Raw genomic sequence first — 57671 nt, 5'->3', positions numbered from 1 at the left:
GAGTTAAAAACCCCGGTAATGCTGATTTCAAAAATCGAAATACAGGGTGTGCATTTTTACCATTCACATCAACTTTGTCTGCTATTAAAAAGCTGACCCCGTAATTTACTAAGCACCCTTGCTCTATTTGCGAGGCATCACCTGGCTCTTGTTGGCCAAATTGATTGCACGGAAAACCTATAATCACTAACCCTTGACTGGCGTATTTCTCATGAAGCGCTTGTAAAGATGCGTATTGGTAGGTAAACCCGCATTTACTTGCTGTATTAACAATGAGGACAACTTTTCCCTCAAAGTCATCAAAGTTTATAGGTTGTCCTTGTAGGCTTGTTGCGCTTAATTGATGAAACTTTTGCATAGTGGCTTCTTGTTTTTTTTGTTGGAGCATATTTTAACGCGGTAAGAGGGTTACATAAAGTATAAAATTTAATCGTGCCGTGAGGTATAAAAACCCGTGTTCTAAGTAAAAAGTGAATAAGGTTTCCGCGCCCTTCTCACACCCTTGGATTACATCTATGTAGGCAAAAAAAAGTTAACAGCCTAGGCTACTAAACATTCAATGTTAAGAGGTCAATAAACCTTAATTTAATATTAGAAACAAGCCCATACCAGCAAGTGTTGTGTAGTAAATATTATGCGTTTTATAAGCAACAAGAATGGCTACAATAGCGGCACTTAAATAAGGGTTTTGCCAATGCAAATTTATGCCTTCGTCGTTCAAAAATACGATAGGTACCCAAATAGCAGTAAGAACGGCCGGTGCGCTAAAGCTCAAAAACTGCTGCATTTTGGGCCCTACTTTAAAAGGTAGTGAGCGGTGTAAAAACAAGTAACGGGTAAAGAATGTAATACAGGCCATAAGTAAAATAGTGGTCATCATGGTTTAGTTTCCCTTTTAGCTGAAAGTCTTGCCGTTGTATAACCAGCACTCATTGCTAATAATGCGGAGCACACTAGCCATAACTCAAACCCTGTGCTTTTTAACCATGTAGCAGTAACACCTGCAACAATAACAGTGACTAAAGATGCGGCATTTTTAATACCTGGGATAACTAAGGCAATAAAAGTAGCTGCAATTGCAAAGTCGAGCCCTAAGTTAGTTAAATCGGGAAGCATAGAGCCTGCAACAATGCCTATTAATGTCCAAATATTCCATGCAATATAAAAACTAAAGCCTGCACTTAGCGCATAAACTAAACGCACTTGTGTGCGATAAGCTTTGCGGTGGTGAGAAAAGGCAAATAATTCATCGGTTAATACAAAGCTAACAGGTAAGCGCCAGCGCATTGGCTGATCAATCACTTTATGCCTGACAGCAAGCCCATATAAAAAATGACGAGAGCTAATGATAAACGTAGTGAATAATATGGTCAGCAAGGGCGTGTTGCCCGCCATAAGTTCAATCGCGACAAGTTGAGCCGATCCTGCAAAAACCAGTAACGACATAGCTTGCGTTTCAAGTGCAGTAAACCCATTTTGAATAGCTAAAGAACCACATAATATTCCCCATGGAATGACGGCTAAGCAAAGCGGAAGCATATCTAAAAAGCCTTTTATAATCGCTTTTTTAACTGGTTGCATAGCATTTACCTTGCTGGCTTGTAGAATGGAAGATAATGATACCTTATTATAAGGTGAAAGTGATTAACATGAGCTCTGGATAATAAATCTTTCTCAAGCAGTTAGTTGCAGTGCTAACTTGGTTGAATTTACTTGCATTAGGCCAGTTAGTAACGCATAAACTTTTATGTTTTCACTGAAAATCTCTAGCTAGGGTTCAGATTAATTATTATTGAATGATAATGTTTTTTATAGGGTAAATATAATGACAACAATAAAAGTATGGGATGGGTTTATTCGGTGTTTTCATTGGCTGTTAGTCATAAGTATTGCCGTTTTATATTTTAGTGTAGAAGAGGGGATGATTGAGCTACATTTTGTTGCTGGATTCTTTACTTTAGCGCTCATTGTAACGCGGATAGTATGGGGGATCGTTGGCAGTAGAACAGCGAAATTAAGTGGCTTGATTCACTCACCTAAGGCTCTGTTTCAGGGTCTCAGAAAGCCGGTAGACACCATAGGGCACTCTGCCCCTGGAAGCTATATGGTCCTTGCTTTTTTTGCGCTCATTTCAACGCAATTAATTACCGGGCTGATGAGCAGTGATGGCATTTTAACTGACGGCCCGCTTGTTGAATATGTATCGAGTGATGCAGTAGATTTTGCTAATTGGTTGCATCACCTCAATTTTGACATATTACTGTATGCAATAGGTTTGCACATAGCGGCAATTGTTGTATACCGAATCAAAGGTAAGCCTTTAGTCAAAGCAATGATCACCGGAGAAAAGGCATTAAAATCAACCGATGTAGAAAGACCCGTAACTAAGTCGCCTTGGCTCGCGTGGGTTATATTTGTAGGCATACTGTTATTGCTTGCATTTACTTGGGGGCAAGAGCCTTTACAGTACTTATTTGGATGAATTGGTTTTTAAAACAATACTTAATGACTGGTTGTAAATCTCGGTTACATTCTTTTGTTTGATTGTTAAGTAGTGGATGCATATAATTAGGACTTTGCTGACAAGTGAACTGTTCGTAGTATGGCTGTATTACTTGTTGTTATTGGTGCTTTTTGTTTATTCATAATGAATAAACTATGTCACTCTTAAGGTGTTGCCGTGTTTATGCATACGTCGTTGGCCTGCGGGGAATGGTCAACAATTGGTTGCTTAAATCATCACACTCAATTATTTATTGGTGATGTGGTGAAAGTAACCTTTTACGACATGCAAGGAGAGCTAATTAGCTTATCGTTTGACTTTAAAATTACTTCGTTTGAACAAGGGGAGCCTCACGCTTGGCCGCGTTTGATAGCAGAACACATTAATGTTCATATTCCTTTGGTTAATGCAGGAAAAATGACGGAACAAGGTTTAATCGTCGCTTATCGGAATAACAAAATATTTGCATTGCAAAGTAGCGGTATATACAAAGCTCATATTGACTTTCATTGTATTGCGAAATGCGACGAGCGTGAAGTAAGTACGCAACCTTATGAGTATGTTTACCCTGAACATAGCGAACGCTATAACGCGGGTACTAAAGTATTACAGCCAAAAGATGGTTGCATATATCAATGTAGGCCTTGGCCTTTTAATGAGTTTTGTCGAAAGGCAAAGGATACACAGTCAATATTTGAACCAGGTATAGGTAAAAGCTGGGCTATGGCTTGGCTGCAATTATCAACTAGGTAAAAACATGTTTCTTCCCATAGGTATTACAGGTTTAGGAATAAATCGGTTACCTTTAAGCCCACTCAACTATTGAGTGGGCTTTTTATTTTTATGATAAACTGCGAACATTATTATTTTTTAAATTTGGTTTTTTGTGCCTAGTTCAGACTATTCTTTAAGCGTATTGCCTCATTCCCCTGTTGCTAAAAAGCAGCCTAAAACACTCATTACTCATGATAAAAAGCGGATCGACGATTACTATTGGATGCGTGATGATGAGCGCAAAAATGAAAAAGTACTTGCGCACTTACAAGCCGAAAATAACTATTGCGATGAGCAATTAGCAAGCATTAAACCCTTGCAAAATACCTTGTTCGAAGAGTTAAAGGCGCGCATTGTAAAAGACGACAATTCTGTGCCAGTTAAAGATGGCAAATACTGGTATCACTCTGAAGTACGAGGTGACGATGAATATGCGCGTCATTATCGTAGCACAAGTATTAAAGCTGAAAATAAAGCCCTTTTGCTAGATGTAAACGAGCTTGCACAAGATTTTGAATTTTTTGACCTTGGGGAAGTTGCATTAAGCCCTAATGAGCAGCTTATGGCATATTCACAAGATACTGAGGGTCGCCGTATTTATAACGTTCGCTTTAAAAATTTATCAACAGGCGAAATGCTTGCAGATGAGCTTGAAAATACAGAAGGCCAAGTTGTTTGGGCAAACGACAATAAAACCGTTTTTTATGTCAAAAAAGATCTGCAAACTTTATTAGGCTACCAAGTGTTTAGACATGAGCTGGGAAGTGAGCAAGATCAAGATGTTTTGGTATATGAAGAACACGACAGCAGCTTTTTTATGGGACTGGGTAAAAGTCGCGATGAAAGTCTTATTATCATAGACTTGGCGTCTACTGAGTCGAACGACACCTGGGTGCTTGATGCAAATAATCCGCAAGGTGATTTTAGTGCACTTATGCCGCGAGAAGAGTGCTATGAGTTCGATGTGGATAAGCTAGGCAATACGTTTTACATCGTCACTAACTGGCAAGCTAAAAACTTTAGGTTAATGACAGCAACCGAGCAGACCATTGCCGATAAAACTCAGTGGCAAGAGCATACAGCCCACAGAGAGCATGTATTACTTGAAGGCGTTGAGTTATTTAATGACTTTTTAGTACTCAGTGAGCGTGAACAAGGTCAAGCACGGTTTGTTGTAGTAAACAAAGAAGGCGAGCGTATGGCGCTTGAGTTTGACGACCCTTGTTACTACGCTGCTGTTGCAATGAACCCAGAGCCAAATGTTATAACGGCGCGCATCTATTACTCAAGCTTAACCACTCCGGGTTCTTTATACGATGTTGACCTAAAAACGGGTAAAAAAACCTTATTGAAACAACAAAAGGTACTAGGTGACTTTAACGCGACTGATTATCAATCTGAGCGGTTGATGGTTACCGCGCGTGATGGCGTTAAAGTTCCTGTTTCTGTTGTATACCGAAAAGACAGTTTTAATAAAGATGGCACCAATCCACTGTTTCAATATGGTTATGGAGCTTATGGTTACACCATTGATCCGAGCTTCTCTAGCACGTCGCTCAGTTTACTAGACCGTGGTTTTGTTTATGTAATAGCACATGTGCGTGGTTCCGAAATGTTAGGCCGCAATTGGTATGAGCAAGGTAAAAAAACACATAAACAAAATAGTTTTAGTGATTTTATTGATGTAACGAAGGCGCTGATTGCACAAAACTACTGTGACAGTAGCAAAGTTTTTGCATCAGGCGGCAGTGCGGGGGGCTTACTTATGGGCGCCGTGCTTAATCAAGCCCCACAGTTATATTGTGGTGTAGGGTGTCATGTGCCATTTTTAGATGTGCTGACTACGATGCTTGATGAAAGCATTCCGCTTACCACTAACGAGTATGATGAGTGGGGGAATCCTAACGATCCGCAATTTTATGATGTAATAGAGGCGTATTCGCCTTATGACAATATAAGCGCACAAAATTACCCTAATATATTAGTCACTACAGGCCTGCATGACTCGCAAGTACAATATTGGGAGCCCATGAAGTGGGTTGCTAAAATGCGAGAATACAAAACAGATAATAATATTTTAGTATTTAAAACTGATATGGATGCAGGTCACGGCGGCGCATCTGGACGCTTTAAAAGCTTGGAAGAAAAAGCACTTGAAATGGCATTTTTTATTGCGTTGGTTGAATGATACATTTTGTTAAATAAACAAAAAAGCCTCAGTGTTAGCTGAGGCTTTCAAAATAAGAATAACGTTTAGCCTAATCCAAATAAGCTTTTAGCATCCAAACTAACTTCTCTTGTTCAGAGATGTAGTCGCCCATTAATGATGCTGTACCTTCATCGCCTGCATCACCCGCTTGGTTTAAAATCTCACGTTGCTTTTTAATTAATGTACTGTAGCCCGCTAATATGTTTTCTACGGCAGTAACTCCATCACTTATGCCTTTTGCTTCTTTAATTTCACTGACTTCAAGGTAATCTGAAAATGCATGTAATGGCGCGCCATCGAGCGTTAAAATACGCTCTGCAATTTCGTCTACTTTTAAAAGTAACAGATTATAAATTTCTTCAAACTTAACGTGTAATTCAAAAAAGTTACGGCCTTTAATGTTCCAATGAAAACCACGAGCATTCATATACTGTATTTGGTAGCTGCTCAGCAGAGTATTAAGTGATTTTACAATATCGTCGCTTTTTTTGCTGTTTAAACCAATTGCATTTACTTGTGACATAACTTGCTCCTTAAAAAACCGATTGTTTGTTAACCTGAGTAAAGTATTACTTTTTAAGTTAGATTAGTAAAACTGTTTATATCTATATAGTTGATAGTTAAAACCTATTGAGCGACGGATGAAAACGTTTCTGTTCAATATATATAGATATGGGGTGTAATTATTAAAATTCACCTCATTTTTATATAGGGTAGTTTGTTGCGTAAAATATGATCTAAAACAAGCTTAGAAGGTGTTATTAAAATTGTTATTTTATTTTTTGATTTAGGTCAAAAATCACTCTTTTTTAAAGCGCATAATAATGATGTTGGATTTATTAGGAGAGTGAACATGCACGAAAAAACAGGCAAACAAAATAAAGCAGAGTTAATAGTAGTATGCATTGCGCTGGTGGCATTTGTGCTCGGTTTGGTAGCTCATTTAGCGGGTGCAAGTATTGCTAACTCAAACGTATTTGGTTATATAGCTGCGCCAATTCCGTTGGTACTTGGAGTTATAGTTTTACTAAGTTATAAAATAGCTGAGGCAGCAGAAGATTAACTGCCTTCGCCTAAGCATTTTAAAATATAATCGACCACTTCACGCGAGTAAATCATACTGGTATGGCTTAAGTGAAAGACTTTGTGTTCAGCCATACCTTTGAGTTTAGTTTCGTCAAGAAGAACGGTACCGTCTGACTTGCTGCCTTTTACAATGAGAGGCATTAAGCCGATTGGGAGGTCGCCGGCAATACTATAAAGCTTAGCTTTAAATGGCCAGTTTCCATTTTGCGTGAGTAAAAACTCAACGCTATTTTTTAAAAAAGCCTCAAATCCTTTTTGCTTCATTTTTTGTGCGATGTGACTGCCTTGATGGGGGGTACCAAGCGTTACTACTTTTGTAACGAATTGGCTGGCGCCTGAGTTAGCTTCTAAGTAAGCTCTAGCTACTAATCCGCCCATAGAGTGGCATACTAAAGCTGTTGGTTCATTGCCAATAAACTCATCTATTTGTGTAAAAATAGCATCACGATTTGGGTCAAGCGTATTGTATGTAAGGTTTAACACGTTAACGCCTGAGCTCTCTAATCTAGAGCAAAGGGGGCGCATAACAAAGCCAGACATATACAAGCCATGTAAAACAATAACGTGTTTAACTTTCATATAACCCCTAAAGCAAATGCAATTACATTAATTGCTGTGGTTTTATCTCAATATTCGTATTATCAGTGTTCACCCATACCTCACCATCTTGAATGGTGACTGTAAGCTGTATGTTGCGATCAACTAGGGCTGCAAGTGCTTGTGTTGCTACATAGTCTAAACTAAAAATACTTAAATTTTTAAATTCGTACAATTTTGGTTGGTGTTTTTGCCACCATATTGCTTGGTTGTTCTCACCATAGGTATAAAGCACAACCTTTTTAGATTTATTACAGGCTTTTTTTAAGCGCTTTTCGTCTGGTAAACCCAGTTCAATCCACAGCTCTATTTCTTCGCTGTAATTAACGTGCCAAAGCTCTGGTTCGTCATCAGCGCTCAACCCTTTTGTGAACTCTAAACCATCACAATAGTTAAGTGCAAACGCGAGAAGGCGGATCATCAACCGCTGGTCAGTTTCCGATGGGTGCTGAGCCAAAGTTAAATTTGTATCTTGATAAACATGGCGATCCATATCGCTAAGCGATAATTGTGCCTTCATAATGGTTGATTTAAGAGCCATAACAACTAATCTAAAAATATTTTCGCCAGTATAGCGCAATTAAATGAATTGCCAGTTAAAATAGCGCTTAAATATACGTTAGGAGTTAAAAATGGCTATCCAGTGGTTCCCTGGGCACATGAATAAAGCCCGAAATGAAATTAAAGAAATAATGCCACAAATGGATGTGATCATTGAAGTGCTTGATGCACGCATTCCTTATAGTAGCGAAAACCCAATGGTGACAACCTTACGCGAAGGCAAACCGGTCATCAAAATTTTAAATAAGGCTGATTTAGCCGATCCTAAAATGACTCAAGTGTGGAAAGATTATTTTGAGCAAGAAAGTGGTGTTAAAGCGATTGCTTTTGGACATGATAAGGCCGCTGAAGTACACCGTATTAATGAGCTTTGTAAAAAGTTAGTGCCGCATAAGGTGGGCGCCGACAAACAAATTAAAGCCATGATAATGGGTATTCCAAACGTGGGTAAATCTACGTTAATTAATGTATTAGCTGGCCGTATAGTGGCAAAAACGGGTAATGAACCTGCGGTTACCAAGGCTCAGCAACGCATTAAGCTTGAAGACGGCATTATGCTGTACGATACGCCAGGCATGCTTTGGCCAAAAGTAGAGAATGAAAACTCAGGCTATCGTTTAGGTGCAACGGGTGCAATACGCGACACTGCACTTGAATACGAAGAGGTGGCAAGTTACACCGCTGAGTATTTATTGCATGCTTATCCTGATCTTTTAAAAACGCGTTATAAATTAGATGAATTGCCAGAAAACGATTGGGAATTTGTGGAAATGGCGGGTAAAAAGCGCGGCTGTATTCGTGGTGGTAACCAAATAGACACGTATAAAATGTCTGAAATACTTATTAACGAACTTCGTGATGGCATTATTGGTCGTATTACCATGGAAACACCAGCGATGCGTGAAGAAGAAGAAATAATGGTTGCTGGGTTACGCGCCGCCGCTGAAGCGAAAAAAGCAGCTAAAGAAGAAGAGAAAAAACAACGCCGAGCACGTGCACGTAAAAATCGTCGTTAATTTTAAGGCTGAGAGCACTAAATTACAGACATAAAAAAAGCCCGTAAGGGCTTTTTTAGTTTCATATCTACCGTCACCGATATGAGCAATGTAGCAAGTAAAATAGTAGGGCGGTTACTTATCATCAACATCAAGGGGCGTTGCGGTTAATAACAAGTAACCATAGCAGTTAACGTGAGCCACACGTTGTTTCAGGGTCGAGAAACAAATTATTCATTCCGTTACAAGGCAGTGTTTCGCCTTGTTGATAGTGATTATCAATTAGATTTGCGTGGCTGTCAACACTCAAATGCAAATAATTATCATTATCTTGCTGTGCGTTTTTTATTCTCTTAAAAATCGGTATGTTAGCGTTAAATAACTATTCTTTTTTATTTTCACTTAAGCGTAAATTTATTTTATCTACGAGCACTTCATCGAGCTTATTAAACCTGCTAACAATAAGTAAAAAGTCACTTCCATCTGTTTTTATTACTTTAATAGTGGTGTTATCAAGCTCAGTTTTTCCGTATGAGATTTCTATTTTATCAATGTCATTAAAATGACTCAGGTCTGATTCAAGCTGTCCAGCATCGTTTTTGTAGTAACTAAAAATATAATTTTTAGTGATGCCATTACCATCATTGCGGTAATCAAATATTGCATCACTATAAAAATAGAGAACGTCTTCATTCTCGGGTGTTAAGCGATGTCGTTTTAGATAATGAGTTTGATAGGCCCATAAATTATTTCCTTTTATTATAGCGCTATTAGGTAAAATATTAGCTTCTTGAAGCACACCAAATAGTAATATTGGCGCAAGCGCTAGTGATATAAGGTATTGTCTGACTCGCCAGTAAGAGTGGTAGTGCAACGCTTTTTGGTTGGTGTTTGCATGCTCTATGTAACTCACTAATGGAAGCCATAGAAAAGGCATAACCAGCAATGCGATAGTGGCGTACTCTTCCATGCGGTAAACCAATGTGGTTGCAAGTATTAATAAAAATGAAATAGCAGCCCCCCAGCTAGGGATTAGTTTACTTTTATTTGACTGCAATTCACTGTGTTGTTTCAGTGCTTGATAAAGCGGGTAATACCATAAAATGGCGAAAATACCGCGGGCAATAGGCATTATGTTGGCATTGTTTTGTTGCTTTATAGCTTTGAAGTTACGGTAGCACCAATAATTAATATAAATACCTAAGCTTAAAATGCTGTAAATAATAAATTTACTGACCGATACCGCGTAAAATGGGCTATTTTCAAAAGTAGGGCGCTTGGCGGATTCGAGTCGCCAATCTGCAAAGAAGAAAATAAGCAATAAAAGGTAACCGGCGAGTGCATATTTAAGCCAGTTACCTCCTAAGTTATCGAGTATGTCGGCTGTTGTTTGAGCTACTTCAGTTTTGTCGGCGTACTTTAAAATTGAGTAGTGTGTGGCTGAAATAAGCTTGTTTCGCTGCGCTAGGTAATCGTTTATGTTGTCAGCAGGAATATGGTCTTGTTTTGAATAAAAGTGGTAGCTTAGCGTTAAAATATTATCACTAAAATTAACAGATGTTTTTAAGTAAAAGTAGTCGTTATCAATTTCGTCTTGGCTATTATCAAACGCCCAGTTCTTTTCTGTAAAATGAAGCTTTATGCGGGTATCAATTATGTTGGGGTATTCAAAATAAAATGGGTTTGTGCGATCAGTTTGTTTTGGCTCGTAAACACTGTTTTGTATTTCAGAAGCGTAAAAGTCAGCTTCATATCCGTCTCTGGTTTCTTCCCAAAATTGGCCAATAAGGTACGACTCCCTAGTAATAAGCTGGCCTGTTTGTTTGTCTTCACTTACCTCCATAGGCTTGTCGATTTTGAGCTCGTCAAAAAAACCTTGGTAGTATTCAAGGTATGATTTTTCAACGCTGTCTAGCCCGTTGCGCGCTAAATTACTTCTGCGATTAATAGCTTGAAACTCGGCATAAGAATATTCGGTGGTAAAATGGACAGGCTCTTTTACAGTGTTCGGGATATAAAATTGATCGTTTACTATTACCTTTTTATGCACAGGCGTTTGTGCCATAGAGGTTAAGGTACTTTCGCCATTTTTTATAATAAGGGCATAACCGTAATCAGGTTGTGCTAAATAGGCAAGTGTACCTCGTTGATAACTAATGGTTGGATCCAACCAATAGCGTTTACCCTCGTGAGTAAGCGTAACAATAACGTGGTTAAAAACACTTGCGGTGGCCGGTAGATCTATTAAGCGCTTTGTTTCTTCTGTGTCTACAAGGGCAGGGTGCGCCTCTATTTTCATCGCTTTTAATAACGAAATCAGTAGGGCTGTTTTGTCTTTACAGTCACCATACCGTAAAGATAGCGTTTCTGAAGCAGGTGTTGGCTGATGAGAATTCGTGCCCATTTCTAAACCTAAATAGCGTATTTCGTCTTGGCTAAAGCGTAATGCTGCGGTAATTCTATCGGCTGTATTAGTATGCTGTGCCTGTATAGATTGTGCTACGGCGTTAATGCTATTAGGTGTTTCGATTGCTGACTCATAAAGTGGTAATGCCCAATTAACAACCTCGTCCCAACGGCTATATTCAGAGAGGTAAACTTGCATGTACGGGTTGTACCATGTGGGTGTTTCAGAGTCTTGTGTGAGTAACGGCGCTTCAAACTCAGAAATAGAGTAGTCAGTACCGTATTGATTACTTGTTTGTTTTACTTCGGCATTGCCATTCATTGTTCTTATATTAAGAGGTGTTTGCTTACCCCATAAAACACGCATGTTTTGTTGCACTACAGGCACAGACCATCTAAGAGTGCGCCGAGTACTAAATTTATTGTCGTAGATAGGGTTGCTGCCGGTGACACTGTAGCTATAGTCGAGCATATCTCCGCTTCGCATATCGTCAACAATAATATTTAAAGACAGCCTACCGTTATAAATTTTATCAGCTAGGTCAGATTCGCTTTGGATAACCGAGAACCTCGCAGTTGAAAGTTTATCGATGCGTTTGCCCTCTCTGAGAATAGAAAGTGTATGCAGGGTTAATTTTTCATAGCTTGGGTCAAAATCTAGGTTTAGTTGACTTATGTAGTCAACGCCACTTTGGTTAAGTGCTTGCATAACTAAGCGTGTGTAACGTTGTTGCTTTTGACGTTCGGGGACATAGGTTTGGTTGTCGAGTAATAGGTAGAGTGTGCCATCGCGCACTTTTGTCATATCACTTACCTGAGGTTGTTTTACGTCATGTAGGTTGACCCAATCACCAGGTACATCTATTTTATATTGCGTAGCATAAGCAGGTACATTAATCAGAAAAGAACTACATATTAGCAGCCAATAGGTAAAGGATAGAAATTTCCGTTTCATTGTTAATTCTTATTGTTTTTTATTAAAGCTATACCACGTTTGGGTTCATATAGTGGCCTATTTTTAATCGATGTTACCATATTGAATGAAATGTGAAGAGCTTTAGTATTGTGTTATTTTTAAATGCTCGCTCTGCTTTGATTTTAATTAAATAAACCTTTCTTAAATGTGTATATGAAAGAATTTACGACTGTTTATTTATTTCTTAAAGGGCGCGGCTGCAATAAAAATAACTAAACATAACAATATACTTGATATAAATAATGCCCTTTAGGTCATCGATACAAAATTAAAAAGCATTATCTAAATCGCTATGTTTATGAAATAAAGCCTAACGTTTTTATTGGTTTATATAATAAACAGCGTGTTGTGCCGTTAATATATTCTCTTTGTAAAAAAAATATAGTGAATTGATTGCATTTTAAGCGACTTCTATGGTGATGTTCGCTTTAAGTAATGCTATACTCCCGCCGAATAATTTATCGACTTTATTAAGAGTAAAATAATGGCAGATTTATCGAAGTACAGAAACATTGGTATTTTCGCGCACGTTGATGCGGGTAAAACCACTACTACTGAGCGTATCCTGAAGCTTACAGGTACTATCCACAAAACAGGTGAGGTTCATGATGGTGAATCTACTACCGATTTCATGGATCAAGAAGCTGAGCGCGGTATTACTATCCAGTCTGCGGCAGTAAGCTGTTTCTGGAAAGATCACCGTTTCAACGTTATCGATACTCCTGGACACGTTGACTTCACAGTTGAAGTTTACCGTTCACTTAAAGTATTAGATGGCGGTGTTGGTGTTTTCTGTGGTTCTGGTGGTGTTGAGCCACAATCAGAAACTAACTGGCGCTACGCGAACGAATCAGAAGTTGCACGTATTATTTTCGTAAATAAATTAGACCGTATGGGTGCTGATTTTTACCGTGTAACTGAGCAAGTACGTAAAGTACTTGGTGCAGTACCATTAATCATGACTTTACCAATCGGTATTGAAGATGATTTTGTTGGTGTTGTAGACGTATTAGAGAAAAAAGCATACGTTTGGGATGACACTGGTCTTCCAGAAAACTACTCAATCGAAGACGTTCCAGCTGACATGGTTGACAAAGTTGAAGAATACCATGAAATGCTTATCGAAACTGCTGTTGAGCAAGACGATGACCTAATGGAAGCGTACATGGAAGGTGAAGTACCTTCTGTTGAAGATATCAAACGTTGTATCCGTAAAGGTACTCGTGACCTTGCATTCTTCCCTACGTTCTGTGGTTCAGCGTTCAAAAACAAAGGTGTTCAATTAGTACTTGACGCTGTTGTTGATTACTTACCGGCTCCAACTGAAGTTGATCCTCAACCTCTTATGGACGAAGAAGGTAACGAAAACGGCGAGTTCGCAATTGTATCTGCAGACGAACCTTTCAAAGCGCTAGCATTCAAAATCATGGATGACCGTTTTGGTGCATTAACATTCGTACGTATATACTCTGGTAAGCTTAACAAGGGTGACACTATCCTTAATGCGTTTACTGGTAAAACAGAGCGTGTTGGCCGTATGGTTGAGATGCAAGCTGACGAGCGTAAAGAGCTTACTTCAGCACAAGCGGGTGACATCATTGCAATCGTAGGTATGAAGAACGTGCAAACTGGTCACACTCTTTGTGATCCTAAGCACCCAGTAACACTTGAGCCAATGGTATTCCCAACGCCAGTAATCTCGATTGCTGTACAGCCTAAAGATAAAGGCGGTAATGAGAAAATGGGTGTTGCTATCGGTAAAATGGTTGCAGAAGATCCATCTTTCCAAGTTGAGACTGATGAAGATTCAGGCGAAACTATCCTTAAAGGTATGGGTGAGCTTCACTTAGATATCAAAGTAGATATCCTTAAGCGTACTTACGGTGTAGATCTTATCGTTGGTCAACCACAGGTTGCTTACCGTGAAACTATCACTCGTGAAATCGAAGATAGCTACACGCACAAGAAACAATCTGGTGGTTCTGGTCAGTTCGGTAAAATTGATTACCGCATCAAGCCAGGCGAAGTGGGTTCAGGCTTCACGTTCACATCATCAGTTGTTGGTGGTAACGTACCTAAAGAATTCTGGCCTGCAGTTGAGAAAGGCTTTAAATCAATGATGCAAGAGGGTGTGCTAGCTGGCTTCCCAGTACTTGACGTTGAAGTAGAACTTTTCGACGGTGGCTTCCACGCCGTGGATTCATCTGCAATTGCATTCGAAATCGCTGCTAAAGGCGCTTTCCGTCAATCAATCCCTAAAGCGGGCGCACAGCTTCTTGAGCCAATCATGAAAGTTGACGTGTTCACGCCAGAGGATCACGTTGGTGACGTAATCGGTGACCTTAACCGTCGTCGTGGTATGCTAAGTGACCAAGAAGCTGGTTTAACAGGCGTTCGTATTAAAGCTGACGTACCATTATCAGAAATGTTTGGTTACATCGGTTCACTACGTACTATGACATCAGGCCGTGGTCAGTTCTCTATGGAGTTCTCACACTACGCACCATGTCCAGCTAACGTATCTGAAACGGTAATCGCTGCAGAAAAAGAGAAAAAAGCGGCTAAGTAATTAGTCTTTTAAACTCTAAAAAACCCGCACATGTTGCGGGTTTTTTATTGGTTGAAAATTATTTCAAGTGACTTTTTTAATATATAGCTAGCGTTTATTTTAAGCAGAAAAAAAGGAGCTCTGAGTGCTCCTTTTTAGTGTTATAGAATGATTAAGTAAACTTTCTAATTAGCCTTGCTTTAAGGGTTTTGATTTTAAGCTTACGAACACGATGAAAGCGCTGTACTGGCATTGTTGTTAATTGCTCTGCGGGTAGTATTGGTAAAGTTTCAGGGTATTGTCCTTTACTTGGTACTAATATGCTTTTCAGGTGCCCCTTAAGTGCAGCTAGCGTTTTATCGTTATCGACTTCACTCGGACATATAAATATACCTAGTTTTCTGAGTGCGATGCCAAACTCAATACTGCTAGAGTAACGAACAATAGGTGCTGCAAGTAGCAACCCTAATAAAATAGGGGACAACCACCAGAAAAATACAGGGGTAAAGTAATAAGCAATACCGCCCCAAACAACTGCAACGAGAGTTGAAAACAGTGTATAACCAAACGCTTCTTTCCACGACACCATGCGGCCTTCTCGCGGTTGAGCATCCCACGTTACTTTTTTACCTAAAAACACGCATATAACAAAGTAAGCATGAAAAACCATCATTAGTGGGGCCACTACAACGGCAAATAGAGTTTCAATGACTGAACCAGCTATGAGTTTAATTGACCCACCAAAACGCTTGTTTCTATGTATTAAGGTGACAATTAAACCCATTAACTTAGGCAGTAATAAAATAACAATGGTTAGGTAAAGTAATGAATCAATTAAATCTGTTTTTGCAATCTGCCAAGTAGGAAATAATTGATAAGCACGGTTAAAGTACACATCACTATTAAGTGCGCGGGTAACGGCATCAATAGTACTTAATGCGAGCATTGACAGCCAAATAAGCGACGATATATATGCTGTGGCACCCAGTAAAAAATGAAACTTACTCATAAGCTTTAATTTATTTGATGACAATAAACCAAGGTGTTGAATATTGCCTTGTACCCATCGTCTATCACGAATTGCGTAGTCTAATATATTGCTTGGAACCTCTTCATAGCTACCTTCAATTTCAGATAACAGCAGTACATCCCACTCTGCTGAGTGAAGTAAAGAAGCTTCAACAAAGTCGTGGCTGAGAATTTCACCACCAAAAGGTGCATTTCCTTTTAACGTAGGTAAGCCACAACATTTTATAAAGGCATCGATTCTAATTATTGCGTTATGTCCCCAGTAATTAGCTTGATCGGTTTGCCAAAAAGCAGAGCCGGTAGCAAGCATTGGGCTGTAAAGCACTGATGCAAACTGTAAAAAACGGCCAAAAAAGGTATCTTGACGAACAGGAATAGGGATAGTTTGAATAAGGCCCGCTTGCGGATTATTGAGCATGCTAGTTGTGAGCTCAAGCATACACTTGCCAGTCATTATACTGTCTGCATCAAGTACAATCATATGATCGTATTTACTGCCCCAGCGCTCACAAAAATCCGTTAAGTTGCCTACTTTTCGATGTTTATTGTCTTCACGGCGACGGTAAAAAATATGTTTAGCGGTATCACCTAAGCGTTCACACAGTGCATGCCATGCACTGAGTTCATTGTTGGCTATTTGTGGGTCTTGTGTATCGCTTAGCAAATAAAAATCAAAGTGTTCAAGCTGTCCCGTTTCTTTAAGTGACGCTAGGCTTACTTCAAAACCAGCAATTACACGGTGTGTGTCTTCATTGTAAATAGGCATTACAACCGCTGTTTTTTGCTTAGCAATAGCTTGGGCGTGAATCGCGATTGGTTTTATGCGCTTTAAGGTAAGTGGATCGATACGAAATAGCTGTAATACAAACCCTATTGTACCGCTACAAAAGGCCGTCACTATCCATGCAAATGTAATTGAGAATAAAACAAGTAGTGCATACTCAAGTGGGGTCATGCCGTTAGAGTTAAGTATGTCGAACATGATTGATATGCCATAGCCTGATATGAATATAGCGGCAATTGCAAAAAGCCATATGCGAGCTGTTTTAAACGGCATAGGTGTTCCTTTGTTTTGCTTACTTGATGTCATTTGGATACCAAACATAGCTCCATACCTCACTAATTTCTTTATTACGTAGTTTTAACGATAAGCGCATATCAACCGGACTGTCATCTTGTGGTGCAATTTTAAAAGCAACACGCCAGCCGTATCCATCAGGCAACTTTTGAACGGATACATCGCTTACTTCACCTGTGGTAAGTTGAATATCGGCATCTAACTTAAGTTGCTCAGAGAGAGCATCTAGAGCAGGGCCTGAAAAATCAACAGTGAATTGACGATGACTTTGTGGTGGCGGGTTTTCTTCACCCGGCAAGGCTGCACTGCCGATACGAGTACGAACTACATGTGCTTTTTCATGTTTGTTTAAACTGCTATTAAACGTACTCATTGTGTAACTCAGCTGTAATGAATCACCTGCTTTAAAGGGTTTTTCTGGTACCCAGTAGCTAACAATATTGTCGTTAGTTTCAGTATTAGTTGGAATTTCGACTAGTTCAACACGGCCATTGCCCCATTCACCCAGAGGTTCAATCCACAAACTTGGGCGATCATGGTAATGCGCCTCTATGTCAAAGTAGTTATTAAAGTCACGGTCGCGTTGTGCAAGCCCAAAGCCTTTAGGGTTTTCATATGCAAATGACGTAACACTTAGTTGCGATGGGTTATTTAGTGGGCGCCATACCCATTTATCATCCTGTGATTGACTTAACAAACCATCAGAGTCATGCACCTCAGGGCGGTAATCATCAAAAAACTTAGTACTGTTTTCACCGTGGTAGAACATGCTGGTTAGCGGTGCTATGCCTAACTTTTTCACGTCTTTACGGGCAAATATTTGCATGTCTATTTTAACGGTTGTGTTGGTAGTGGGATCAATATTAAATTTATAAGCACCAGATACTGATGGGCTATCAAGCAATGCAAAAAGTACAATATTAGTTTGCTCTGCTTTAGGTTTTACTAGCCAAAACTCTTTAAACATTGGGAACTCTTCGCCAGATGCGAGCGCTGTATCAATTGCTAAACCGCGTGCTGAAAGTCCATAAACTTGGTTTGGGCCGACTACACGAAAATAAGATGCCCCTTGAAACACCATAATTTCATCTTTATATTTATCAGTATTTAAAGGGTAGTGAAGTCTAAACCCTGCATGGCCAAGTTGTGTGTTGGTCATGCTTTTAGTTAACTCATCCTTTAGTGGTGCGCTTGTCCCATCGTAATTATAAAAGTCAGTATTAAAAGGAAGCCTGCTGTGTGTTGAGTCGCTATCAACAGTATTGATTGTCACCGGTGTTTTGTACAAAAAACCAGGATGAAATAACTGTAATTCATACAAACCATCATCTTTCCAAACAGCTTGATTTTGCTTAAAACGAATGGAGCGGTAATCTTGATAATTAATGTTATTTAGTGAATCAAGTTCAATATTGTTAGGGGCCTTGTAGTCTTCACTGGCTAATTTTTTTGCACGTGCACTGATCACATCAAATAAACTACTTTGTGAAATAGAGGCTTTGGTTGTGCTTGCTAATACTTGGTTACTAACTGCACATGTTGAAAGTGCAATAAATAAACCCAAAATCGATTTAGTATGAGACTGCCATCGTGTTGTTAGTTGGGTAAGTTGCTTCATTTTTTCTTCCTTTATGAAAACGGCTAGGTCACATTTAAAAGTGATTTTTTTACTTAATGGGTAAGCCTAAATTAATATTTAAATTTGATGTTAAGTACTGACTTTGAGGGGGTCGCAAAGTTGTATTCAATAAAAAATTAAATATGTTTACCTAACACAAAAGATATTAAGGGAGGATAGCTGAAGCTTGTCTGAATTATTTTTACAGAGGAATAAAAAAAGCCGCAAGAGCGGCTTTTTGTTAATTACTTTATGTTACTTATTTCTTTTTAAAGCGACGCACAATAGAAAGTGGTGCTAAAAGAAGAGACAACCAAAGTAAAGAGCCTGCATCGTTATCATCATCTGAACGTAAGTTGTTTACTTTTACAGCAACTTTTTCAGCTTTTGATACGTTACCAACACTATCTTCTACTTGTACAGTAAACGTGATTCGGTTTTCAAATTCATAATCAATTTCACCAGCAACAATTAGCTGACCTTGATCATTGATTGAGACACTATCGTTCTCAGATATGATGAATTTAACAACAGGTGAATCTTCAGGATTCGGATCTGCGTAATCAAGCATACCAATTACGGTACCTACAGCACTGTTTTCATCAATAGAGAAAACTTGATCTGGAGCAACAACAGGGGTTTGCTCTTCTGGTGTAAGTACAATTTCAGATTTGATATCAACAATCACTGGATCATGATCAGACGCGCGGTATGCACTTTCTGAGTAAAGCGTTGACTGGTGACCTTCGCTCTTAAACTCTACATTGTAATCAAGTACGATAGGCTCGTCGGCATTGATGTGCCAATCTTTAGCTGCCACGACTTTGCTAAGTAAAGACTCTGTAGCTACAGCGTGGTCAAGACTACCAGCACGGCCAGAGAAGCTGTAAGAGTAAGCTAGTGTGTTACCATCAAGCTCAGCCACAACATTTTTGTAACCTTTTTCGTCAAATTTGCGAATTGGATCTTCCATCGCGTAGGCGTTCATATCACCCACTAAGATAATATCTTCGTCGTCTACACCTGTTGGTTTACTATCTAACCAATCAGCAAATGCGCTTGCACCTTCTGTACGGATTTCATTCCAACATGCTTGCCCATCGTTTTGATCTTCATTATCGCCACTTGCACTACCACAACCGCCTTTTGATTTTAAATGGGCGACTGCAACAGTAAATACTTCTTGCGACTCTAACGATTTAAAGCTTTGTGCGATAGGTGTGCGGTTGCTGAAATCAAATGGTGCTGCAGTTGTAATAGCAGCAGTACCTACTTCTTCAACTTTATTTGCGCGGTAAATAAGTGCAGTTGTAATTGCGTCAGTACCTACTTGGTTAACATTAAAGTCTACAAAAGCATATTCGTTTGCACTGTCAGCATCATTCAATGCGTTTACTAAACTTGCAATAGCACTAAACTCACCAAAGCCATCGTTTTCAATTTCCATTAAACCAACAACGTCAGCCTGCATTGCGCTAATTGCACTTACTAACTTAGCTTCTTGGCGAACCAACTCTTCAAGTGAGTCAGCACCACGGCTAGTTGGGAAGCCAGCGCCTTGGCCGTCACCATTGAAGTAATTTAGAACGTTAAAGCTTGCAACACGTAGGTCTGCATCAGGGTGTAATTCAGGTGCGTCCTCACGTGGGTTAGTTGCGATAAACTGCGGTGCAACTGTTGGGTGAATACGGTATGTGCTAAAGCTGTACGCTAATGCACCTGTTACGCTGTTTACACTATCGCCCGTACGTAATGTATTTTCTGCTGATAAACCAGGAGTCGGGTAAGCAGTAGGATCTGAGTTTTGAGTTGTTGAACCGTCATCAACTAAGATTTTTTTAGTTAAGTTTTCTACTTCAACAGCGTTAGCTGCATCGCCAGGCATAGCAATTTGGGTGCCTTGGTATAAACGTTCAGTTGCCAGCTCAACTTCACCGTAACGGCCTAAACCAAAGTTATTTGTCACAACTAACTCTTGGTCTAAGGTAACTAGCATGCCTTCAAAGGCCTCTAAATCATCTTGGCTTGCTAAAGGTAAAGAAATTTTAGTAGCGCTTACTGATTGACCCGTTGCACATACAGCAACTTGAACAACATCAGAAATTTGCGTTGAATCGAAGTACTCATCAACTGTACCCTGAACACGTACGTGATCGCCAACGCTTACATCGGTATCTGCAAAGTAAACAAATACACCTTCAGAAGTTAGTGGATTTGTATCCTCATCAGCGGCAAGTGAAGTTACAAAGAAGCCTTTAAGTTCATCATCGCCTTGGAAGTCGGCAGTAACGATACCTTCTAATTCTACTAATGTATCTACTAGCGGGCTTTCGTTACCTTCGCCTTGAATAGCGCTAATTAGCGTTTTATCAGCAGCACATACGATTGGCTCAATTGGATCTGGTTCAGGATCTGTTCCGCCACCATTACCCGCGTGAGAACCTAGGCCAGTAAATTCATTCTGATCGAACTGGGTCCATTCTTCGCTAGGGTTAAAGCTTGCATCTGGAGTGACACGACCAGTTACTATTCCATCTTTACGTCTTAACGTTTTGTTTGCGGTTTCTACACCACCCTCTGACCAAGATGAGCCAGGATCTACACCTCGCTGGCCGAAGCTGTCAACAACAGTTGTGCCTTGCATTAAAACTAGAGCATCATCACCATTAAAGTTTACAACTGAGTCAGATAAATCTGCTTTTGAAATAAGGCCTGCATCAGCTCTTGAGTCAGCATTAACAATAACATAAGTGCTATTAGCAGCGAGAGTACCACTTAACGTTAATTCAGTAGAAACAGTGCTAGAACCATTAGAGTAGCGCTGTAATGTATAATCACCTAGAGAGATGTCTGATGATGATGTGTTATATAGCTCTATCGCTTTATTATAGCCGCTGCCTTCAACATACTCAGATATGATTAAGTTGGCGGACGCTGGTGCACTAAGACCTGCTAGTACAAGCGCCAGTGGCGTTATTTTTGTTTTTAACATTTTTTATTATTCCCGTGTATTTAAATCCCAAAATGGGACACCAGTTTAGAGAATCTAAATGACAAAAATAATACAATTATGTTAATGAATGTAAACAAAAAGGCGGTTTAACCGCCTTTTTATCAATTACTTACTTTTTAGTGAGGTATTGCGCGGCTTGTTTGGCAAAGTAGGTTAATATTCCGTCAGCTCCTGCGCGCTTAAAAGCAAGTAAAGACTCCATAATTGTGGCCTCTTCACTTAGCCAACCGTTATCAATGGCGGCTTTGTGCATTGCATATTCTCCGCTGACCTGATATGCGAAAGTAGGTACACCAAATTCATCTTTTACGCGACGTACTATATCCAGGTAGGGCATGCCGGGTTTAACCATCACCATGTCGGCACCTTCTTGCAAATCAAGTGCTACTTCTCTAATTGCCTCATCAGAGTTAGCAGGATCCATTTGGTAGTTTTTCTTATCGGCACCTTTTAAGTTACTTGCTGAGCCAATTGCGTCTCTGAAAGGGCCGTAATAGCTAGATGCATATTTAGCCGAGTACGCTAAAATGCGAGTGTGTATAAACCCGTCTGCTTCGAGTGCTTCACGAATAGCCGCTATTCGGCCATCCATCATGTCTGAGGGGGCAATAACATCAGCCCCAGCGTTTGCATGTGACAGGGCTTGTTTAACTAATATTTCAGTAGTTACATCGTTTATTACATAGCCTGTATCGTCAATAATACCGTCTTGCCCATGTGTAGTGAAAGGGTCTAATGCACCATCAGTAATAACCCCCAGCTCTGGGAAGGCTTCTTTTAAAGCGCGAACAGTCCGCTGTACTAAACCATCGTCATTATAGGCTTCTTCGGCATGGAGTGATTTTTTATCTGCAGGTGTTACCGGAAAAATAGCAATGGCCGGAACGCCCAAATCGGTAAGTTCTTGCGCTTCTAATAAAAGCTGATCAATAGATAAGCGCTCAATACCGGGCATTGATTCAATGGATTCACGGCGGTTTTTACCTTCCAGCACAAAAACAGGAAAAATGAGGTCGTTAACAGTAAGTTGATTTTCGGCCATTAGACGACGAGAAAAATCATCGCGACGCATTCTGCGCATACGTGTGTAGGGGAAAAGATCTAGTCCAGATTGGGCCATATTGCTATGCTCCTATTGTAGGTTTTCAAAATTGACAACTTTATTACGGCCATGTTGTTTAGCGCTATAAAGTGCTTTATCTGCGCGTTCAGTAAATAATTCAGGGGTGTTTATATCATCAGCAATAAAGGTATAAACACCAGCACTAATGGTAAATTTAATTTCAGCACCCGCAACAATAACTGGGTTTTGATAAATATCTAATCGTATTTGCTCTGCTATATCAAAGGCGCCTTGGTTTGCGGTGTTTGGTAGTAAAATTACAAACTCCTCGCCGCCATAGCGAGCGACTTCATCCAGTGGGCGTTTTAAAAAGTGTTTAATAATGCCAGCAGTCGCTTTAATCACGTTATCGCCACTTAAGTGTCCGTAGGTATCGTTGATTGCTTTAAAGTGATCAATATCAATCATAATAATACTTAGCGGTGTTTGCTCTCTGCGTGAACGACGAAGCTCCATTACTAACTTCTTATCAAAAAATCGACGGTTTTTAGCGCCTGTTAACGCATCTTCTGTATTCAGTTGTTCAAGTTCTCTGTTTTTTTCTTCAAGCTCTCTAAGTGTTACTTGTAGCTCAAATGTACGTTCGTCTACTTGCGATTCAAGCTCGTACTGCGCTTCTTCTTGCAATGCGAGCCGCTCTTTTAAAAGTGTATCTTGCGCTGTATTTTCTGCTATTAAGGTTTGTTGTTCGATTATCTGCTCATCTCGTTCAGTTATAAATTGCTTCATAACCGCGTAACATAAGCAAAAGGTACAACCAAAAAAGAATACAGATATAATGATCAAACCCATTGTTTCGAAGGTGTACCACCCCATTACGGTTATAACAAAATAAACCGCTACTGCATTAAAAAAGCCCAAAGCTAGTAATAAGGCATTTTTAGATTTTGAAGGGTGGGCGCGAGTAGATAAGTAGGTTGTTAAAATATACAAACTCAAAACAATAGGAGTTATTATTAGGCAATATGCAGTGATTAACCAGTCAGGAAGTAGCCAAATAAATAATAGAGATGCCGCGAGCAATTTTGTTATTAACTTTTGCACGCGTGCTATTTTGCAAGTGTGTAGCTTGCACATTTGTAGCTGTAAAGGGAAAAACAAAAGCGCGATTAAAATAAGTAATATTGGCATTATTACTTGTTGAATTGCAGGAATACTCGGGTGTAAATAACGAAAGCCAAACCCGCCTAAATACGCCAAAAAAAGGCCTAAGGTAAAAGTAATCGCTCCCGCTAGTGCAAAATATCGCTTACGAGAAAATCCATATAAAAATAAACAGCTTAATGCTAGTGCTGCCAAAAAGCCGACCATTAATCCATAAACTAAGTTGAAGCCTTCTTTTTTAGTTAAATAAATATCTTGTTGCCATAAACTAATCGGAATACGTAAACCTGATGGATTGTTTACCTTAAGAATAACCCGGGTTGTGGAGCTTGCTGGAAGCGTCAGTTTAGCTAACAAAAACTCACTTTTTATGGGACGTTCATTAAGTGAGAATGAATCACCCAGCCTAATTTCTGACAATATCTGTGCATTATTTAAGTGAAAAAGCTGAACTTCATTTAAAAATGGATTGTCTATTAAAACTAATGGACTAAAGCGACTATTTAACGTGTTATTTATTTCAAATGAGATCCAAACAGGGCGACTTTCTAGGCCAAAGTTTAAAAGTTTTTGATTAACCGAATGCCATTTTTTAGGCTCAAGTTTTAAAGCCGCCTCTACTGATGAAGGCTCAAAAGAATACGTGATATTTTTAACAGAGTAGGACGAAAAATCAGAGTTTATTGTTACCGTAGAAGCAACACCTGAAAAAGTGCAAAACAGTATAAACAGGTAAATAGCAGCCTTTAAACTGTTCATTAACGAGCTTCTAAACCAAAAACAGTATAAAAGTTATCGGTTGTTTGCTTAGCAATAACATGAGGCTCAAGTTGGTAAAGTTCAGCAATTGTTTGGCAAATATAGGGCAGCAATGAAGGCTCGTTTTTGCGAGACTTCGGTTTAGGTTCAACTGTTCGTGGAATTAAAAAAGGCGCGTCAGTTTCAATAAGTAGGCGTTTTAAGGGAATACTTGGGACTAAAGCTTGCAATGCTTGTCCGCGTCTTTCATCACAAACCCACCCTGTGATACCAATGTATAGGCCTAATGCTAAATAACTTTCGAGTGCACTTTCATCTCCTGTAAAGCAGTGGAGTATGCCACGTACATTAAACTCGCTAAGAATATTGATCATGTCATCACTCGCATCACGTTCATGCAAATAAACCGGTAAATTTAACTGTTCGGCTAGCGCAAGTTGGCGCCTAAATACGCTGCGTTGAATATCTCGAGGGGAAAAATCACGGTTATAATCTAGCCCACATTCACCAATTGCAATAACCTGAGGTTGATTGGCAAGCAATGTTAACTGGCTCTCTAGTGAGTGAGTTGCTGTTTTGGCATCGTGTGGATGAATACCAGCGGTCGAAAAAAGTTGATAGGTTTTAGCTAACGCTAAAGATTGTTCACTCGATGAAAGGTCGCAACCAATAAGCAGCATTTTTTCAACACCCGCGCTTTTAGCGCGGGTGATGACATCCAGATGCTCATCATCAAACTGGTGGTTTGTTAAGTTAACGCCAGCATCAACCAGTCTGTAAGACATTACTTGGTTCGTTTAACGCGAATAGAACGGTTTTGACCATCTTTACTAAGTAAAAATGAATTAAATACCCCGCGGGTAATGGTTACAGCATCAGACGCTTTTAAGCGTATGCTATCAGAACCAATTTGACGCCATTTTTGGTTATTATTTAATGTAATAATGAGTTCACCATAAAGGGCTTTTTCAACTGATGTTATCGTTGCTTTAATTTCACTTTCTTTATTTTTTTTATCTTGTTTATGTTCTAGGCCAAAGTCATCTTTTGGCGCATCAACCACCGCTACAGCAGGAGTACTTGTTGAAGTGCTTGGGGCAGTAAGCTTTTGAGTCACTGTTGGTTTTGTAAGTGGTTTTCCTGCCATTGTATTGTCGTAACATAATAGACGGTTAAAATCATTTTCGATAAAGCTACATGCTTTCAGTGCTTGTGTATTAATGTCTGACTGCGCAGAAAATGCAGGTGCGCTTAATATAACCAGTAGTGAGAGTATTTGTTTTTTCATTTTATTCCTCAACTTCTTCTTGTGGTTTAGCGGTGTAAAATTTCGCTAAAATTAAACCTAATTCAAACAAAAGTAGCATAGGGAAGGCTAAAAGTGTTTGTGATAAAACGTCGGGCGGTGTTAAAAACATCGCCACTACAAAAACGCCCACCACAATGTAGGGGCGCTTTTCTTTTAAACTCGTAGTTGTGGTTGCCCCACTCCAGCATAACAGCATAATCGCAACCGGGATTTCAAATGCCACACCAAACGCAAAAAATAGTTTTAATACAAATCCTAAGTAACTACTTATATCTGGCGCGAGAGTCATCATTTCAGGACCTGTATTGGTAAAAAAGCCTAAAATAATGGGTAGCACTACAAAATAGCAAAATGCGATACCGCCATAAAATAGTAAAATGCTTGAAGCAAGAATTGGCATCAGCATTTTCTTTTCGTGTTGGTATAACCCCGGAGCTATAAACCCCCAAATTTGATGCAATATCCAGGGTATAGAGGCAAATAAAGCGACAAATAATGTCAGTTTAAATGGGGCGAAAAAGGGAGCAGTTACATCGGNTTGCAATCATGGTTGCAGTGCTTGGTAAATGAGACACTAACGGCTGCGCAACAAACGTATAGATATCATTTGCAAAATACACAATTGCAATAAAAATAACTAATATACTCAACAGTGACTTTATAAGTCTGTCTCGTAGCTCTATTAAATGAGCTACAAATCCCGATTTTACTTCTTCAGCCATTATTCTTCATACCATTTAATAAGTGGACCACATAAAGGTAAATTAAATTCACTTTTTTTCATCAATAATTTGTTCAGGTTTTGATTCTTTTGGCTGTTTTTTATAGCTGTGGGTTACCGATTCTGCAGCTTGCTTTAGCTCACTTAAAGAGCTCTGCAACTCAGGGCTTAAATCTTGCAGGTTCTGCTGTTCAGCTTTTTTTAGATTTTCGTGGAGTTCGTGTACGCGCAGCTCTTCACTGACCTCAGCTTTAACAGAGTTAGCCAGAGATTTTACCGTTTTGATCCAGCGACTAACTGTTCTTATTGCTACGGGTAAACGCTCAGGCCCTAGTACAACTAAGCCTACAATAAAAACAACAACTAGCTCCCACATGCCCATGTTAATTAAACCTTATCACTATCTTTGGTTTTTTCTGTGTCTGTGGCTGCGGTATTTTGCGATTTTTGAATTTGTTCAGGTGCCTCTGTTTCAGTTGGTTTTTCATCCGACATTGCTTTTTTAAACCCTTTTACAGCTCCGCCTAAGTCACCACCCATGCCGCGTAATTTTTTAGTACCAAAAAGAAGTACAATGATTGCCAAAACAATCAATAATTGCCAAATACTAATGCCGCCCAATCCCATGGTTTTCTCCAATTAATAAAAAGATTAAATGTATATTTTAAATACTAATTATACGCTCTAAACTGCAAATAGCACTTTGTTTATGTGTGTCGCCAAGCAGCAATAAAACATGCGATAGAACAGGTTATTGTAAGAGCTGCAGCAATGAAATCATGCTGTAAATAACACAATGCTGACACCACCAAAGTAGCACTCCCCAACAAACTAAGCACTAAAGGTTTATGAGATATTGGTTGTGTAGGCACTTGTTTTCGTGCGGGGCGCTTTAGGTTTTGATAAATCAAATCCGGAAGCTCAGGCATTTTTTCTGCCCAAAACGGTAAGTTTGCATACATTTGTTTCAACACAGACAGCGGACCTACTTGTTCCTTTACCCACTGTTCTAAAAAGGGTTTAGCAGTTTTCCATAGATCAAGCTGAGGATAAAGTTGCCTTCCCAGCCCTTCTACATACAGTAAAGTTTTTTGTAGTAATACCAACTGTGGTTGCACCTGCATATTAAAGCGACGCGCAGTGTTAAATAAATTTACCAGCACATGACCAAATGATATTTCAGCAAGGGGCTTATTAAAAATAGGCTCACACACCGTTCTAATAGCAAACTCAAATTCTTCTATACTGGTATCTTCAGGGACCCAACCAGAATCAACATGCAGTTGTGCAACTTGACGATAATCGCGATTAAAAAAGGCGATAAAGTTTTCTGCTAAATAGCGTTTATCTTCTTTACTTAGGGTGCCAACAATGCCGCAATCTATACCAATATATTTAGGGTTCTCGGGGTGCTCGCGAGATACGAAAATATTACCTGGGTGCATGTCAGCATGAAAAAAACTATCTCTGAATACTTGCGTAAAAAAAACTTCTACACCGCGTTCTGCAAGCAATTTCATGTTTGTATTTTGCGCTATTAACGACTCGGTGTCTGACACGGGTATACCGTAAATGCGCTCCATGACTAACACGTTGCTTCGGCTGTAATCGCTATAAACAGTGGGGATGTAAAGCGCATCAGAATCATCAAAATTACGTTTTAATTGAATGCCATTGGCGCCTTCACGCATTAGGTCTAATTCATCAAGCAGTGTTTTTTTATACTCTTTTACTACTTCTACGGGGCGCAAACGTTTTGATTCGTTATGTACATTGGCAAGTACTTGAGCGAGCTTTTCCATTAATGCTAAGTCGGCATTTATTTGTTCATGGATGTTTGGGCGAATTACTTTAATAACTACATCTTGTTCAATATTATTGTCGTCAATAAGCGTTGCAGTATGCACTTGTGCGATTGAGGCGGATGCTAATGGCGTTTGTGAAAATTCACTAAATAGCTCGCTAATATCATTAATCTCAAGTGCATTTTCTATAATTTTTTGTGCTAGTTCGCCTTCAAAAGGCTGAACTTGGTCTTGTAAAAAGGCAAGCTCTTGCGCGATATCGTGAGGAAGTAGATCGCGACGTGTTGACAACATTTGACCAAATTTAATCCATACAGGGCCCAGTTCTTGTAATGCTAAACGTAAGCGCAGCCCGGCAGGTTTTTCTTTATGCTGATTTCGTAACCAAAATAAGCACCCTCTGGCAATTTTTGCAAACCAAGGCGCTTTATTTTTAGGTACTAATTCGTCTAAACCATAGCTAAGTAATGTTTTAGTGATGTAATACAATCGTGAAGAAGACACAAAAAGTCCTTAGCGTGTTATAGCGTTTAATAAAGTGTTTATACGCTGCTCTATAGCGGCAACTTGGCCTTTTAGTTCTCTATTTTGTTGTTTAAATTGTGCAAGTTCTAAAGGGTGAATAGTGACTGCTAATTCGTCTTGAAATAAGCTTGTAAGTGTAGAGCTTAGTTTTGCTGTTACTTTACTTCCTTGATGCTTTAGCGACATTAAATGCATGTAAAGTTGTTGAGCTGGAGCATCGCCGATATACGCTGATAGTTGCTCAGGCCAATCTATGTCTATTTCCGAAAATGCACCGCTATATGCTTGAGCTATATTCAAATCACCTTGTAAATCAAGTTTATCTTGGCGAATTAACTGTGTAAGTATGGCCGGGTTTTTAAGTGCAACAAGCGTGTCGATATCAGCGCTGATCATGCAATCGCTATAATCGCTGTTGTCTGCGGTATAAAGGTGTAATTTTTCGTCAGCAAAAACAAGTTGTATGGTTTGTTGCCAGTCTCTAACTTCAACAAGTAAACGCTTTTGTTTTACTGTAGTTAGCTTGTGGGCAACGTTAGGGTCGAGTTTAAGTGCTTGGTTTAAAATGCGCTCAACAAGCGAAAGTACAAAGTTGGGTAGCATCAAAAAGGTTGATATATTTGTATCATCACTGGTTTTTTCAGTTGCTTGATCAAGCGCCATGACTCTGTGCCTTAATATTTAAAACCACGGTGAAGGGCAACAATTCCGCCTGTTAAGTTTTGATACGTTGTTTGTTCAAATCCAGCTTCATTCATCATTGCTTTAAGCGTATCTTGGTCTGGGTGCATACGAATCGACTCTGCTAAATATTGATAAGACTCACTGTCGTTAGCAACTAGCTTGCCCATTGTTGGCAGTAAATTGAACGAGTAAAAGTCATATGCCTTGCTAAGTGCTTCATGTTTTGGCTTAGAAAATTCTAATACTAATAAACGACCACCAGGCTTTAGTATGCGATACATTGAGCGCAGTGCTTTGTCTTTGTCGGTTACATTACGTAAACCGAAGGCAATGGTGATCACATCAAAGCTATTATCTGGAAATGGCAGCATTTCAGCATTCATTTGCACGTAGTCAATATTGCCTACAAGGCCCAAGTTATGAAGCTTTTCACGCCCTACTTTGAGCATAGATGAATTTATATCGCCCAAAACCACTTGGCCAGTTTCACCGACTAGTTGACTAAATTTTGCCGTTAAATCGCCTGTACCACCTGCTAAATCGAGTACATGATGGCCTTTACGAACGCCAGAACTGGCTATAGTTTGACGTTTCCATAAACGGTGTACACCAAAAGACATTAAATCATTCATTACATCGTACTTAGCCGCAACAGAGTGGAATACGTCTGCAACCATTGATGCTTTTTCATTTTCAGCAACGGTTTTGTAGCCAAAGTGCGTGGTCTTTTCAGGGGTTTCGTTCATGATTAATCTCTATCGTGGCAATAAGTACTAGTGTACTTTATTGTGCACCGAAGGTGCAATTTGAATATGATTTATCAGGTGTTTTATTGGCCGGCGGTAAAACTGCTTTGACCAAGTGATCGGGCTTTAAATGCCGCATGAGACGCTTTTTTAGCCAGTTGGTTAAAGTCTTCTTTTTGCTGATGCTGGGCAATACCTAATGATAAATTAATACTAGGCAGTTTTGCACCACTTTTTGAACTTACAAAACGCAGCTTTTCAACGCCCTTACGGACTTTTTCAGCAATGAGAATTGCTGTCTCAGGGTCAATGTCCGCTAGTAAAACAGTGAACTGATCTTTAGCAGTACGCCCTGGTAAACCACTTTGCATCACATACTTTTGAACTTGTTTAGCCACTTTATTTAAAATGACTTCACCAATAACATCGCCAAAGTTATCCACAAAATGGGCTAAGTTATCTATTTGAATGGCAATGGCACAAATTGACTTGGATTGGTTTGTCCAAAGTTCAGTTTGCTGGGTCAAATAATGACGTTTAAATAAACCGGTTTGACTGTCTATAATGTGTTGTTTTCGAAGTTGGGAAAGTTGTTTTTGTGTTCTTTCATGTAGTTTTTTAGCTCTAGCTAGCTCTTGCTTAAACTTTTTATGCTGGGCGAGTAACTCAGCAGTTTGCTTATCAAGTTTATTAAGTGCTTGGCGGCTTTGTTCTATATTATTTTCGTCAAGCGAATGAACACATTCACTCACTTGATCAGCAAAGCGACTGATTTGCTTTTCTGTATTTTGTGCATTGTTAGATAATGAGGTAATAACACCGTCTACGTTTTGAATCATCGACACTTGCGTATTGTGTCCGACGTTTAAAAACTCAAAGTAAAGCTGCTCTATTAATACACCATCAATGTTTTCATCGGTAGAAATAGCGCGATCTAATGTTTTATTTAATTTTAGATTTGCTTGGCTAACATAGGTGTATACAACTTGAAAATTCAGGGGCGTTGGCGGCAATGCATAACGTTCTAAGAACAAACACACTTGAGTCATTTTCTCTTGAGCAATAGCCATGGAATCATGGAACATCATTATTTAATACCAACTAAGTACGCATCAATGCTTAATTTATAATTTCATTCCATGAGTCGATTGTGCGTCCGAGCTTTTTTATTATTTTTTTACTACAGTAATCGTTATAACTGCTATTAAAAAGCAAAAATAGGGCCAAGGGAACTTAAATTTTACTTTAGTCGCTTAATAGCTGCTTTTCTCATCAATTAGGCTTGTTTTTAACTCATTTAATATGATTTATCGTTTAATAAATATTTTAAACGGTACTTTTAGGGCTGATTTTTATTTAGACACTCACCTTACAGTTGTGTTTTTAGTATAAAAATAAGATACGTACTATAAGCAGTGTTTAGAGTTTAAAGAGCTCTTTTATTAAGTAAGTTTTAAACCTAAAAGGCACTCTCAGCAACGATGCTTATCTCATTTACTTGCTATTTACTGAGTCTGCGATAGTTTTGTGAAATTCATTATCTGACTAAACTTTATTATGACGAATCATTTATTACTCAAGCCAATACGCAATACGCTCATCAGCATGACGTTTTTATGTACTTTAAGTGCCTGTCAAACCACAAACCATAACGTCGATAGTCAATTTACAGCGATAGCTAACAGTATTGTAGATTACCGACAAACTACGAGTCCTTATGCTAACACTGAGGGCGTTAATGGTTATTTGTTGGCTAATTTATCGCCCGAGTTTTTAGCTCAACAATACAATAAAAAAATTCAATTTTTGGGTGAGTTAGATGCAATTAATACAAATAAATTAAATGCTGAAAACCAAATAAACTTCAACATTATTCGGGCGCAGGTACAAAACAGTGTTGACGAATATGTATTTAATACTCATTACATGCCGTTAACTTCTGAGTACGGTTTTCATTCTGGCTTATCGTATATTGTAAACAGTAGCCAATACAAAACACTGCAAGATTATCAAACTTATTTAGCGCGTTTGGCTCAGGTTCCTCGCTTTTTTGAACAAAACATTTATTGGATGAAAAAAGGTCTTCAAACAGGTTTAACGCAACCTAAAGCGGTACTTGAAGGGTACGAAGAGTCAATATTGGCCTATATAGTTGATGATGTTACAACATCTGAGTTTTACAAACCTTTTTTAAAAAATAACGCAGCTTTGTCAGAGAGTGAATTTAAATCGCTTCAACAACAGGCTAAATTGGTAATAAAAGATACAGTAATTGAGTCGTATAAAAATTATTTAGCTTTTTTTACACAGGAATACCGCCCCGGTGCGCGCACTACGATAGGTATTTCAAATACGCCAAACGGCGAGTCGTTTTATAAAAATAGAGCAAAATATTACACCACTACCGAAATGACCCCTAAAGAAATACACGAGCTGGGGTTGCAGGAAGTAGCCCGCATTCGCGGCGAAATGGAAGCAATTATAAAAGAAGTAGAATTTGAGGGAACATTTGCAGAGTTCATCCACTTTTTACGAACCGATCCGCAATTTTATGCAACTACACCAGAGCAACTCCTAAAAGAAGCAGCATACATAGCTAAAAAAATGGACGCGCAACTACCAAAGCTGTTTCATACGCTACCCCGTAAACCATATGGTGTTGCGCCTGTACCTGCGAGCATCGCACCTAAATACACAACGGGTCGATACTCTGGGTCAAATAGGGATGATGAGGCAGGGTATTATTGGGTAAACACGTACGCACTTGATAAACGCCCACTGTATGTATTAGAAGCGTTGACTTTACACGAGGCAGTACCTGGCCATCATCTACAAATATCATTGAATGCAGAGCTAGAAACCCTGCCAAGCTATCGTCGAGATGCATATTTATCGGCCTTTGGTGAAGGCTGGGGGCTTTACTCTGAGTATTTAGGCATTGAAGCCGGTTTTTACCAAAGCCCATATAGCCGATTTGGCCGTTTAACTTACGAAATGTGGCGAGCGGCTCGCTTAGTGGTTGATACTGGTATGCATATGTATGGCTGGAGTAGAGAGCGTGCTATGCAGTTTATGAGCGAAAATACGGCGTTGTCGTTACACAATGTGAAAACCGAAACCGATCGCTATATAACTTGGCCTGGCCAAGCGCTGTCGTACAAAATTGGTGAGCTCACAATTAAACATTTACGTAAAGAAGCTGAGCAAGCACTTGGGCAAAATTTCGATATTAGGGAGTTTCACCATCAGGTATTACGCCATGGCTCTGTTCCTTTATCAGTTTTAGAGGCGCAAGTACGTTTGTATATTAATGAAGAGCTAGCCAAACAGAAGAGTTAACCTACAGATGGTTAATTCTTGAATGCATAAAAGTGTTATGTCATGTTGGGCATAGCACTTTTTTATTTTTACAGCAGCGAACCCTACAATGAATAATTTTATAATGTTTAGTATTGATGTATTTGCGAGTCTATTTATTGTTTTTTTAGGTTTGCTGGTTTTAATTGTCGTTATTTTTTATATCCGCGATGTTACACAAACAAAGCATGCAATTAGACGAAATTACCCGGTAATTGGGCGCTTTAGGTATTTTTTTGAACGCCAAGGCGAGTTTTTCAGACAATACTTTTTTGCCCTTGATAGAGAAGAAATGCCTTTTAATCGGGCCGAACGTAGTTGGGTTTACCGTGCTGCAAAAAACGTAGACCGTACTGCGGCATTTGGATCTACACAAAGCTTAGAGGTCACAGGTACGGTCATGTTTATGAACTGCGCCTTCCCTACGCTTGATGAAGAAGCGCTTGCGCCAAGTGAAGTAACGCTTGGGCCCTATTGCCAAACACCTTATTCAACCAATTCGTTATTTAATGTATCGGGAATGAGCTTTGGTGCGCTGTCTAAACCCGCTGTCCGTGCTCTTTCTAAAGGAGCCAAGCTCGCAGGCTGTTGGATGAACACGGGTGAAGGTGGCTTGAGCCCTTATCACCTTGAAGGGGGCGCCGATTTAGTTTTTCAAATTGGTACTGCTAAATACGGGGTACGCGATGAAAATGGGCAGCTCAGTATCGAAAAGCTCAAACAGGTTGCAGCACACGAGCAGGTTAAAATGTTTGAGCTTAAAATGAGCCAAGGTGCTAAACCCGGTAAGGGAGGTATGCTTCCTGGGCGTAAAGTGAATGCTGAGATAGCAAAAATACGCGGTATCCCTGAGGGGGAAGATTCTATTAGTCCAAATGGGCACCCTGAAATTAAAAACCCCAGCGATATTCTCGATATGATTGCAACGGTACGAAATACTACAGGTAAACCAACTGGCTTTAAGGCCGTTATTGGTGCGTATGGCTGGTTAGAAACCTTATTTGCTGAAATAAATCACCGTGGTATAGAGTCAGCTCCTGATTTTATTACTATTGACAGTGCAGACGGTGGAACAGGTGCTGCTCCTCAACCCTTAATGGACTCTGTGGGATTACCACTTCGTGAAAGTTTACCGCTAGTAGTTAATATGCTTGAAAAACACGGACTGCGTGATCGCGTTAAAGTCATTGTTTCGGGTAAGCTTATTGTGCCTTCTAAAGTTGCTTGGGCGTTAGCGCTTGGGGCCGATTTTGTTGTATCGGCTCGCGGACATATGTTTGCATTAGGGTGTATTCAAGCAATGCAATGTAACAAAGATTCTTGCCCTACCGGTATTACTACTCATAACGAACGCTTGCAGCGCGGTTTAAACGTTGCTGATAAAGCGCAGCGAGTGGCTAACTACAATAAGTATATTCACTATGGCGCGGGGCTTATTGCTCACTCATGCGGCGTAACAAGTGCACGAGAGCTTAAACGTGAGCATGTACGCATAGTGCAAGAAAGTGGCCTTTCGGAGCCATTAGACAAAATTTACGAAAATTATAAGTAAGTCAAAAATAAACAGACGCAATAGGCGCATGTTTATTATGAGCTGTTTCAAAAATGAAGTAAGGAAAGTGCGTGTTCAATAGTAAATTACCCGACGTTGGCGTAAGTATATTTAGTCAAATGAGCGAGTTGGCGAATCAGTTCTCTGCACTTAATCTTTCGCAGGGCTTTCCGGAATTTGACACTCCAAACTTTTTAAAAAGTCAGATCACTCATTATGTTCAAAACGGTTTTAACCAATACTCCCCTTCAAGTGGTGTGCCTAAATTACAGCAGCAAATTGCAAATTTGGTACAAAATAAATACGCTACAGAGCTTAATGCTGATAAGCAAATAACTATCACATCAGGTGCAACCGAAGCCCTTTTTGTTGCCATTCAAGCAGCTGTACGACCAAACGATGAGGTCATTGTATTTGATCCTGCTTACGACTCCTATAAGCCAGCTATTGAGCTTGCTGGTGGGAGGTCAGTACATATTGCTTTAAATGCGCCAGACTTTACGATTGATTGGCATAAGGTAGAGCAAAAAATCACAAAAAAAACACGCGCTATTATTATAAATACGCCCCAGAACCCAAGCGCTAAAATATTTACACATCACGATATTCTAAAGCTTAAAAGATTAGTTGGTACTTACAACCTTTATGTTATTAGCGATGAGGTATATGAGCACATTACCTTTGATGAGCAACTACATTTAAGTGTACTACGCGATCACGAGTTATTAGCTAAAAGTTTTGTTATTTCGAGCTTTGGTAAAACATTTCATTGCACAGGGTGGAAGATGGGTTACTGCATTGCCCCTGATGACTTGTCAGGTGAGTTTAGAAAGATTCATCAATATGTCACCTTTTCTAGCTTTACACCTGCTCAGCATGCATTGGCCGATATGTTAGAACAACAAGGCGATCATGTAGATAGACTTAGTGATTTTTATCAACAAAAGCGTAATTTACTTATACGTCATTTACATGGAAGTCGATTTACAATTTTACCAAGCCAAGGAACCTATTTTTTATTGTTAGATTACAGTGATGTATCTGATTTAAACGATATTGAATTTTGCCATTGGTTAGTTGAGCAAGCAGGTGTTGCGGCAATACCCTTAAGTGTTTTTTATCAAACGCCCCCGGGTGACAAGGTTATTCGCTTATGTTTTGCAAAAAATGATGAAACCCTAAAAGAGGCAGCCCATATTTTATGTCAACTTTAACGCTCACATTAGTACAAAGCTCTCTTCACTGGCTCGATAAAAGCGCTAATTTAGCGATGTTTGATAAGCAACTAGGTGGGCTAACAGAGAAGCCTGACCTTATTTTATTACCTGAAACGTTTGCCACTGGTTTTGCTATAAACCATGATTGCGCGGAGCCAGAGAATGGCCTAGTGCTTACTTGGTTAAAACAACAAGCAAAAAAACATAATGCAGTGATTGCTGGGTCGGTGCTGGTGGCGCAAAATGATAAAAAAGCCAACCGTTTTTATTGGGTAAAACCATGTGGTGAAGTGACCCATTACGATAAGCGTCATTTATTTCGCTTAGGCAATGAGGGAGATCATGTAATAGCAGGAAATGAGCGAAAAGTTTTTGAAATTAATGGCTTTAAAGTACTGCCTCAAGTTTGCTATGACCTGCGTTTTCCGGTGTTTCAGCGCAATAAAAATGACTACGACATAATGGTTAATGTAGCAAATTGGCCAGCGGTACGACGTCCCGCTTGGGATACATTATTGGCAGCTCGTGCGATAGAAAATTTATGTTATGTGGTAGGGGTTAACCGTGTAGGCGATGATGGTAATGGCGTTGCTCACAATGGTGGTACGGCTGTTTATAACTTTAAAGGAGAGACATTAGCCAAGGCGGGCGATAATATTAAACAATTATTGACAATTACACTTGAAAAAGAGCCTCTAGATGCGTTTAAAACGTCTTTTCCCGCTTATTTAGATGCCGATCCGTTTACGCTAACTTAAGTTATCTTCACTTAGCACTAAAAATATTTAGTGTTAAAATAGACGCTATTACATTGATTGGCGGCTAATTAGCATTATGAATAATTTAATCACTCCTGTTATTTTAGCTGGGGGTATTGGCTCTAGACTGTGGCCTTTGTCGCGCCAAGCCATGCCCAAACAATTTTTACCGCTACTCGATAACCACTATTCGTTATTACAAAGCACTTTAGCGCGAGTGTCAGGTAATCAGTTTGAAAAGCCAATACTGGTTTGTAACGAACAACACCGTTTTATTGCTGCCGAGCAAAGTACAATTATTAACCCGCAAGCGCTTTTACTAGAGCCTCAGGGTAAAAATACGGCGCCTGCCATTGCGTTAGCCGCATGTTACGCACTACAGCAGGGGATTGATGGACCAATGTTAGTGATGCCAGCCGATCATTATATTGAAAATTTTGATGAGCTAACACTTCAGTTAAATGATGCTGTTAAGTTAGCTGAGCAAGGAATGCTAGTTACCTTTTCAATTACACCTACACACGCGCACACAGGGTTTGGGTATATAAAGCAAGGCAGTAAAATTTCAGGCTCAAACTGTTTTGAAGTCGCTGAATTTAAAGAAAAGCCAACCCTAGCAACAGCACAAAAATACCTAGCGGAAGGTGGTTATAGTTGGAATAGCGGCATGTTTTTATTTACGCCACGAGCTTATTTAAATGAGCTTGAACGTTTTGCGCCAAAAATAGCACACAGTGTTCATGCTGCCTCTCAGTTTTCACACGACTTAGGCTTTACAAGGCCAAACATAGAGCCACTTAAAAGCTGCCCAAGTGACTCTATTGATTACGCTATTTTAGAGCGCAGCAACAATGTAGCGGTTATGCCTGTTGCGCTTAAATGGAGTGATGTAGGTAGCTTTAGTGCGCTTGCAAGCCTTACTAAGCAAGATGCGCACGGTAATAACGAAAACCAAAACCATATAGCACAAAACAGTACGAATAATTTTGTTATTAGCGAACACGACCATAGTATCGCAACGCTTGGGGTAAGTGATTTAGCCATTATTCACACCCACGATGCCACACTGGTTGCCGATAAGAATAAGCTCGACGGTTTACCTTTATTACTTAAACAATTAGCACAGGGCCAAAGTGATAAACTCAATCACCATCAGGTTGTGTATCGTCCGTGGGGTAACTACCGCACTTTGGTTGAAGATAGTGGTTTTAAAGTTAAAAAAATAACCGTTAATAGCGGTGCTAAGCTTTCAACACAGCAACATCAGCATCGTGCAGAGCATTGGGTGGTGGTATCGGGAATTGCCAATGTTCGCATTGATGAGCAGTTGCTAACGCTCACCCAAGACCAATCGTGCTACATTGCCGCGAAGCAAGTTCATAGCTTGGCGAATAACCAACAAGTGCCATTAATTGTTATTGAAGTACAAACGGGTGCCATACTTGATGAATCCGACATACAACGGTTTGATGACTTATATGGCAGAGAAGGGCTTTAACGCCTTTTTAATTTACTTTATGAAAGTTGTCCACGGACAAACTTTAAGTATTTTTCAAGGCTGCGTTGCCACAGTTCGAGCGCTTCATTAAGTAGATCGTTATGTGGCTTATTATCAAGTAATCGGCGTTCTATTTTTTTAAGCTCCATGCCATAGCGGTTAAACCCTAATTGTAATGCAGTGCTCGCTTGGCGATGCAAAAGTTTAATGCATTGCTCGGGGTGCTGGTCTATTAACCCTTGGCAGCGAATTAACTTATTTCGAGCAGAAAGTACAAACTCATTATAAATAGACGATACCTCATCCTCACTAAACGAGCTGGCGAGTGTTTCTATAGCCGTTTTATCATAAAGGGTATCAATAAGTTCTACTGCAATATTTGTGGTTTGATTTGATTGAGAGTCGCTTAATGCTTGGCGTAGTTTTTGGTGTTTAATTGGCTTACCAACAATGTCTTTAATGCCCAGCGCTAAATATTCTTTAACTTCATCAGGACTTAAACTGGCAGTAAAAGCAAGTATAGGTGTTCGCTGGTTTTTGTGCTCAACACGCTTTAGGCGCTTAATAACTTCTTGTCCTGTTAAATCAGGTAGGTTCATATCAAGTAAGACTACGTCAAAGTGATATGCTTGCATTAGCTCAATGGCGCTTTTACCGTCTTTAGCGAGCTTAATTTTGTGCTCGTCGTCTGCCATAAACTCAATGGCTATTTTTTGGTTTAGGTCTAAATCTTCAACCAAAAGAACATCAAGCCCTGTTAAGTAGTCTTTTGTTTGATGGCGTTGCTCTACAAGGCTTAACTCACCTAAGGTAAAGGTCGTTATAAAGCTAAACACACTACCAATACCCAGTTCGCTAGAAATCTCAAGGCGACTACCGAGTTTTTCTAATAAGCGGCTTGTAATTGCAAGCCCGAGACCCGTGCCACCTTTTTCTTTACCTGCACTACTTTGTACATAGGGCTCAGTTAAGTATGCAATTTCATCGTTTTCAATACCTGGGCCTGAATCCTTAACACTGACTTTAATGGTGTGTTCTAGCTGCTTTTCTAAAATCAAATCAACCTGAATTTTTACCACACCACGGTCGGTGAACTTTATTGCATTGCCGACTAAGTTAATAATTATTTGTCGTAGCTTTTGTTGGTCGCAGTAGTAACAGGCTTGCTCGGGAACATTACACACAAGCTCAAACTTAAGCTGTTTTTGTTCAGCTAACGGGCTGAGTAACAGGCATAAATTATTTAGCCAGGTTTTAAATTCAATGTCTTCTTCATAAAGGGCTTCATCACTTTGGTCTAAACTTGCATATTCAAGCACTTTATCGACTAGTAAATTTAATGATTCTGCTGAGTTAATAATTGCTTCGCAATAAGCCTTACTGTGTGTATCGCTTGTTTGGTTCATAACCAGTTGCGCGCTACCTAAAATACCATTAAGTGGCGTGCGTATTTCATGGCTAATGGTAGATAAAAATAGTCCGCGTATTTCTAAATCTTTTTGGGCTTTAGCGGCTAACGTATTGAGGTGATGTTCCCGGCGTTCATTACATAGTAGCGCCATGCCTGCAGCATAAAACATCGGTGCAATAGTTCCGTTTAAAAATAGTACGGTACTAAACCAGCTGCTTGAAACGAGATCTTTTTGCTCAATTTCATTCATAAAAATTGAACGTGCAATAAAGGCTAACACCACGAGTGTTAAAATTGTAATGTATACAATACTGCCGTTGGGATAAGGTTTACGAGCGTACTTTATAAATATAAACAGTAAAAACAAGGCCTCTGAAATATGTTGTAAATCGGATGCGATTACACGGCCAGCTAAAGAGGGATCAAAAAAACTATAATAACCAAATACCACTGCACTAAATGCGGTGACTGAACAAAGAAGCTTAAACCCAGGCCCGCGATAATTCAAAAATTGGCTAATAGAAAAACAGTGCACAATAGAGGCTGCAAACATTAAGCTACATGCTGCATTTATAACAATTAAATTATGGGTGTTACTCATAAAAGCAAATGCAATAACTGCACATAGCATTAATACCGGGTAAAAAATATAAAGTAGTGTCCCCGGAATTTGCTTATTTGTTCGCCATGTTAAAATATTCAAAAATATCATAACAACAATAACGGCTATGCTGGCAAAATAAAGAGTGTAGGAATCGAGCATCAGGCTTCCAGCAAAGAAATTTTAAGTTAGAGTAATTAAAATATTTTAAGTTAACAAGTGCTTAGACTAAATACAAAAAAGACACCTAAGTGTCTGTTTTTTGCTTTGAACTACGCGTTTAGCGAATTTCGTCTGGTATATTTTGCTGTGCCCAAGATAATAGCTCAATACGGTTACGACACTTAGTCTTTCTAAATGCGCTGTATAGATGAGTTTTTACTGTGTGTGGGCTAATGCTAAGTTCTTCAGCAATTTCTTTATTTTTAGAACCGTTACTCATTAATGAAATAATTGCTTTCTCGCGCTTAGTAAGTTTGACAGGTTCAATATCGCCCTCTGTAAGCTTGTGAAGTGCATCTTTATTAAACTGCAACATGCGATTTAACGCATTACACATGATGTCGCGACGATACCAAAGCTGATCTTCTAATAAGAGTCGAATACCTTTCATTAGCACATCTGCATTGTCGGTCGTATAAAATACACCACGAATCCCGCTGAGTAATGCTCGATTGGCAAGCTCTGGGTTTTCATCTAAATTAAATAATATGATATCGCACTTAACACGTAGGTTTACTAGTTGTTCTTTTAATTTTCCCCACGCGTCATTGCTAGACGTTTCAATAAAAAGTAAGCGAGTTCCTTCAGGTGTATCCAATATATTAGTACCGGTTGTTACGTCTAGTCCTTGCGTTTTTAGCAATGGCTCTAATACGTTAATACCAATAGTATTAATTGGATCTTTATCTAATAACAAAAAGGCAGAACTGCTCATGTTTTTATACTCTTTTATAAAGCTGACTGATTAAGTTTATCACGATTCCCACACCTTTAGTATTAGAAAACCGCTATCGTACTTAAAAACAAGTACAATTTTATGATTATTTAAACATAAAATGTTGCAAATAAGTAATTGTTTTTTAATTTATAGGAACACATGCTTTTACATAGCATGCAGTAACCGAGCTTAATTAAACGATTTCTTTTTTGTTATCTTGATAAGGAGGCCACCCCATTTGCTTACCGGCAAGCATGTGAAGATGGATATGATAGACGGTTTGACCGCCATGATCGTTGCAGTTCATAACAACACGGTAGCCGTCATCGCTAAAGTTATGTTCTTTTGCAAGCTTCGCGGCCACCACATATAAGTTGCCTACTAAGTGTGCGTTATCATCATTTATATGATTTATGGTAGGAATTGCAATTTTTGGGATAATTAACACATGAAAAGGAGCTTGAGGGTTTATATCTTCAAACGCGAGAGTATTTTCGTCCTCGTAAATTATGCTTGCTGGGATTTCGCGATTAATTATTTTTGTAAATAGTGTCTCTTGGCTCATTGTGTGTTCCTTATCAAGTGGTATGAAATTTAGATTCACTAATGACAAATTTTCAAAGCAGTGTCAAACTCAAATCAACCAAAGGAGTTAATATGCGTAAATCAGTGTTAATGAGCAGTGTAGCTGCATTGCTATTTAGTGTATCGGGTATGGCAGAAAATATTCACTTTCCTGAAGAGTTTGTGCCGTTACAAGTCGGTGAGCGAATAATAGAAAGCTCTTTGTTTAGTCGTGTAGACGATTTAGAGCTAGCGCCGGGTTCGTATCGGCTAAAGCTCAAGTATACCGACTTATACGATGAAGATTACGATATGCATGAGGTGGTCGAGTCAGAGCCTTTTTGGGTTGATATTACGATTGAGGCGGGCACAGATTACACCTTGGTATTTAATCGTGCTGAAAATGCAGTAGCGGCTAAAGTATTTGCTCAATCGCCCATGGTAAGTTTAAAAGCTAAAGGCAGTGCGTTAGCTGCACCATTGAGTGTTGTCTCTAATAACCAACTTGCTAGCGAAGCGCCAGTGAGGACTATGCGAGAATCACCTGCGAGTCCAGAAAAGCCGAGTAGACCGATTAAACCAATTGCACCCATTACAGGAAAAGGCATGCCAAGTGCGACGCAAATGCTCGACTTTTGGTGGCAACAAGCAACAATTGCTGAGCGACAGGCTTTTTTAGCAAAAGTAACAAAATAAGCTGTTTGAGATAAGCATTAAAAAAGGGCCAAATTTGGCCCTTTTTAGTTCCTATTTTACGCTGTTTATTATTCAAATAAAGCGTCAATAGTGCCTTGTGCTAGTGGGTGGTAACCCGGACGTGCTTTTAAGTACACCTTTTGTGCCCACTCTTTTTTACCGTTAGTAATCAGTGATTTGTACAGAGGGACAATTAGCTTACGACGACCAATACCTGATAAATGCTTATCAAGAGCAGGGTAAATCGGTTGGTAACCGTTGCCCACCGCAAGCATATACCATGCAAATGCGCGTTCTGCGTTGGTTGATTGCGTTAAGTTAAACTCACCGTCTAATTCAGTCATTTTTTCAATGCTTAAATCACGTGGTAGGTTATTTAAAAAGTGTAACCACTCATGTACTGTCCAGTTTGCTGTTGGGAGCTGCGCTGCAGTTGTTGCGCCTTGTAACCAAGCTGTGGTTGCAGTATCGACCTTATCGAACGCATCAGAGGTTGGGTTTGGCGCATCGCTTGGTAAACCAGGTTCAAAAATCCACTCGTTCACTTTATCCATACTAACAATACCTGGGTACTTGTTAATTAAATGGGCTTCAATATAGGTAACAAATTGTGCAGTCGTTAACGATTTAAAAGCAAACTCGTCAAAGTAAGTTTTTACGAAAGGGTCAAACTTGTCACGACCAAATTTGTTTTCCAAGTAAATTAAGAATAACTGACCTTTAGTGTAAGGCACTGAGCTAAAGGCATCGTCTGGATCGCGGCCATTAAGCTTTAAGTTAAGACGAGTATCAGGCGCATCAATAGTTTTAAGCTGTGCACGTAACCCTGCGGCATCAAGAGCTTGCTCCATTACTGCACGGTCGCGACCAAATACTTCTTCCATAATGCGGTTTTCAACGTATGAGGTAAAACCTTCGTTTAACCATAAATCTTCCCACGTTGCATTAGTCACTAAGTTACCAGACCAAGAGTGGGCAAGCTCGTGCGCAATTAGATTAACTAAACTTTTATCACCAGCCACTACAGTAGGCGTAATAAACGATAAACGCGGGTTTTCCATGCCACCAAACGGAAAGCTTGGCGGAAGCATGAGTAAGTCGTAACGACCCCATGCATAGTCGCCGTACATGGCATTGGTTTTGTCGATCATGGCTTGCGTGTCGTTAAACTCAGCAACCGAGGCTTCTAAAATTTCTGGCTCAGCAAAAATACCTGTTTGATGAGACATCGCTTTAAACTCTAAGTTACCTGCACCAATAGCAATTAGGTATGGTGAAATAGCTTGCGGCATGTCAAAGTGATAATCGCCATCTTTATAAAGTGCGTCTTTATTATCGGCACTCATAACCGCACGAATATCTTTAGGCGTAGTAATACGCGCAGAATAGGTTACTCGCATTGCCGGTGTATCTTGTACAGGTAACCAGCTACGAGCGTGAATTGCTTGCGATTGGCTATACATAAACGGGTGCGTCTTACTTGCTGTTTGTTCAGGTGTTAACCATTGTAAGCCTGATGCCTCTGGACGGCTGTTATAGTAAATACGCACTACTTTGGCTTGGTTTTTAAACTCAATAGTTAGCTTTGAACCTTTAACATCATCACGGTTTGCTAAAGTGAATTTTGCTTTGTGCCAGCTGCCTGCTTGCGTTTGATACATTACTTTATCGATGTCTAGGTCGCGAGTATCAAGCACTAGCTTTTTGCTTTTGCTGTTATTCCACTGAAGTGTATGCTCAACAAAGCCTTCTAATTGCTTGTCTTTAAAATCGACATCTAAATCAAGGCTTAAGTGAGTTGTAACAACATCGTCAAGATTGGCGTATGAGTTTTGATCAACAGCATTCGCCATTGCTTGCGAACACATGCCCGCCATAGCGAGGCTTAAAAAGAGAGGTTTAATTTTCATAATTACCTTGAACACAAATAAAAAGAGCAGGTTTTATAACACGATTGACAAGGTGGGTTGAGCAATTTTTACAATCTGATGCGTATTTTGCGACGATGAGGTAAACTATTGCGATTAGTTGGCGGTTTATCTTGAGAGCCTTGTGACGCACGCATTACACCCTTTACACACCTTTGCATTACATACCAAATGCCAAAATTTAGTTGAAATTACTGACATTGAGCAGCTATATAAGCAAAGCTTTTCGTCACCTTTCTGTTTGTTGGGGGAGGGGAGTAATACCATTTTTTTAAACGATTACCATGGTACGGTAATTAAAATGGCAACTAAAGGGATTAATATTACCCCCCGTAAAACCGATACCTTAATAAGCGTTGCAGCCGGTGAAAATTGGCATCAATTAGTCAAATTTTTATTGGATAAAAACTTACCAGGGCTTGAAAACTTAGCACTTATACCCGGCACTGTTGGAGCGTCACCGGTGCAAAATATTGGGGCCTACGGGGTTGAACTTTCAAAATTTATAGAGTCAGTCGAATACTTTGACATACACAGCAGAGAACTTGTTTGTTTGACTAACGAGCAATGTAAGTTTGGCTATCGTGATTCTATATTTAAACATGCATTGAAAAATAAAGCGGTTATTACACGTGTATTGCTAGTATTGCCAAAGCAATGGCAGCCTGTGCTGAGTTATGGTCCGTTGCAGCAGCTGAAAAATGTGACTCCGCGTACTGTATTTGAGCACGTTATCCAAACACGTAACAGTAAACTGCCAGATCCATACACGTTACCCAATGCGGGCAGCTTTTTTAAAAACCCAATAATTACCAATCAACAATTAGCAACGCTATTAAAGCAATTCCCTGAATTACCGCACTACGCATTCGGACAAAGCAAGCATAAGGTCGCTGCAGGGTGGTTAATAGATAACGCAAACCTCAAAGGTTATCGGGTTGCGGGCATTGAAGTTCATAGGCAACAAGCATTGGTATTAGTAAATCATGGCGATAGCCACGGCGAAGATCTAATTAGTATAATCAAGCACATTCAACATATTGTGTATTCGCGTTATAGCATACTGCTTGAGCATGAAGTGCGCTTAATAAATACAACTGCCGAATGCTATGTACAAGGAGGCGTTACACAGTGAAAGCACCTGATGGCAATAAACTCGCAATATTAAATGCATTAAATAAACCGGGCTTTGTATCAGGGCAAGCGCTGGGAGAGCAGCTAGGTATTAGCCGTGCGGCTGTGAGTAAGCATATTAATAGCCTACAAGAGATGGGTTTAGATATTTTTAAAGTAACGGGCAAAGGTTATAGCCTAAACAACTACGCTGGGCTTTTAAACCAATCGCAGATACAACAGCATTATAATCAATTAAATAGTCAGTTGAAGTCGCAGTCAGCGAACGTAGAAGTTCATCCTATAATCGACTCAACCAACTCCGAGCTTATGCGGCGTATACAAGCTAAAACAGCGCTTGAGTCGGGGACTATTATAGTGGCCGAAATGCAGCAAGCTGGGCGAGGGCGTCGAGGACGTGTGTGGCAGTCACCGTTTGGTGCAAACCTTTATTACAGTTACTTTTGGCGTTTAGATGATGGTCTGCAGGCAGCTATGGGGGTGTCGATTGCGGTGGGGTTAGCGGTATACGATACAATTAAAGCGCTTTATGACATAGATTTAGAGCTTAAGTGGCCAAACGATATCTACCTAAACAAACAAAAGCTTGCAGGTGTACTTGTTGAACTAGATGGGCAACCGCAAGGACCGTGTCAGCTGGTATTAGGAATTGGTATTAATTTACAAATGCCAGAAAATTTCAGCCAAAATATAGATCAAGCATGGACTGATTTAAGCCAGCATACCCAAAAGCTAGATAAAAATGAGCTGGTGGCATCACTCACTTATCACTTAGAGCATCGGTTAGAACAGTATCGTAAAAGTGGGTTACAAACAATGCATCAGCAATGGAACTCACTGAATGCTTTTGCTGGTGAGTGCGTAGAGCTAAATACAGGCCATAGAAGTTGGCGGGGGATATGCGAAGGAATTGACCCTCAAGGGGGGATTCGTATTCGTCAAGATGGAGATGTAAAAAGCTACTATGGCGGGGAAATATCACTGAGAAAGGCATCGCTATGAGATTACTCATCGATGTAGGTAACACCTCTTTAAAAGCCGTGCTTTGGCACAACGAGCAGGCACAACAAGCCGATTTAAATAATTTACCCTGGCCGCAAATAACAGACGTTGTATACGCGTGTGTAGGGCGAAGTGAATTACTCAATAAAATATTAGCTCAAGCTGCTACGCATCACACTGCATGTTATGAAGCAACGGTAACTAAAACACTTCAAGGGCTTACCTGCGCGTACGAGCAAGTAAACAACTTAGGTATTGATAGATGGCTTGCGCTCATTGCTGGGTTTACATTGCATCCAAATAAAGCGTGCATAGTGGTTGATGCGGGTACGGCCACAACGATTGATGTATTAACCAGTGAAGGACAGCACTTAGGCGGGTGGATTTTACCTGGGCTTGATTTAATGACGTCATCGCTGACGCAAAATACTCAGCGTGTATTTGACGACGAAAATACTCCGTTTGTAAGTCAGTTAGGAAAAAACACCCCTAACGGCTTAAAAAATGGTGCGTTAGTGGCCACCATAGGCGCAGTTGAACAAGCTAAATTACATTTAGGTGCAAAAAATAGCACCCAAACAATGCAAATTGTTTTTGCTGGTGGTTATGGCGCGTTATTACAGCAGCAATTTGAAGGCAGTATTTATGATTCTTTGTTGGTAATGAAAGGTTTAAATTTTTGGCGAAATTTAAGCAAAACGAGCTAAAAATAGAAAAATAAGTAACTTTTGCATGAATATTGAACATTTAAGCAATAAAATCGCATTTTTTTTAATTTTATAGTTGCATCCCAATAAACCTTACTCTAATATCTCGCCCCGTACTAAAGCAGTGCCGACTTAGCTCAGCTGGTAGAGCAACTGACTTGTAATCAGTAGGTCAACCGTTCGACTCGGTTAGTCGGCACCACTTTCCTTTTACCGAAAGTGAATTAGTAGAGAATTATCGTGGAGGGGTTCCCGAGCGGCCAAAGGGATCAGACTGTAAATCTGACGGCTCAGCCTTCGCTGGTTCGAATCCAGCTCCCTCCACCACTTTATTCTTGACGGTTAGAGGTAGATTAAGAACAGATTCCTAACGCGGGCATCGTATAATGGCTATTACCTCAGCCTTCCAAGCTGATGATGCGGGTTCGATTCCCGCTGCCCGCTCCAGTTCTTGTGTTGCTGATATAGCTCAGTTGGTAGAGCGCACCCTTGGTAAGGGTGAGGTCGGCAGTTCGACTCTGCCTATCAGCACCAGTCTTAAGAATCTTCTTGATTACTTCCTTTATCTGTCAGAAAATACTATTTGAAAAAATTAACTTAATCTACCTTCGGTGGATTATTTTCATATGTAATCTAGATACACAAAACTGATAGGTTCCGTCATGGCAAAAGAAAAGTTTGAACGCGTAAAACCGCACGTAAACGTTGGTACAATCGGCCACGTTGACCACGGTAAAACTACACTTACTGCAGCAATCACTAACGTACTTGCAAAAGTATACGGCGGTGTTGCTAAAGATTTCGCATCAATCGATAACGCTCCAGAAGAGCGCGAGCGTGGTATCACTATCTCAACTTCACACGTTGAGTACGACACACCAACTCGTCACTACGCACACGTAGATTGTCCTGGTCACGCCGATTATGTTAAAAACATGATCACAGGTGCTGCACAAATGGACGGCGCTATCTTAGTAGTAGCTGCAACTGACGGCCCTATGCCACAAACACGTGNTATATTCCTATATTCCTATATTCCTATATTCCTATATTCCTATATTCCTATATTCCTATATTCCTATATTCCTATATTCCTATATTCCTATATTCAAAATAGCTTAAAACACCCACTGTAAACTCATGCCGTTTGTTTTTAACCAATTGGATGCAGCTTTATAGTCTGGATAAAAAACCTCTACTCTGTCCCAAAATTGCTTACTGTGATTTAAATACCTTAAATGAGCAAGCTCATGCACTATTACATAATCAATAATTCTATGAGGTGCTCCTATTAAATGTAAATTAAACGACAATTCTCGCTTACTGTTACAACTGCCCCAACGACGCTTGTAAACAGCTAACGTTAATTTTTTCGGCAACGCCTCATCCATTTTTTCACAATAAAAAGCAATACGCATTTCCACATAAGCCGCTAACTTTTCTTCTAAATAGCGTTTAATTAAACTCTCATATTTATTTTTATAATTTTTTACACGACTAGAGTGTGTAACATATAGCGTGTTATTATGCTCTTTCACGTCAGATGATGGGCCTTCACGAAAAATTAATTCAACCGACTCAGAAAAAATCTTTATTTTATTTTTCTCAATTGGGTACTGTTTAGTGTCTATTACATTAAGCTGCTTTTTTAATTGTGTTTCTATCCAATGTTGCTTTTCGAGTAACCAACTATCGATTTGTTTTATCGGCACATAATGAGGTGCGAATACGGTTACTGTTTGATTATATATTTTTATAGCCACTGTCTTTCTGCGCTTACTTTTTTTAAGTTGATAATCAAACACTACTTTCTCTCATTAATTTAATTCTTTGGCCCGTTTTAACGCTATTTAATGGATAAACGCTATTGGTTTTTACCCTGCTTACTTTTCATTTTAATTAATAACTTATAATAACTTTACTTAAAATAAACATAAAAAATAATAACTTGAAAACTATACGTTAAAAAATTGAAACGAAATCACTTTTTATACCGCACTCGTCAATTAAGTATATATTTATATGATAATTATATTAAACTACTTACTTAAAGACTAATTTTTGAGCCAATATGCTATCTGCGTTTTTTGTAACAGACCATGACCCTAGCCTGATTATTAACGGGGTATATGACCCACTTTTAGTATCTATATCTATTTTAATAGCGATATTCGCCTCTTTTTTTACAACTAGGCTCATTGATTTAGCAAAAGAAACAAAATTTTATAATTATAGGCGTTTAGCAAAATTCACTGCCGCAGCAATATTTTCAGCAGGCATTTGGAGTATGCACTTTATCGGTATGCTGGCCTTCTCTCTATGCACAAATATCAAATACGACCCAACAATCACTATTTTATCTTTTCTCCCTGCTTTTTTTGCTTGCCAATTTGCTGTATCTATTTTAATTAACAATAAGACGACCTTCAAAATACTTGGTTTATGTTCTGTATTATTAGGCGCTGGCATAGGTACAATGCATTACAGCGGCATGGCCGCTATGGAGTTGGCGCCTTTGTTACGCTACGACCCACTTACCTTTGTTTTATCGCTCTTTGTTGCCGTCGCTTTATCATTTATCGCCCTGTATAGCCGGTTTAACCTTACTAAGGTTTTCCCGAAATTAACAGCGCTACAAAGCCGTACCATAAGCGCTATTATTTTGGGCTTCGCTGTTGCAGGAATGCACTATATGGGCATGGCTGCAACACGCTTTGTTGCAACATCGCCTTTACTATTTACCGATGTTAATGCGTCTGCAGGCCTTACATTTGTTGCAATAGCCGTCGCAACCGCAACGATAGCAATTACGAGTGTGGTTGCCGTTATCAATGGCATGGTTCGTTATAAAATGTTGTTAGAGGAAAAATCTGCCGATGAGTCTCGGTTAAATGCCATTCTAGAAACCGCAATTGACGCAATTGTTACCATTGACCATGCAGGTATTATTTTAAGTTTTAATACCTCAGCCACCCATATTTTTGGCTGGCAAGAGCATGAAGTTAAAAACAAAAACATAAAAATGTTAATGGATGATAAAATTGCAAAGCATCACGATCAATACCTTGCCAATGCTGAAAATACATTCTCTGAGAAGGTCCTTGGGGTAAACCGTGAAATTTTTGCAAAGCATAAAGAAGGTTATCTTTTCCCTATTCGAATCGGTATTGGCGAAGTTAACCAGCCCGGACAAACTCCCCTATACGTAGGTTACATTACTGACTTGACCGAACAGCGCGAATTACAACGCAGCCTTATTGAAAAAGAGCAAAAGTACCGCTCTTTAATAAATAATATGCCGGGTGCTGTATTCAGATGTAGGCTAGATGAAAATTGGAGTATGTTATTTATAAGCCCAAGTATTTTAGAGCTAACAGGTTACCAATCAGATGAATTTACTGAGCATTGCTTAGAGTTTATTGATCTTATTCTAAAAACAGATCAGCAAGCCGTTATGGATGCAGTATTAAAAGCAGTCCAAGATAAACGTCAATACTCTATCGAGTATAGAATTCGTCACAGAAATGGCAAAGTGTTATGGTTATTAGACCAAGGTAGCTTTTATTATAATAACCAAGATCAAGCTCAGTGGATAGACGGCGTACTTATTGATATCACCGAGCGTAAAGAATACGAAGACAAACTCGAAAAAGCTAAACTGCAAGCTGAGGAAGCCGCACAAGCTAAGCAATCATTTATGGCTAATATGAGCCACGAAATACGCACTCCTATGAACTCAATTATCGGTTTTAGCGACTTACTTATGGATACACCGCTAAATCATGAGCAGCAAAAGCACCTTGTTACTGTTAATAATGCAGCCCGTTCACTACTTCGCTTACTTAACGAAGTACTCGATTCAGCAAAATTAGAGCGTGGCAAGCTAAGAATAGAAGCGGTACATTTTAGCCTTAAACCCGTTATAGACAGTATTATTTCAACCTTTTGGTTAGAGGCAAAAAAGAAAGACCTTATACTCAATCTAACTATTAAAGAGTCAGTGCAAAACACTTACTACGGCGATCCTGACAGGTTAAGACAAATATTAACCAACCTGATTGGCAACGCGATTAAATTTACAGAGCGCGGCTCTATAAGCATAACAGTGAGTACGACGCAAAACGGGCACTTATTTTTTGAAGTACAAGACACAGGTATTGGTATTGCACCGGACAGAGTAAGCGCTATTTTTCAGCCTTTTGTTCAAGCCGACGGAACTACAACACGTCGCTTTGGTGGAACGGGGCTTGGTACAACCATAAGTAAACAATTAGTTGAACTTATGGGGGGGACTATAAATTTAGTCAGTGAATTAAATAAAGGCACCTGCTTTTATTTTTCGCTTCCTCTAAAGGTGGGTGATGAAAATAAAATTGATCATTTTGATCGCCTTCACACACAATTGCCTGCGCTAAGAGTATTAGTCGTTGACGATATAGAACAAAACACAGAGCTTCTCTCGTTATTACTCTCAAGAGATCACCATGCGGTTACGAAAGCGAGTAACGGTTTTGAGGCCATTGCTACTTTCCAACAACACGATTTTGATGTGGTTTTGATGGATATCCATATGCCGGAGTGTGATGGGATTGAAGCATCTATGAGAATAAGAGAACTAGAAAAGCAAAAAAAATTGAAAAACACCCCAATCATTGCATTAACAGCCAGTGTTTTGCAGCAAGACAAACTTTCGGCCAAAAAAGCGGGGATGAATGGGTTTGCAAATAAGCCGATTGATATTAATCAGCTAAACCAAGAAATCGCACAAGTGCTGGGTTTAGGCGTTTCTAAAGAGATAGAAATTGCGCAAACTGACCCTAATGCTAAACATATCGACTTTAAAAAAGGGTTAGCCTTGTGGGGCTCTAAATCTAAACAACTAACTGAAATTACTAAATTTACAAACGATAGTGATAATCGATTTGAACTTTTGTTAAATGAGCCTCAGCTAAACTCTCAAAGTAGCTATAGTTTAATACATACACTAAAAGGCATTTCTGGCAATTTGGGCCTAATTGCGTTGATGAAGCTTTTATCCAACTTAGAGCAAGCTATTAAACAAGGTGATAGCGTTGATGATATTTTAAAAGCAATAAAAGCTGAGTTGGTTATTATTTCTAAGTTGTTAACATTCAAAAAAACTGAACCACTCAGTAATCCTGAAAATAATCAAACAGTTATTTCCAACACTGAACTAAAATTATTGTGTGAAACACTCATCGAATCCGCAATAAATGCTGAATTTAATGACACTGCACTTAGTGGCCTTCAAAGTTGTTCAAATGGTTCATTGGTAAGTAATATTAAAGCAATAACCGATGCCTTTGATGAGTTTGATTTTGATAATGCGCAGGTTAAGTTAAACGAATTACTAAAAAAGCTAAACGATATATGAGTATATAAATGATTTTTTCTGCACAAAGTCCCAGAGTATTAATTGTTGATGATGAGCCGGCAAACCTAAAAGTGATGCGTGAAATATTAGGCGAACAGTACCGACTGTCGTTTGCAAAATCTGGAACAGCGGCCTTAACTTTACTTGAAAAAGAGTTACCTAAGCTTATTTTACTCGACATAATGATGCCAGACATGAATGGGTTTGAAGTATGTGAGCACATTAAAAGTAATCCAAAAACAGCGCATATTCCCGTTATTTTTGTCACTGCGCTCGGTGACGAAAGTGACGAGTATAAAGGGTTTGAATTAGGGGCTGTTGACTACATAACCAAGCCAATAAGCCCTGCCATTGTAAGAGCGCGTGTTAAAACACATCTTTCATTAGTACAAGCTGAGCAATTAAAGCAGGCACATGTAGATTTAGTTCAACGTTTAGGGCGTGCAGCTGAGTATAAAGATACCGATACGGGTGAACACATAGTTCGTATGAGTCAGTATAGTAAAGTTCTTGCCTTAGGAATTGGCATGTCAGAAAATCAAGCAGAGCTCTTGCATCAAGCAGCGCCTATGCATGATGTTGGAAAAATAGGTATTCCTGATGCAATTTTATTAAAACCCGGAAAATTATCTGTCACAGAGTTTGAACACATGAAAGAGCATGCCTTAATTGGCGCAAAGATTTTAGCTAACTCATCTTCCCCGCTATTACAACTTGCTCACAAGTTAGCAATTGAGCATCACGAAAAGTGGGATGGGTCTGGTTACCCATATGGTTTAAAAGGTGATGAAATATCCATCGAAGGCAGAATTATTGCTGTTGCAGATGTATTTGACGCACTGACTTCGAAGCGCCCTTACAAAGACGCGTGGAGTGTAGAAAAGACAATTTTACATATGAAAGAGCAAGCAGGTAGCCACTTCGACCCAGCTATTATTGACTTATTAGTTGAAAAACTGGACGAAATACTCACTATTAAACAAAGGAATCAAGAAAGTTAAACCTTTTTAGCACTGTGCGAACCTTGTTCAACATCTGGATAAAACGCCTTTATATATTCATAATCATGAGATGTTATTTCATGGCTATTACCGCTTTCATCTTTAAAATACATTGAAAACGTAACACCGTGGTCGGCCAATACTGCTTTTACATCCATTGCTTTAAAGTGCGCAAGCCACGCAATAAATTGCTCCCCAGTTGCAGCAAACGCGATTCCCTTGCTACGAACTTGACCTTCAAACAATGCTAACCGTGTTGTCGCATTTTTATCTTGTAACGTTAATGGACCTTTTCCGGTTTCATCCCAAAAGGCAAGTTCTTCTATAACCTTGAAGCCAAGTACTCGCTCAAACCACACCACTGCGCTGGGCAAGTTATCTACATTAATATGGCAATGGTCAATTCCTGACAAAAAAGGGATTGTTTTGTTACTCATACTATTCACCTACCTCAGACCTTAACTGCTCTAAAAATGCGTGCATATAGTGGGTGCGTTTATTCGCCTCCTCTTTCGCTGAGGGGGTATTCATACTCTTGGCAATATTTAAAAGTTTTATAAAAAAATGATCTAGAGTAAATTTATTATCGTCTGGCTTTCTAGTTGTACAAAATGGATCATCAGGGCTATAAAGTAGGCGATTAATAGAGCCCCCTACTTTCATGCAACGGCTAATACCAATAGCGCCTAAGGCATCCATTCTGTCTGCGTCTTGTACTATTTGTGCCTCAACCGTTTTAATTTTAATATTGGCGCTAAAACTATGTGCAGCTATTGCATGATGAATATCTTCAAACAAGCCTTCGTCATAACCTAAGCCTTGTAAAAACCCAATTGCTTTATCTGCTGCCATAGTCGACGCTTTGGCCCTGTCAGGGTGGTTTTTAGCAACAGCGACACAGTCATGCAACCATGCTGCGGGTAGCACAACAGCCATATTCGCTTTTTCAGCGTTGCAAAGCTGTATCGCCACTCTAACCACACGCTCTATATGGGTAATATCATGGGCTACATCGGCATGTATAAGCGATTTAATAAAGTCACGGCATTGCTCAGAAAGTAATTGTAATGACGGAGTTAAGGTAGTTTCAACCAAGGTATTTTCCAAAAATTTATTAACACATTGAATTAACCATACTTTACCGTGCTTTGCAGTTTACATGCAAAACATTCATTGTATGTTGACCTTGCCTTGACTAAAATACAGCGCTTATTTACTACAACAGAGAAGTCTTATGTCATCTGCCGTTTACCTACAAGCTGGTCGCGATAAATCATTAAAAAGAAAACATCCGTGGTTATTTTCAAAAGCCATTAAAAAGATCAAAGGTAAACCTGGGCTTGGCGACACAGTTACAATCCATGATAGTGAAGGTAAATATTTAGCAACAGCAGCATACAGCCCGCACTCTCAAATTCGAGCTCGTGTGTGGAGCTTTGACGAAAAAGAAATTATTGATCAACACTTTTTTGAGCGACGCTTACGCCGTGCATTAGAAGCTCGTAGTCAAGTAATTGAAGAAGGTGGATTAACCGGTTACCGATTATGTGCCGCTGAGTCTGATTACTTACCGGGTGTGACAATCGATAAATTTGATAATGTGCTCGTATGCCAACTTTTAAGTGCAGGAGCTGAGCGTCATAAAGGTGAAATTGTAGGCGCACTGATGGCTATATTTCCTGGCAGCAGTATTTATGAACGTTCAGACGTAGACGTACGGACAAAAGAAGGTCTGGAGCCAATTAAAGGTATACTTTGGGGCTCTGAACCAACACAACCTGTACTTATTGAAGAAAATGGTTTAAAGCTCGAGGTAGATATTTTAGAAGGCCATAAAACCGGGTTTTATCTAGATCAACGCGATAGCCGAGCAGCACTTGAACGTTTTTCAAAAGATAAAACCGTGCTTAACTGCTTTAGCTACACAGGTACGTTTTCACTTTATGCGCTTCGCGGTGGCTGTAAGCATGTTACTAATGTTGACGTATCACAACCGGCACTCGATACCGCAAAACGTAATGTTGAGCATAATAATTTAGATCTAAATAAAGTCGATTTTGTTAAACAAGATGTATTTAAACTTTTACGCCAATACAGAGACGAAGGTAAACAATTCGATACTATCGTTATGGACCCACCTAAATTTGCCGACAACAAGGCACAGCTAACAGGTGCATGCAGGGGCTATAAAGATATCAATATGATCGCTATGCAAATATTAAAGCCGGGCGGCACACTATTAACGTTCTCTTGCTCTGGTTTAATGGAACAAAATTTATTTCAAAAAGTAGTTGCAGACGCAGCACTGGATGCTGGAAAAGACTTATTAATAATGGAACGTTTAAACCAAGCAGCTGACCACCCTATTGCGGGCAGCTACCCTGAAGGCTTTTACTTAAAAGGGCTTATTTGTAAAGTTTATTAATTAACATTTAATTGGTTAATTAAACTCTATTATCTCAAGCCCTGCTGTAATTGTGCCATCATCTTCTTTGCTGGCACGTATTACCTTAGCGGTCGCTTTTAACGGAGCAATACTTGGATGAGTTGATGCGATATCAACAGACAAAACTGTATTTGGTTCTAGCAAATCATCTAAATGAAGCGATAAACCCGTTGCACTTAAGTCTACGCATTCAGCGGTATATGTTAAGCCTGCGACTGGCTCAATAGTTGTAAGCATTGCAGTAGCGTTTACCTGCATGCGTCTATAGTTTCGTTTATCTTCTGTGAACATAATTCCCTCTAAACTATTGTGTTTATTTGCTCTAACAGTGCGCTTATAGCGAATGGTTTCACTACATAAGCATCACATCCAGCGTCAAACCCCATTTTTTTCTCAAGCTCAGACTCAAGGCCTGATACCATAACCACAGGAATGTTTTTAGTTTCTGGCGTATGTTTTAGCATTCTGCATGTATCATAACCATCAAGGCCTGGCATACATACATCAAGTAAAATAATGTCAGGAGGATTGGCAATTGCAGACGCAAGACAATTCTGACCTGAGTCAGCATAACTAACGTCAAATTTAGACTCTAGTGCAGATTCAAGCATTTCATAATTAAAATACTCGTCATCGACTACTAGCAGCCGTTTTGTTTTTGGTTCAATCACCGAGGACATGCTTATGTCGTTTCCTTCTCAAAACAAAAATAAATCCTACCTTTAAGGTACTAACCTTCTTAATAAATGCAAGCATTATTCTATTTCTTTTATAGCATTTAAAATTCGTTTAGACGAAATAGGGTAAGGCGTTCCTAACGTTTGTGCAAATAATGAGACTCTAAACTCTTGTTGCATCCAAAATATCGCTTCTATGTCGCTGGGTATCGGCATACCTTTGGGTATTTTATTCGTTAGTTTTTTATATTCATTGGCCACTTTATCAAGCTCAAGGGTAATCCCCCCGAAAAATAATAGAAGCCAAGCGTAGAATTTTCTCTTATTGTAAACACAGGAGAAAATTATGAAAAAAGCACATTTTACAGACAACCAAATCCTTGCCATTTTAAAACAAGCAGAAAGCGGCGTGCCTATTCCTGAGCTGTGCCGCGAACATGGCATGGGCAATTCAACCTTTTATAAATGGCGCGCTAAATACGGCGGTATGGATGCGTCTTTAATGACACGAATGAAAGAGCTTGAAGATGAAAATCGCCGTTTAAAGAAAATGTATGCTGAAGAGCGGCTAAAATCCGAGGTCATTCAAGAGGCAATGGCAAAAAAGTGGTAAAGGCT

At 39.5% G+C, this 57671-nt stretch carries 48 protein-coding genes, 4 tRNA genes and 4 pseudogenes (1 of these 56 running past the window's edge); 24 read left to right on the top strand and 32 right to left on the bottom strand.

Features of this window, described 5'->3' with window-relative positions:
- The 3 genes from ATS71_RS10100 to ATS71_RS10090 all read right to left on the bottom strand — a co-directional run.
- On the bottom strand, positions 1-358 hold the 5' portion of the coding sequence (locus ATS71_RS10100; protein WP_058404722.1) for a glutathione peroxidase. The gene continues 140 nt to the left of window position 1, outside the view; the window shows 358 of its 498 coding nt (coding positions 1-358); it begins with the start codon at positions 356-358; its stop codon lies off the left edge, out of view.
- A gap of 222 nt (positions 359-580) precedes the next feature.
- On the bottom strand, positions 581-880 hold the full coding sequence (locus ATS71_RS10095; RefSeq protein WP_058404715.1) for an AzlD domain-containing protein: 300 nt from the start codon (positions 878-880) through the stop codon (positions 581-583).
- Complete coding sequence (locus tag ATS71_RS10090) at positions 877-1581, bottom strand: AzlC family ABC transporter permease (RefSeq protein WP_058404714.1); 705 nt, start codon at positions 1579-1581, stop codon at positions 877-879. Before ATS71_RS10090 ends, ATS71_RS10095 begins: the two co-directional genes overlap by 4 nt.
- Before the next feature lie 244 nt (positions 1582-1825).
- Between ATS71_RS10090 and ATS71_RS10085 the strand changes: the two genes are divergently transcribed.
- The 3 genes from ATS71_RS10085 to ATS71_RS10075 all read left to right on the top strand — a co-directional run bounded on the left by ATS71_RS10085 (position 1826) and on the right by ATS71_RS10075 (position 5465).
- Positions 1826-2482 carry a cytochrome b/b6 domain-containing protein gene (locus ATS71_RS10085; protein WP_058404713.1) on the top strand — a complete coding sequence of 219 codons (657 nt, stop codon included), beginning with the start codon at positions 1826-1828 and terminating at the stop codon, positions 2480-2482.
- A 204-nt stretch (positions 2483-2686) separates the two neighbouring features.
- Positions 2687-3256 (top strand): hypothetical protein, encoded by a 570-nt coding sequence (locus tag ATS71_RS10080; RefSeq protein ID WP_058404721.1) that lies wholly within the window; start codon positions 2687-2689, stop codon positions 3254-3256.
- A gap of 133 nt (positions 3257-3389) precedes the next feature.
- Positions 3390-5465 (top strand): S9 family peptidase, encoded by a 2076-nt coding sequence (locus tag ATS71_RS10075; RefSeq protein WP_058404712.1) that lies wholly within the window; start codon positions 3390-3392, stop codon positions 5463-5465.
- 70 nt (positions 5466-5535) lie between these two features.
- Here the strand turns inward: ATS71_RS10075 and ATS71_RS10070 are convergent, their stop codons facing one another.
- The gene (locus ATS71_RS10070; RefSeq protein ID WP_058404711.1) at positions 5536-6009 is read right to left on the bottom strand and encodes a Dps family protein; all 474 of its coding nucleotides are present in this window, start codon (positions 6007-6009) and stop codon (positions 5536-5538) included.
- Positions 6010-6339: 330 nt separating this feature from the next.
- Between ATS71_RS10070 and ATS71_RS10065 the strand changes: the two genes are divergently transcribed.
- On the top strand, positions 6340-6549 hold the full coding sequence (locus ATS71_RS10065; RefSeq protein WP_058404710.1) for a hypothetical protein: 210 nt from the start codon (positions 6340-6342) through the stop codon (positions 6547-6549).
- On the opposite strand, the gene ATS71_RS10060 is transcribed toward ATS71_RS10065, so the two are convergent.
- Both ATS71_RS10060 and ATS71_RS10055 read right to left on the bottom strand, forming a co-directional pair.
- Entirely contained in the window at positions 6546-7151 is a 606-nt protein-coding gene (locus tag ATS71_RS10060) for a PGAP1-like alpha/beta domain-containing protein (protein ID WP_058404709.1), read from the bottom strand. The genes ATS71_RS10065 and ATS71_RS10060 overlap by 4 nt on opposite strands.
- A gap of 22 nt (positions 7152-7173) precedes the next feature.
- A complete protein-coding gene (locus ATS71_RS10055; RefSeq protein ID WP_058404720.1) occupies positions 7174-7710 on the bottom strand; it encodes a YaeQ family protein in 537 nt (178 codons plus the stop codon).
- A 91-nt stretch (positions 7711-7801) separates the two neighbouring features.
- Here ATS71_RS10055 and ylqF point away from each other — a divergent pair, with 91 nt between their 5' ends.
- A complete protein-coding gene (gene ylqF / locus ATS71_RS10050; protein ID WP_058404708.1) occupies positions 7802-8746 on the top strand; it encodes a ribosome biogenesis GTPase YlqF in 945 nt (314 codons plus the stop codon).
- Between the two features lie 361 nt (positions 8747-9107).
- On the opposite strand, the gene ATS71_RS10045 is transcribed toward ylqF, so the two are convergent.
- Entirely contained in the window at positions 9108-12086 is a 2979-nt protein-coding gene (locus ATS71_RS10045; protein ID WP_058404707.1) for a DUF3857 domain-containing transglutaminase family protein, read from the bottom strand.
- A gap of 505 nt (positions 12087-12591) precedes the next feature.
- On the opposite strand from ATS71_RS10045, the gene fusA reads away from it, so the two are divergent.
- The gene (fusA, locus tag ATS71_RS10040) at positions 12592-14676 is read left to right on the top strand and encodes an elongation factor G (protein WP_058404706.1); all 2085 of its coding nucleotides are present in this window, start codon (positions 12592-12594) and stop codon (positions 14674-14676) included.
- A 151-nt stretch (positions 14677-14827) separates the two neighbouring features.
- Here fusA and mdoH read toward each other — a convergent pair whose 3' ends face one another.
- The 15 genes and pseudogenes from mdoH to ATS71_RS09970 all read right to left on the bottom strand — a co-directional run bounded on the left by mdoH (position 14828) and on the right by ATS71_RS09970 (position 31239).
- Positions 14828-16789 carry a glucans biosynthesis glucosyltransferase MdoH gene (mdoH, locus tag ATS71_RS10035; protein WP_058404705.1) on the bottom strand — a complete coding sequence of 654 codons (1962 nt, stop codon included), beginning with the start codon at positions 16787-16789 and terminating at the stop codon, positions 14828-14830.
- The gene (locus tag ATS71_RS10030; RefSeq protein ID WP_058404704.1) at positions 16761-18380 is read right to left on the bottom strand and encodes a glucan biosynthesis protein G; all 1620 of its coding nucleotides are present in this window, start codon (positions 18378-18380) and stop codon (positions 16761-16763) included. Before ATS71_RS10030 ends, mdoH begins: the two co-directional genes overlap by 29 nt.
- A gap of 259 nt (positions 18381-18639) precedes the next feature.
- Entirely contained in the window at positions 18640-21372 is a 2733-nt protein-coding gene (locus tag ATS71_RS10025) for an ExeM/NucH family extracellular endonuclease (protein WP_058404703.1), read from the bottom strand.
- A 130-nt stretch (positions 21373-21502) separates the two neighbouring features.
- Entirely contained in the window at positions 21503-22513 is a 1011-nt protein-coding gene (gene hemB, locus ATS71_RS10020; protein WP_058404702.1) for a porphobilinogen synthase, read from the bottom strand.
- Positions 22514-22525: 12 nt separating this feature from the next.
- On the bottom strand, positions 22526-24379 hold the full coding sequence (locus tag ATS71_RS10015; protein WP_058404701.1) for a sensor domain-containing diguanylate cyclase: 1854 nt from the start codon (positions 24377-24379) through the stop codon (positions 22526-22528).
- Positions 24379-25164 (bottom strand): TatD family hydrolase, encoded by a 786-nt coding sequence (locus tag ATS71_RS10010; RefSeq protein ID WP_058404700.1) that lies wholly within the window; start codon positions 25162-25164, stop codon positions 24379-24381. The genes ATS71_RS10015 and ATS71_RS10010 overlap by 1 nt, the downstream gene beginning before the upstream one ends.
- Positions 25164-25667, bottom strand: coding sequence for a hypothetical protein (locus ATS71_RS10005; RefSeq protein ID WP_058404699.1), 504 nt, complete (start codon positions 25665-25667; stop codon positions 25164-25166). The genes ATS71_RS10010 and ATS71_RS10005 overlap by 1 nt, the downstream gene beginning before the upstream one ends.
- Before the next feature lies 1 nt (position 25668).
- A pseudogene (tatC, locus tag ATS71_RS10000) lies at positions 25669-26225 on the bottom strand (twin-arginine translocase subunit TatC); the annotation flags it as partial.
- Between the two features lies 1 nt (position 26226).
- On the bottom strand, positions 26227-26410 hold a 184-nt coding region (locus ATS71_RS19015), incomplete at its 3' end, for a twin-arginine translocase subunit TatC (RefSeq protein WP_235591465.1).
- 48 nt (positions 26411-26458) lie between these two features.
- Positions 26459-26791, bottom strand: coding sequence for a Sec-independent protein translocase protein TatB (gene tatB / locus ATS71_RS09995; protein WP_058404698.1), 333 nt, complete (start codon positions 26789-26791; stop codon positions 26459-26461).
- A 5-nt stretch (positions 26792-26796) separates the two neighbouring features.
- Positions 26797-27036 (bottom strand): Sec-independent protein translocase subunit TatA, encoded by a 240-nt coding sequence (gene tatA, locus ATS71_RS09990; protein WP_058404697.1) that lies wholly within the window; start codon positions 27034-27036, stop codon positions 26797-26799.
- An 80-nt stretch (positions 27037-27116) separates the two neighbouring features.
- Complete coding sequence (gene ubiB, locus ATS71_RS09985; protein ID WP_058404696.1) at positions 27117-28718, bottom strand: ubiquinone biosynthesis regulatory protein kinase UbiB; 1602 nt, start codon at positions 28716-28718, stop codon at positions 27117-27119.
- Between the two features lie 9 nt (positions 28719-28727).
- Positions 28728-29402 carry a ubiquinone biosynthesis accessory factor UbiJ gene (locus ATS71_RS09980; protein WP_058404695.1) on the bottom strand — a complete coding sequence of 225 codons (675 nt, stop codon included), beginning with the start codon at positions 29400-29402 and terminating at the stop codon, positions 28728-28730.
- An 11-nt stretch (positions 29403-29413) separates the two neighbouring features.
- Positions 29414-30169, bottom strand: a complete 756-nt coding sequence (gene ubiE, locus ATS71_RS09975) for a bifunctional demethylmenaquinone methyltransferase/2-methoxy-6-polyprenyl-1,4-benzoquinol methylase UbiE (protein ID WP_058404694.1) — start codon at positions 30167-30169, stop codon at positions 29414-29416.
- A gap of 83 nt (positions 30170-30252) precedes the next feature.
- Entirely contained in the window at positions 30253-31239 is a 987-nt protein-coding gene (locus ATS71_RS09970; RefSeq protein WP_058404719.1) for a GGDEF domain-containing protein, read from the bottom strand.
- 487 nt (positions 31240-31726) lie between these two features.
- On the opposite strand from ATS71_RS09970, the gene ATS71_RS09965 reads away from it, so the two are divergent.
- The 5 genes from ATS71_RS09965 to ATS71_RS09945 all read left to right on the top strand — a co-directional run bounded on the left by ATS71_RS09965 (position 31727) and on the right by ATS71_RS09945 (position 38551).
- Positions 31727-33508, top strand: coding sequence for a DUF885 domain-containing protein (locus ATS71_RS09965; RefSeq protein ID WP_058404693.1), 1782 nt, complete (start codon positions 31727-31729; stop codon positions 33506-33508).
- An 88-nt stretch (positions 33509-33596) separates the two neighbouring features.
- Positions 33597-35078 (top strand): FMN-binding glutamate synthase family protein, encoded by a 1482-nt coding sequence (locus ATS71_RS09960; protein WP_058404692.1) that lies wholly within the window; start codon positions 33597-33599, stop codon positions 35076-35078.
- A gap of 71 nt (positions 35079-35149) precedes the next feature.
- Complete coding sequence (locus tag ATS71_RS09955) at positions 35150-36292, top strand: methionine aminotransferase (RefSeq protein WP_058404691.1); 1143 nt, start codon at positions 35150-35152, stop codon at positions 36290-36292.
- The gene (locus ATS71_RS09950; protein WP_058404690.1) at positions 36280-37053 is read left to right on the top strand and encodes an amidohydrolase; all 774 of its coding nucleotides are present in this window, start codon (positions 36280-36282) and stop codon (positions 37051-37053) included. The genes ATS71_RS09955 and ATS71_RS09950 overlap by 13 nt, the downstream gene beginning before the upstream one ends.
- Positions 37054-37129: 76 nt before the next feature.
- On the top strand, positions 37130-38551 hold the full coding sequence (locus ATS71_RS09945) for a mannose-1-phosphate guanylyltransferase/mannose-6-phosphate isomerase (RefSeq protein WP_058404689.1): 1422 nt from the start codon (positions 37130-37132) through the stop codon (positions 38549-38551).
- A gap of 17 nt (positions 38552-38568) precedes the next feature.
- Here the strand turns inward: ATS71_RS09945 and ATS71_RS09940 are convergent, their stop codons facing one another.
- From ATS71_RS09940 to ATS71_RS09930, 3 genes are all read right to left on the bottom strand, one after another.
- Positions 38569-40725, bottom strand: coding sequence for an ATP-binding protein (locus ATS71_RS09940; protein ID WP_058404688.1), 2157 nt, complete (start codon positions 40723-40725; stop codon positions 38569-38571).
- A 118-nt stretch (positions 40726-40843) separates the two neighbouring features.
- Positions 40844-41500 carry a helix-turn-helix transcriptional regulator gene (locus tag ATS71_RS09935; protein WP_008132268.1) on the bottom strand — a complete coding sequence of 219 codons (657 nt, stop codon included), beginning with the start codon at positions 41498-41500 and terminating at the stop codon, positions 40844-40846.
- A gap of 196 nt (positions 41501-41696) precedes the next feature.
- Complete coding sequence (locus ATS71_RS09930; protein WP_058404687.1) at positions 41697-42068, bottom strand: histidine triad nucleotide-binding protein; 372 nt, start codon at positions 42066-42068, stop codon at positions 41697-41699.
- A 92-nt stretch (positions 42069-42160) separates the two neighbouring features.
- Here ATS71_RS09930 and ATS71_RS09925 point away from each other — a divergent pair, with 92 nt between their 5' ends.
- Positions 42161-42763 (top strand): DUF2057 domain-containing protein, encoded by a 603-nt coding sequence (locus tag ATS71_RS09925; RefSeq protein WP_058404686.1) that lies wholly within the window; start codon positions 42161-42163, stop codon positions 42761-42763.
- A 68-nt stretch (positions 42764-42831) separates the two neighbouring features.
- On the opposite strand, the gene ATS71_RS09920 is transcribed toward ATS71_RS09925, so the two are convergent.
- Positions 42832-44673: a M1 family metallopeptidase gene (locus ATS71_RS09920; RefSeq protein ID WP_058404685.1), complete on the bottom strand. Its 1842-nt coding sequence runs from the start codon at positions 44671-44673 to the stop codon at positions 42832-42834.
- Positions 44674-44815: 142 nt separating this feature from the next.
- Here ATS71_RS09920 and murB point away from each other — a divergent pair, with 142 nt between their 5' ends.
- From murB to ATS71_RS09880, 8 genes and pseudogenes are all read left to right on the top strand, one after another.
- Positions 44816-45826 carry a UDP-N-acetylmuramate dehydrogenase gene (gene murB, locus ATS71_RS09915; protein WP_058404718.1) on the top strand — a complete coding sequence of 337 codons (1011 nt, stop codon included), beginning with the start codon at positions 44816-44818 and terminating at the stop codon, positions 45824-45826.
- Entirely contained in the window at positions 45823-46827 is a 1005-nt protein-coding gene (gene birA / locus ATS71_RS09910) for a bifunctional biotin--[acetyl-CoA-carboxylase] ligase/biotin operon repressor BirA (protein WP_058404684.1), read from the top strand. The genes murB and birA overlap by 4 nt, the downstream gene beginning before the upstream one ends.
- Positions 46824-47534, top strand: coding sequence for a type III pantothenate kinase (locus ATS71_RS09905; RefSeq protein WP_058404683.1), 711 nt, complete (start codon positions 46824-46826; stop codon positions 47532-47534). Before birA ends, ATS71_RS09905 begins: the two co-directional genes overlap by 4 nt.
- Before the next feature lie 126 nt (positions 47535-47660).
- Positions 47661-47736: transfer RNA gene (locus tag ATS71_RS09900), tRNA-Thr, on the top strand.
- A 40-nt stretch (positions 47737-47776) separates the two neighbouring features.
- Positions 47777-47861: transfer RNA gene (locus tag ATS71_RS09895), tRNA-Tyr, on the top strand.
- 45 nt (positions 47862-47906) lie between these two features.
- Positions 47907-47981, top strand: a tRNA-Gly gene (locus ATS71_RS09890).
- Between the two features lie 11 nt (positions 47982-47992).
- Positions 47993-48068 (top strand) — tRNA-Thr (locus tag ATS71_RS09885).
- A 128-nt stretch (positions 48069-48196) separates the two neighbouring features.
- A pseudogene (locus ATS71_RS09880) lies at positions 48197-48548 on the top strand (GTP-binding protein); the annotation flags it as partial.
- 104 nt (positions 48549-48652) lie between these two features.
- Here ATS71_RS09880 and ATS71_RS09875 read toward each other — a convergent pair.
- Positions 48653-49339, bottom strand: a complete 687-nt coding sequence (locus ATS71_RS09875) for a M48 family metallopeptidase (protein WP_058404681.1) — start codon at positions 49337-49339, stop codon at positions 48653-48655.
- A 266-nt stretch (positions 49340-49605) separates the two neighbouring features.
- On the opposite strand from ATS71_RS09875, the gene ATS71_RS09870 reads away from it, so the two are divergent.
- Positions 49606-52929, top strand: a complete 3324-nt coding sequence (locus ATS71_RS09870; protein WP_058404680.1) for an MHYT domain-containing protein — start codon at positions 49606-49608, stop codon at positions 52927-52929.
- An 8-nt stretch (positions 52930-52937) separates the two neighbouring features.
- Positions 52938-53930 (top strand): response regulator, encoded by a 993-nt coding sequence (locus ATS71_RS09865; RefSeq protein ID WP_058404679.1) that lies wholly within the window; start codon positions 52938-52940, stop codon positions 53928-53930.
- Here the strand turns inward: ATS71_RS09865 and ATS71_RS09860 are convergent.
- Together ATS71_RS09860 and ATS71_RS09855 are read right to left on the bottom strand one after the other, a co-directional pair.
- On the bottom strand, positions 53927-54367 hold the full coding sequence (locus ATS71_RS09860) for a VOC family protein (protein ID WP_058404678.1): 441 nt from the start codon (positions 54365-54367) through the stop codon (positions 53927-53929). The two genes, ATS71_RS09865 and ATS71_RS09860, sit on opposite strands and share 4 nt — an antisense overlap.
- Position 54368: 1 nt before the next feature.
- Positions 54369-55025, bottom strand: coding sequence for an HD domain-containing protein (locus ATS71_RS09855; RefSeq protein WP_058404677.1), 657 nt, complete (start codon positions 55023-55025; stop codon positions 54369-54371).
- Positions 55026-55164: 139 nt separating this feature from the next.
- Between ATS71_RS09855 and ATS71_RS09850 the strand changes: the two genes are divergently transcribed.
- Positions 55165-56355, top strand: coding sequence for a class I SAM-dependent methyltransferase (locus ATS71_RS09850; RefSeq protein WP_058404676.1), 1191 nt, complete (start codon positions 55165-55167; stop codon positions 56353-56355).
- A 15-nt stretch (positions 56356-56370) separates the two neighbouring features.
- Here ATS71_RS09850 and ATS71_RS09845 read toward each other — a convergent pair whose 3' ends face one another.
- The 3 genes and pseudogenes from ATS71_RS09845 to ATS71_RS09835 form a co-directional block, all read right to left on the bottom strand.
- Positions 56371-56667 carry a PilZ domain-containing protein gene (locus tag ATS71_RS09845; RefSeq protein WP_058404675.1) on the bottom strand — a complete coding sequence of 99 codons (297 nt, stop codon included), beginning with the start codon at positions 56665-56667 and terminating at the stop codon, positions 56371-56373.
- Positions 56668-56675: 8 nt separating this feature from the next.
- On the bottom strand, positions 56676-57056 hold the full coding sequence (locus ATS71_RS09840; RefSeq protein WP_058404674.1) for a response regulator: 381 nt from the start codon (positions 57054-57056) through the stop codon (positions 56676-56678).
- 75 nt (positions 57057-57131) lie between these two features.
- A pseudogene (locus ATS71_RS09835) lies at positions 57132-57329 on the bottom strand (DUF3418 domain-containing protein); the annotation flags it as partial.
- 70 nt (positions 57330-57399) lie between these two features.
- On the opposite strand from ATS71_RS09835, the pseudogene ATS71_RS09830 reads away from it, so the two are divergent.
- Positions 57400-57660: pseudogene (locus tag ATS71_RS09830) on the top strand (transposase); the annotation flags it as partial.
- Positions 57661-57671 lie beyond the last annotated feature (11 nt).

This window comes from Pseudoalteromonas sp. H71, from assembly GCF_001468485.1.
In the GTDB taxonomy this organism is placed as follows: Bacteria; Pseudomonadota; Gammaproteobacteria; order Enterobacterales; family Alteromonadaceae; genus Pseudoalteromonas.
This window is presented reverse-complemented; position numbering and strand designations above follow the sequence as displayed.

What these genes read in the sequence shown, in the direction of transcription:
- ATS71_RS10095 (WP_058404715.1), bottom strand. Translation starts at nt 880, where the DNA reads ATGATGACCACTATTTTACTTATGGCCTGTATTACATTCTTTACCCGT.
- ATS71_RS10090 (WP_058404714.1), bottom strand. Translation starts at nt 1,581, where the DNA reads ATGCAACCAGTTAAAAAAGCGATTATAAAAGGCTTTTTAGATATGCTT.
- ATS71_RS10085 (WP_058404713.1), top strand. Translation starts at nt 1,826, where the DNA reads ATGACAACAATAAAAGTATGGGATGGGTTTATTCGGTGTTTTCATTGG.
- ATS71_RS10080 (WP_058404721.1), top strand. Translation starts at nt 2,687, where the DNA reads ATGCATACGTCGTTGGCCTGCGGGGAATGGTCAACAATTGGTTGCTTA.
- ATS71_RS10070 (WP_058404711.1), bottom strand. Translation starts at nt 6,009, where the DNA reads ATGTCACAAGTAAATGCAATTGGTTTAAACAGCAAAAAAAGCGACGAT.
- ATS71_RS10065 (WP_058404710.1), top strand. Translation starts at nt 6,340, where the DNA reads ATGCACGAAAAAACAGGCAAACAAAATAAAGCAGAGTTAATAGTAGTA.
- ATS71_RS10060 (WP_058404709.1), bottom strand. Translation starts at nt 7,151, where the DNA reads ATGAAAGTTAAACACGTTATTGTTTTACATGGCTTGTATATGTCTGGC.
- ATS71_RS10055 (WP_058404720.1), bottom strand. Translation starts at nt 7,710, where the DNA reads ATGGCTCTTAAATCAACCATTATGAAGGCACAATTATCGCTTAGCGAT.
- ylqF (WP_058404708.1), top strand. Translation starts at nt 7,802, where the DNA reads ATGGCTATCCAGTGGTTCCCTGGGCACATGAATAAAGCCCGAAATGAA.
- ATS71_RS10045 (WP_058404707.1), bottom strand. Translation starts at nt 12,086, where the DNA reads ATGAAACGGAAATTTCTATCCTTTACCTATTGGCTGCTAATATGTAGT.
- fusA (WP_058404706.1), top strand. Translation starts at nt 12,592, where the DNA reads ATGGCAGATTTATCGAAGTACAGAAACATTGGTATTTTCGCGCACGTT.
- mdoH (WP_058404705.1), bottom strand. Translation starts at nt 16,789, where the DNA reads ATGTTTGGTATCCAAATGACATCAAGTAAGCAAAACAAAGGAACACCT.
- ATS71_RS10030 (WP_058404704.1), bottom strand. Translation starts at nt 18,380, where the DNA reads ATGAAGCAACTTACCCAACTAACAACACGATGGCAGTCTCATACTAAA.
- ATS71_RS10025 (WP_058404703.1), bottom strand. Translation starts at nt 21,372, where the DNA reads ATGTTAAAAACAAAAATAACGCCACTGGCGCTTGTACTAGCAGGTCTT.
- hemB (WP_058404702.1), bottom strand. Translation starts at nt 22,513, where the DNA reads ATGGCCCAATCTGGACTAGATCTTTTCCCCTACACACGTATGCGCAGA.
- ATS71_RS10015 (WP_058404701.1), bottom strand. Translation starts at nt 24,379, where the DNA reads ATGAACAGTTTAAAGGCTGCTATTTACCTGTTTATACTGTTTTGCACT.
- ATS71_RS10010 (WP_058404700.1), bottom strand. Translation starts at nt 25,164, where the DNA reads ATGTCTTACAGACTGGTTGATGCTGGCGTTAACTTAACAAACCACCAG.
- ATS71_RS10005 (WP_058404699.1), bottom strand. Translation starts at nt 25,667, where the DNA reads ATGAAAAAACAAATACTCTCACTACTGGTTATATTAAGCGCACCTGCA.
- tatB (WP_058404698.1), bottom strand. Translation starts at nt 26,791, where the DNA reads ATGGGCATGTGGGAGCTAGTTGTTGTTTTTATTGTAGGCTTAGTTGTA.
- tatA (WP_058404697.1), bottom strand. Translation starts at nt 27,036, where the DNA reads ATGGGATTGGGCGGCATTAGTATTTGGCAATTATTGATTGTTTTGGCA.
- ATS71_RS09980 (WP_058404695.1), bottom strand. Translation starts at nt 29,402, where the DNA reads ATGGCGCTTGATCAAGCAACTGAAAAAACCAGTGATGATACAAATATA.
- ubiE (WP_058404694.1), bottom strand. Translation starts at nt 30,169, where the DNA reads ATGAACGAAACCCCTGAAAAGACCACGCACTTTGGCTACAAAACCGTT.
- ATS71_RS09970 (WP_058404719.1), bottom strand. Translation starts at nt 31,239, where the DNA reads ATGGCTATTGCTCAAGAGAAAATGACTCAAGTGTGTTTGTTCTTAGAA.
- ATS71_RS09965 (WP_058404693.1), top strand. Translation starts at nt 31,727, where the DNA reads ATGACGAATCATTTATTACTCAAGCCAATACGCAATACGCTCATCAGC.
- ATS71_RS09960 (WP_058404692.1), top strand. Translation starts at nt 33,597, where the DNA reads ATGAATAATTTTATAATGTTTAGTATTGATGTATTTGCGAGTCTATTT.
- ATS71_RS09950 (WP_058404690.1), top strand. Translation starts at nt 36,280, where the DNA reads ATGTCAACTTTAACGCTCACATTAGTACAAAGCTCTCTTCACTGGCTC.
- ATS71_RS09945 (WP_058404689.1), top strand. Translation starts at nt 37,130, where the DNA reads ATGAATAATTTAATCACTCCTGTTATTTTAGCTGGGGGTATTGGCTCT.
- ATS71_RS09940 (WP_058404688.1), bottom strand. Translation starts at nt 40,725, where the DNA reads ATGCTCGATTCCTACACTCTTTATTTTGCCAGCATAGCCGTTATTGTT.
- ATS71_RS09935 (WP_008132268.1), bottom strand. Translation starts at nt 41,500, where the DNA reads ATGAGCAGTTCTGCCTTTTTGTTATTAGATAAAGATCCAATTAATACT.
- ATS71_RS09930 (WP_058404687.1), bottom strand. Translation starts at nt 42,068, where the DNA reads ATGAGCCAAGAGACACTATTTACAAAAATAATTAATCGCGAAATCCCA.
- ATS71_RS09925 (WP_058404686.1), top strand. Translation starts at nt 42,161, where the DNA reads ATGCGTAAATCAGTGTTAATGAGCAGTGTAGCTGCATTGCTATTTAGT.
- ATS71_RS09920 (WP_058404685.1), bottom strand. Translation starts at nt 44,673, where the DNA reads ATGAAAATTAAACCTCTCTTTTTAAGCCTCGCTATGGCGGGCATGTGT.
- ATS71_RS09905 (WP_058404683.1), top strand. Translation starts at nt 46,824, where the DNA reads ATGAGATTACTCATCGATGTAGGTAACACCTCTTTAAAAGCCGTGCTT.
- ATS71_RS09870 (WP_058404680.1), top strand. Translation starts at nt 49,606, where the DNA reads ATGCTATCTGCGTTTTTTGTAACAGACCATGACCCTAGCCTGATTATT.
- ATS71_RS09865 (WP_058404679.1), top strand. Translation starts at nt 52,938, where the DNA reads ATGATTTTTTCTGCACAAAGTCCCAGAGTATTAATTGTTGATGATGAG.
- ATS71_RS09860 (WP_058404678.1), bottom strand. Translation starts at nt 54,367, where the DNA reads ATGAGTAACAAAACAATCCCTTTTTTGTCAGGAATTGACCATTGCCAT.
- ATS71_RS09850 (WP_058404676.1), top strand. Translation starts at nt 55,165, where the DNA reads ATGTCATCTGCCGTTTACCTACAAGCTGGTCGCGATAAATCATTAAAA.
- ATS71_RS09845 (WP_058404675.1), bottom strand. Translation starts at nt 56,667, where the DNA reads ATGTTCACAGAAGATAAACGAAACTATAGACGCATGCAGGTAAACGCT.
- ATS71_RS09840 (WP_058404674.1), bottom strand. Translation starts at nt 57,056, where the DNA reads ATGTCCTCGGTGATTGAACCAAAAACAAAACGGCTGCTAGTAGTCGAT.